Raw genomic sequence first — 53493 nt, 5'->3', positions numbered from 1 at the left:
GATTTGTTGGAGATGTCGGTCAAGGAGCGGTTGCGGTACCGGCGTGAGGTGGTGGGGTTCATCTGGCAGCAGACGGCGCGGAATCTGTTGCCGTTCCTGACGGCGGCGGAGAACATCGCGTTGCCGATGCAGTTGCGGGGTCGTCGTTCGGGTGGGGGTGGGGCGCGGGCGCGGGCGGTGCGGGTGGCGGAGTTGATGGAGGCGTTGGAGATCGGGGATCTGGCGCGTCGCAGGCCGGGTGAGTTGTCGGGTGGTCAGCAGCAGCGGGTGGCGATCGCGGTGGCGATGGCGAACGATCCGCCGGTGTTGTTGGCGGATGAGCCGACGGGGGAGTTGGATTCGGAGACGGCGGGGGTGATCTTCGAGTCGTTCCGTACGGTGAACCGGGAGTTGGGGGCGACGGTGGTGATCGTGACGCATGATCCGATGGTGGCGGGTGAGGTGCGTCGGACGGTGGCGATCCGGGACGGTCGGACGGCGAGTGAGGTGTTGCGGCGCATGGTGACGGACGAGCATGGTGAGGAGTCGGTGAACGAGCGTGAGTACGTGATGCTGGACCGTAGTGGTCGGGTGCAGTTGCCGGTGAAGTTCCTGGAGTCGTTGGGGATGGAGCACCGGGTCGCGGTGGACCTCGCGGCCGACCACATCGAGGTCCGACCCGACGACGTGACGGAGGGCTGACGACCGTCGGACGCCGGGCCGACCCGCGGCCAGGGGCTCGACGCGGCCCGCCCGTACGTCAACGGCGCCTCACCGCGTGGTGAGGCGCCGGCCGAGGTCGTCCAGGTACGAGGTGCCGTAGGCGTCCGCGAGGTCGTCCAGGTCGATCATCGGCGGGATGTCGATCACGGGCTGGCGCTCGACGAGGAAGGCCACCGTCTCGTGGACGATCCTGGTCTCGTCGGCGCCGGTGACCTGCGGCAGGTCGAGGACGCCGTCGGTGACCCGGATCCGGGTCTCGGCCTCGGCGGCGCCCTCGCGGACCCGGACCAGGTGCTCGTGGTCGCCCAGCGGCTCGATCCGGATCTCGATTCCCATGGCAGTCTCCGCCTCTCCGCTCCGCGTCATCCGGGCCGGCCGGCCACGGCTGTCTGGATGCTAACGCCCGGTCGGCGCGGCGAGGGTGTCGGCTGCTCGCCCGCCGGCCCGGCGCGTCGGCGGCCCGGGCGCGATCGCACGGCCGGCCCGGCGCTCACCCCTCGCCCGTGCCGCGGGCCGGCGCCCGGCGGACCCGACCGCGGCGGCGGTGGCTGGCGTCGCAGAACGGGTAGACGCGGCTGCGCCGGCACGTGCACAGGGCCACCACCGGGCGCTCGGAGAGCCGCCGCCCGCCGTCCGGGAGGACCACCTCCACCGGACCCTCGACCAGCAGCGGGCCGCCCGGGACGACGGTCACCCGGGTGGCGGGCCGGTCACCGTTCACGGACACCCCGCACCACCACCAGTTCCTCCTCGCGCTCACCCGGCCCGATCATCCCGAGCCGTTCGAACAAGCCGGCCCGGGCCGTCATCACCGGCCCGAAGGGCTGGCGCCGCCGGGCCACCACCGAGGTGCGCAGCGCGGCGGACCGCAGCAGTGCGAGGGTCGCCTCGACGTCCGCGAGCGCGGACTGCACGACCAGCAGCACACCGCCCCCGGTCAGGACCCGCGGGACGGTCCGGCAGATCCGGTCCAGGACCAGCCGGCCGTCCGGTCCGGCGTCCCAGGCCAGGGCCGCGCCCCGGCCGGGAGCCACCCGACCGGGGCCGGTGGGGACGTACGGCGGGTTGGCGGTCACCAGGTCGAACCGCTCGCCGGGGATCGGGGACAGCAGGTCGCCCCGGCACAGCCGGACCCGGCCGCAGTGCAGACGGGTGTTGCACCAGGCGGCGGCCACCGCCCGGCCGGACAGGTCGACCGCCGTGACCAGTGCCCCGCTGCGCGCGGCGGCGAGCGCCACGGCCCCGGTGCCGGTGCACAGGTCGAGCACCCGGCTGGAGCCGTCCAGTGCCTCCCGGCGCACACAGTCGGCCAGCAGTTCCGTGTCGCCCTGGGGCGAGTACACCCCGGGCGGTCGAATCAGCAGCATGCCGCGCGGCTGCCCGGCCCCGCGCCGTTCACACCTGTCGCACCGGCCCCGTGCCGGATCCGGTCGGCCACGGACGCCGGCACCCGCCCCGGCTGCGGACCCCGCGCTCCTCCGCACGGGGGACGCTCCGGCGGTGCGGCCGCCCGGGACGTGCCAGCGTGGAGGGGCACGGGCGGGGACGCCCGGCGCCCCGACCGGGCCGACCGGGAAGGCAGGGAGCAGCCGATGGACGACACCGCGAGCACGCTCGGCCGGGTGGCCGGAGCGCCGCCGGACGACGGGACCGTGCGGGTGCGCCGGGAGGGCTGGGCCCGGCTGGGCGCCGCCGACCTGGGCATCGACGTCGACGCGATGGCCGAGGACCTCGCCGAGCTCGCCGCGGCGTACCAGGACCTGCCCGCGGATCCGTACGCGCGGGCGACCCACCGGTTCCGCCGCTACTCGCACGCCGTCCACCTGCCGTGGACCGGCGAGCTGTCCTATGTCCCCGGCGCGCCCGACGAGGAGTTCGGCACCGTCACCGAGTACTGGCAGGACGAGCACAATCCGGAGTACCCCCGGGTGCGCCGCCGGCTGCCGGACATCCCGCCCGCGCTGCGCGGCAACCGGCTGCTCGACGCCCTGATCCGCGCCGATCTCGGCCACGCGCTGTGGCTGGAGGACCTCCACCGCGTCCCGGTGTACGTCGGCGTCCACCTGATCGCGCTCGGTGTGCACGGGCGGGACCAGGTCGCGGTCTCCTCACCCGACTGCCTGCACCAGGACGGCGGTTCACCGGCCACCTTCACCTTCGCCCACCTCGTCGGCCGCCGGAACGTCGAGGGCGGTGAGAACGTCATCGCGACCCCCGGGAGCGCCGGGCGGCGCCCCGACGCGCTGCCGCCCGAGGACATCCACGCCCGCTTCGTGCTGACCGAGCCGCTGGACGGCTACGGCGTGCACGACCGCCGGGTCAGCCACTACGTCGGCCCGGTCCGCCTGGGCGCCGCCGGCGGGGACGGCCGGCGCGACATCCTGATCGTCGGCATCGCCCCCTACACCCCCGGGTTGTAGTCCGGCGGGTCGCGTCGGGGAGCGGCCCACCCCCTCGGCCCGCCCCTTGGGCCGCCGCGCCCGGTGCGTCGGCTCCGCTCGTGCGGTCAGCCCTGCGGTCCGTCGGCGGCCCTGGCGTCGATCTCCGCGACGAGCCGCTCGACCAGGGCCTTGACGGCGTCGCGGATCGGCCGGACCGCCTCGACGCCCTGGCCGGCCGGGTCGTCCAGCTGCCAGTCGAGGTACTCCTTGCCTGGGAAGTACGGGCAGGCGTCGCCGCAGCCCATGGTGATGACGTAGTCGGAGGACCGGACGGCCTCGTCGGTGAGCACCTTCGGCTTCCGGCCGGAGATGTCGATGCCGACCTCGGCCATCGCGGCGACGGCGGCCGGGTTGACCTCGTGGCCGGGGGCGGAGCCGGCGGAGCGGACCTCGACGCGGTCCCCGGCGAGGTGGGCGAGGAAGCCGGCCGCCATCTGGGAGCGGCCGGCGTTGTGGACGCAGACGAACAGCACGGAGGCGAGCGGCGGGGCGGAGGTCATGGGGGAGCGGTCCTTCGTATCGGGGTCGGGCGTCCGCGGCGACGGCGTGACGGATCAGTCCTCGCTGGTGTCAGCCCCGGCTGATGTGAAAGTATCAGTCCATGGTGATGTCAGTCGACACTGAACTGTTGCGAGTGCTGTCCGACCCGCTCAGGCTCCGGATCGTGACCCTGCTGGCCCGCGAGACCCTGTGCACCACGCACCTGGTGGAGGAGACCGGCGCCCGCCAGACCAACCTCTCCAACCACCTCAAGGTGCTGCGGGAGGCCGGCGTGGTGGACACCGAGCCGTGCGGCCGGTTCACGTACTACCGGCTCCGCCCGGAGGTGCTGGAGTCCCTGTCGGGGCAGTTCGCCGACCTCGCCTCCACCGCCCGCGCCAACGCCGACACGAAGAGGTCCTGCTGATGGCCCGCACCCGGCCCACCCCGTCGGCCCCGCCGGCTCCGGCCCCCGGACCCGGGGCGGCGACGGTCGCCGGCCGGCTCTCCTTCCTCGACCGCTACCTGGCCCTGTGGATCCTCGCCGCGATGGCCGTGGGCCTGGGCCTGGGCCGCCTCGTCCCCGGTCTGAACGACGCCCTCGCCGAGGTCGAGATCGGCGGGATCTCGCTGCCGATCGCGCTCGGCCTGCTGGTCATGATGTACCCGGTGCTCGCGAAGGTCCGCTACGACCGGCTGGACACCGTCACCGGCGACCGGAAGCTGATGGTCTCCTCGCTGGTGATCAACTGGCTCGTCGGCCCGGCGGTGATGTTCGCCCTCGCCTGGATCTTCCTGTCCGACCTGCCGGAGTACCGCACCGGCCTGATCGTCGTCGGCCTGGCCCGCTGCATCGCCATGGTGATCATCTGGAACGACCTGGCCTGCGGCGACCGCGAGGCGGCCGCCGTCCTCGTGGCGCTCAACAGCGTCTTCCAGGTCGTGATGTTCGGGGTGCTGGGCTGGTTCTACCTCGACCTGCTCCCAGGCTGGCTGGGCCTCGGCGGAGGCCGGCACCTCGACGTCTCCATGTGGAAGATCGCCCTCAACGTCGTCGTCTTCCTCGGCGTCCCGCTGCTGGCCGGCTTCCTCACCCGCCGCCTGGGCGAGAAGAAGCTCGGCCGCGAACGCTACGAGCGGAAGTTCCTGCCCAGGATCGGCCCCTGGGCCCTGTACGGACTGCTGTTCACCATCGTGGTCCTCTTCGCCCTCCAGGGGAGGACCATCACCTCTCAGCCGCTGGACGTCGCCCGCATCGCGCTGCCGCTGCTGGCCTACTTCGCGGTCATGTGGTTCGGCACCTTCGCCCTCGGCAAGGCTCTCGGCCTCGGCTACGACCGCACCGCGACCCTCGCCTTCACCGCGGCCGGCAACAACTTCGAACTCGCCATCGCGGTCGCGATCGCCACCTTCGGCGTCACCTCCGGCCAGGCCCTGTCCGGTGTCGTCGGCCCGCTGATCGAGGTGCCGGTGCTGATCGCCCTGGTCCACGTCTCGCTCGCCTGGCGCAAGAGGTTCGCCCCGGCGAACTGACCGCCCCTGTGACCGCCGGGGCCCGGCAGGCACACGACCGTCGCGTGACCGCCGGGCCCCGGCGGTCCGGTCGTCGAGCGGGGACGGCGGTCGCTACGTCCCGGCCTGTTGGTAGAGCGTCACCAGGAGGCCGTGCACCGGCTCGCCCTCCGGGTCCTCCTCGGTGTCGTCGGCCAGTGCGGCCAGTGCCTCGGCGAGCCGCGCCGCCTTGGCCGGGCCGAGCCGCAGGTGCCGCAGGGTCAGGAGGGGGTTGCCGGGGGAGCGGTCCAACTCCTGGGCGACGGCGCCGAGTAGTGCGGCCGTGCCCTCGGCCTGCGGTTCGGCGACGAAGAAGCGTTCGGCGGTCCGCCGGTAGTACTTCTCGGTGCCGCCGCGCACCCGTCGCGTTCCCGCGTCCTGGACCAGCCCCGCCTCGCAGAGCACCCTGAGGTGGTGCGAGACGCTGCCCTTGTTGACCCCGAGCTGCGCGGCGAGCCGGCTGATCGTCGACGGACGGCTGCTCAGGGCGAAGAGCAGGCGTTGGCGCAGGGGGTGGGCGAGCGCGGCGTGTTGCCGCGGTTCGCTGATCGGCTGGACGGTCTCGCCCGGTCGGTGATTCATCTGATCAAGCGTTAAGTGTGATTGACGCTTTGGCAAGTGGCTGGTCTACTGCCTCTCCATGACCTCCACCACATCGCCGTCCGCGCTGGACACCGTCGCCGTCGTCGAGTCGATCGCCGACCTGGTCCGCGAGAACTACGTCTTCCCCGACGTCGCCGGTCAACTGGCGGACCTGCTGCGGCTTCGGAGCGCCGAGGGATCCTACCGGACCGAATCCGCCCAGGAGTTGGCCGAAGCGGTCACCGCGGACCTGAGATCCGTCAACGGAGACCTGCACCTGGGCCTCAAGCACCACGCCGTGCCGGTGCCGCCGGAGCCGGGCGCGGCGGTACTCGCCGCGGTGCGGCGGGAGTTCGACACCTTCCTGAACGGCGTTCCCCGGGTGGAACTCCTCGACCACGGCGTCGCGGTCCTGGAGATCGCACCCAAGCTGTTCCCGCTGGACTGGGCGGCGCGGCCGCTGACCGCGGCACTCTCGCTGGTGGCCCCCGCCCGCGCCCTCATCCTGGACCTGCGCCGCAACACCGGTGGAGACCCGAACACGGTCGCCTTCGTGTGCGCCTACCTGCTCGACGGGCGCACCCACCTGAACACCATGGTCTCGCGGAAGAACGAGGTGGGCGCGCAGTCCTGGACGCCCCCGTTCGTCCCCGGTGCCCGCTTCGGCGGCAGCAAGCCGATCTACGTGCTCACGAGCGCGGACACCTTCTCCGGGGGCGAGGAACTCGCCTACGACCTCCAGCAGCTCGGGCGCGCCGAGGTCGTCGGGGAGGCCACCCGGGGCGGTGCGCACCCGCGCGAGGGCTGGACGGTGCACCCGCACCTGGAGCTCAGCGTGCCCATCGCCCGTGCGGTCAACCCGGTCTCGGGCACCAACTGGGAGGGCACCGGGGTGCGGCCCGACGTGCCGTGCGACGCCGACTCGGCGCTCGACCGCGCGCTCGCCCTGGCAGCGGCGCGCCTGGCCTGAGAGCGCGACGGCGCGGTGCGGCAGGGGCCGACGGGGCAGCCGGCGAGGGAGCCGGGCCCGGGGGCGGCCGCCCGGCAGGTGCCAACGCGGACGGGGAGGGCTTCCGCGTTCGCACCCCCGGGCGCCGCGGCCGCGTGATCTACTGGTGTCACTTTCCAACCGACCTCTCCGATTTCAACCTCTCCGACCGACGGGCGAAGGGTGCGTCTCATGCGAGGGCAGGAGCCGGTGCCGGTCGCGCCGTCGGGTTCGGCACCGGACGTCGGCGACCTGGGCGCGTACGTGGTCGAGGACAGCGGCCTGATCGTCGCGGTCAACGATCGGGCCCTCGCGCTGCTGGGGACGGCGCGCGCGGACGTACTCGGCCGTGACCACCACGAGCTGCTGCACCGCGGCCCGGACGGCAGTGTTCTCCCGCGGGCGCAGTGCCCGCTCATGGACGCCGTGCTGTCCCGTGCCGCGTGCAGCGGCGCGAGCACGTGGTTCGCGCGCGGTGACGGCGTGCTGCTGCCGGTGCGGTGGACCGCCACCCCCTACCGGACGGCCGGCGGCCCGGCGACCCTGGTGCTGTTCCATCCCCGCCCGGCCGACACGGCCGCCGACGCACCCGGGCAGCTGTCCGAACTCGAACGGCTCGCCCTGCTCGCCGAGACCACCACCTCGTTGACGTCGACGATGAACGAGGAGGAGATGGTCGACCGGCTGGCGGGCCTGGTGCTGCCGCGCCTGGCCGACTGGATGGTGATCGACCTCATCGACGACACCGGCGACATCCGGCGCACCCGCGTGGTCGAGCAGCGGGACGGCCGCCCGGTCTGGCATCCGGAGCTGGAAGGGCCGATACCCGCGGTGTCACCGCAGTCCCCGATGCCGCTCTCCCGCGCCCTGCGCGGCACCGCCGCCTCCCTGGCCGGCCCGCAGGTCTACCAGGGCCGACCGGACTCCGGCATCGCCGTCGTCCAGCACGAACTGTTCGCCGCCACCGGCATGCGCTCGGCGGCCATCGCCCCCGTCCGCGGCGCCAAGGAGGTCCTCGGCGCGCTCACGCTGGGACGCGGCGAGGGCCGGGTGCGCTTCGCCACCCGCGACCTGTCGCTGCTGGAGGACATCACCCGCCGGGCCGGCGTGGCGATCTCCAACTCGCGCCTGTACCAGCGCCAGCGGCGGGTCGCCGAGACGATGCAGCGCCACCTGCTGCCCCACCTCCCCGACCTGCCCGGGGTCGAACTGCACGCCGCCTACCTGTCCGCGCCGGACGCCTCCCAGGTCGGCGGCGACTGGTACGACGTCTTCACCCTTCCCGGCGACACCACCGTCCTGGTCGTCGGCGACGTCGTGGGCCACGACCTGGAGGCCGCCGCGGGCATGGCCCAGCTGCGCAACATGCTCCGCGCCCTCGCCTGGTCCCACCAGGGCCCGCCCAGCGGCGTGGTCGACCAGCTCGACCACGCCCTGGGCCGTGTCACCGACCGGCTGATGGCCACCCTTGTCCTGGGGCGCCTGGGCCCGCACCCGGAGTCCGGCCGGACCTGGACGTGGACCAACGCCGGACACCCCCCACCCCTGGTCGTCACCCACGACGGCCGCGCCGAGTACCTCCACGCACCGCACAGCCTGCTCCTGGGCACCGGTGCCGAGGCCGCCCGCGGGAACGCCACCGCGCACCTTCCGCCGGGCTCCACCCTGCTGCTCTACACCGACGGCCTCATCGAATCCCGCGCCCACGGCGTCGACCCCGGCCTCGACCGGCTCCGCCGCCATGCGGCAGCCCTCGCCCACCACCGGCTCGAAGCGTTCTGCGAGCGGCTCCTCGAACGGGTCCGGCCGCCGGACAACGACGACGACGTCGCCCTCCTGGCCCTGCGCGTTCCCCGGCTCGGCCGCTGACCCCCGGTGCCGGGCCGCCGCCGCGGAGCACGGCGGCGGGTCGGCCGCGCGCCCGTCCGGACGGCGGTCAGCGGCCGAGCGCGTCCTCGAGCTGCTTCTTGTTCATCGTGGAGCGGCCGTGGATGTTGCGGTGCTTGGCCTCGTTGTAGAGCTGTTCCTTGGTCGGCCCCTGGGAGCCGGAGTGCGAGCGCAGGCCGCCGCGCCGGGACGACGACATGTCGTGGGTCGAGGAGCGGCTGGCCGTCTTCGACTCGCCGTGCCGCGCACGTTCCTTGTTCACGGTGCGGGCGGCGATCTCCTTGGCCCGCTTCTCGCTCTCACCGCGGTCCAGGGCGCTGTCCTTGATGTGCTCGTACTGGCGTTCGCGCTTCTTGTTCGAACCGGCGGGCATGACGTCCTCCTCGGCTGATCGGGATGGCCTGGCGTCTACCCCGATCGGGGACTGTGACGCCCCCGCCCGCGAATTCGCGCACGGGCGGGCTCGAACCCGTGGTCCGGTCGGAGCGGGACGTTCGGGGCTCGATGCGGACAAGGGTGACGAGCCCGGCCCCCGTGACATCAAAACGTAACGCCCCCCTGAGAAGTCGTCAGGCGTAAAGTCTTCCCCAACTCCGGTTCAATCTGGCATGTTTCCTTCAATTCCCGTGTGGTTCCCCCTCACGCACGGGTCGAATCGGAGGACACATGTCACCCCTGATATCCCGGCGGCTCGGCCGCCCGGCCGCGGCCCTCGCCGTACTCTCGGCCATGGCGCTCGCCACCCCCACCGGGTTCGCGACCGCCGCCACCGCGACCACCACCCCCACCGCCCCCGGAGCCGTCTCCGCGCCCGCGGCCCAGGCCCCCGAGGCCCAGGCCGCCGCCGCGCCCGCCGTCGCCGGCGCAGCGGCCGGCTGGGCCGCCGGCACCCGGGCCTACCTGGTGATCAGCGCCCCCGCCGACGTCGCCGCCGCCAAGGCCGCCGTCGCCGCCAACGGCGGTACCGTTTTCTCGAGTTACGACCAGATCGGCGTGATCGTCGCCCACTCCACCAGCGCGGGCTTCGCCGCCGCGCTGCGCACCGTCACCGGCATCCAGCAGGTCGGCGCGACCCGCACCACCGACGTGCCGGCCGACGCCTACAGTCCGGCGCTGCCCGCCGGCCCCGCCCAGGCGGCCACCACGCTCACCGAGTCCAACCGCTGGGACATGACCCAGATCAAGGCCGACCAGGCCTGGAGCATCAGCACCGGCTCGCCGTCCGTCAAGGTCGGCGTACTGGACACCGGCGTGGACGACCAGCACCAGGACCTCGCGCCGAACTTCGACGCCGCCGACTCGGTCTCCTGCGCGTACGGCAAGCCCGACACCCGCACCGGCGCCTGGCGGCCCGTGGACGACCACGGCACCCACGTCGCCGGCACCATCGCGGCCGCGAAGAACGGCAAGGGCGTCATCGGCGTCGCACCGGGCGTGAAGGTGGCCTCGGTCCGCATCGCCGAGCCGACCAGCACCCTGTTCTACGCCGAGAACACCATCTGCGGCTTCGTCTGGTCCGGTGACCACGGCTTCAAGGTCACCAACAACAGCTACTACACCGACCCGTGGCAGTTCAACTGCCCGAACGACCTCGACCAGGCGGCCCTCATCGAGGGCGTCAAGCGCGCCCAGGAGTACGCCGAGGGCAAGGGCTCGCTGCAGGTCGCGGCGGCCGGCAACGCCAACTACGACCTGGCCAACAAGACCACCGACACCGCGAGCCCCAACGACTCCACCCCGACCACCCGGACCATCACGAACGCCTGCCTCGACATCCCCACCGAACTCCCCGGTGTGGTGACGGTCGCTGCCACGGGCAGCGGCAGCGGCAAGGCCTCCTACTCGAACTTCGGCCGGGGCGTCATCGACGTCGCGGCGCCCGGCGGCGACGGCGCCACCGGCGTCTACTCGACCCTGCCCGGTGGCAAGTACGGCACCATGAACGGCACGTCGATGGCCTCCCCGCACGTCGCCGGCGTGGCCGCGCTGATCGTCAGCGCCAACCCCTCGCTCACCCCGGCCGACATCCGGGCCCGCCTCGCGAGCCAGGCCAACGACCTGGCCTGCCCCGCGTCCGACAGCCGCTGCACCGGCACCACCGCCAACAACGCCTTCTTCGGCGAGGGCCAGGTCGACGCGCTGAAGGCCGTCGGCGGCGCCACCCCGCCCGCCGGCAAGTACTTCGAGAACACCGCCGACGTGGCGATCCCCGACAACACCACGGTGGAGAGCCCGATCACCGTCACCGGCGTCACCGGCAACGCGCCCGCGACGCTCAAGGTCGGCGTGGACATCAAGCACACCTACCGCGGTGACCTGGTCCTCTCGCTCGTCGCCCCGAACGGCACGGTCTACCTCCTGGAGGACTTCCCGAACGGCGACAGCACCGACAACGTCGCCAAGACCTACACCGTCGACGCCTCCGCGAGCGCGGCGAACGGCACCTGGAAGCTCCGGGTGAAGGACGGCGCCGCCGGTGACACCGGCACGATCGACGCCTGGAACCTCACCTTCTGATCCCACCGGCTCCGCCCGGCCGCCCGACGCCCAGCCGCGTCGGGCGGCCGGTCCCGTCGCCCGCCCTTGACCGGCTCCGTCCAGGCCGGGACGCGCGCGGACGGCGTCGGACCGCAGGGTGTGGCGAGCCGGTCGTGACGGCCCGGGGGCGACTCGGTGCCACCCGGGTCCAGGGCGCCGACCGGCGAGGACTGCGGTGCCGGTCCCCCGGGGTGGGCATTCACCTCGATCGGACAGAAGCACCCGTGAACGGCGCCAGAGGGCGCACGCCCGTCGCGGCCGATGGCCGGGCGCGCCGTCGCGCGCGAAACTCCGCGCCCCGGCACGGCGTGCCGGGGCGCGGGCGGCCGAGGGGCCGGGGCGCCGAGGTCAGAGTGTGAACATCGCGCTGTACGGCGGGGTGATGCGTTCCTGTTGTGACCCGAAGTCGACGAGGACGGCGATGTCGCCGTCACCCTCGACGGCGAGGACCCGGCCGAGGCCGTACCTGTCATGGGTGACCCGGTCACCGGCGGCGAACTGCTTGCGCGGCACCGCGGCCGGGGCCTTGAACGGACTGCCGGGCAGGGGGCGGCGGACTGCTGGAGGTTTCGTCATCGCCACCAGTATGCGCCGGAAAGCCCGGGAGCGAGCCTCTTCGACGCACTCGGGTTCGAACCGGGTCGCAATGTCGCGGGTGCGGTCCCGGTGGAGGCCGGGGCGGCGCCAGGTGGGCGGGGCGCAGGGCCTGAGCGGCGCTGCCGCCGCGACGGACGGCCGGCCGTGTCCGCGGGAATCGCCCCGCCCGGGGCGCCGGCCCGGACGGCGGACGGCCATGCCAACTGGCATGCTCCCGGGGTGCGTTGACGGCTGCGGCGGCCCGGGCCCCGGGGCCTCGGGGGGCGCCTCCCGGAAATCGGGGAGGAAATATCCGTCCGCGGCGCGCTCGGGCCTGCTAGGGTTGTTTTAGTTGCAGTAGTGGTTCCCATGAACTTTGTGTGCGCCTGCTGATGTTTCGCAGGCGTATTTTTGTTTCCCGGCATTTCCCGGGTGGGCGCTTCCCGCGGCGACTCGAGGCGTGCGCTGTGTGCGCTTCGGACAGCCTCTTGAAGGAGATTTCTTAATGGCTAATGGCACCGTGAAGTGGTTCAACTCGGAAAAGGGCTTCGGCTTCATCGAGCAGGAGGGTGGCGGCCCGGACGTCTTCGCCCACTACTCGAACATCAACGCCAACGGCTTCCGTGAGCTGCTCGAGGGCCAGAAGGTCGAGTTCGACGTCACGCAGGGTCAGAAGGGCCCGCAGGCCGAGAACATTCGCCCGCTGTAATTCTTCTGCCACGGCACCCGCCAAGCAGCGAGGGGCCCGCACCGCGCACACGCCCGGTGCGGGCCCCTCGGCGTTGCGGCACGGTGCGTCCTGCCGCCGTGCAGGCCCCTGACCGCCACCGCCACCGGCGCCCGTCCCCGTGCGGGACGCGCGGCGTCGCGTCCCCGGACCGGCGTCCTGTCGTGACAGCTCACGGTTCGAGGTTCTCGCTCCCGCGCTGTGCGGTGAGCGCCGACCGTACCCGAGGTGCCGCACGGTTCCGCCGTGCCCGCCCCACCCGCCACTTTCGGCCCGTTTCCTCGCGGTCTCCGCCGGCACACCGCCGCGGAACCCTCCTCGCGACGTGCCGCCCCGAGGAAGGTTTCCCCGCATGAGCCGCTCCGGTCGCTCCTCGTACCAGAACACCGACTCCCGCTCCGCCGCGGGCCCCCGCTCCGGCGCCGGCTCCTCCTACGGGGCCCGGCCCTCCGGAGGACGACGTACCTCCGGCCGCCCCGCTCAGGGGCGCTCCGTCCAGGGCGAGTTCGCGATGCCGGTGAGCACCACCCCGGCGCTGCCGGCCGTCGAGTCCTTCGACGAGCTGGACATGCCGAAGGCACTGCTGTCGGTGCTGACCCGCCAGGGCGTCACCGTGCCGTTCCCGATCCAGGCCGCGACGCTGCCGAACTCGCTGGCCGGGCGCGACGTCCTCGGCCGCGGCCGCACCGGCTCCGGCAAGACCATCGCGTTCGGCCTCGCCGTACTGGCCCGCACCGCCGGGCGCAGGGCCGAGCCGCGCCGTCCGCTGGCCCTGGTGCTGGTCCCCACCCGCGAGCTCGCGCAGCAGGTCACCGAGGCCCTCACCCCCTACGCCCACGCGCTGCGCCTGAGGATGGCGACCGCGGTGGGCGGAATGCCGATCGGCCGCCAGGCGTGGGTGCTGAACCGCGGGGCGGAGGTCGTGGTGGCCACGCCCGGCCGGCTCAAGGACCTGATCCAGCGCGGCTCCTGCCGGCTGGACGAGGTCGGCATCACGGTGCTCGACGAGGCCGACCAGATGGCCGACATGGGCTTCCTGCCGCAGGTCACCGAGCTCCTCGAGCAGGTCTCCGACGGCTGTCAGACGATGCTGTTCTCCGCCACCCTGGACCGCAACGTCGACCGGCTGGTGCGGCGCTTCCTCCAGGACCCCGTCACCCACTCGGTGGATCCGTCCGCGGGAGCGGTGAGCACCATGGAGCACCACGTCCTGCAGGTGCAGAGCTTCGACAAGAACGCCACGATCGCCCGCATCGCGTCCCGCGACGGCAGGGTGATCATGTTCATCGACACCAAGGACGGCGCGGACCGCCTGGTGGCGGACCTGCTCGCGAACGGGGTGAAGGCCGCGGCCCTGCACGGCGGCAAGTCCCAGCCCCAGCGCACCCGCACCCTGGAGCAGTTCCACAGCGGCCAGGTGACCGCGTTGATCGCGACCAACGTCGCCGCCCGGGGCATCCACGTCGACGGGCTCGACCTGGTCGTCAACCTGGACCCGCCGACCGACCACAAGGACTACCTCCACCGGGGCGGCCGCACCGCCCGGGCCGGCGAGTCCGGCACCGTCGTCACGCTGGTGCTGCCCCAGCAGCGCCGGGCGATGGCCCGCCTGATGGCGACGGCCGCCATCACCCCGGTCACCACCAGGGTCAGCTCCGGCGGCGAGGACCTGGTGCGCATCACCGGAGCCCGCGTGCCCACCGGCGTCCCCACCGTGATTCCCGACCCCGTCGTCGAACGGCCGCGCCGCGGCCCGTCCGCGAGCCGTGCCCGCCGCGGTCGCCCCGCCCACACCGCCGGTGCCACCCGGGCCGCCTCCGGTCGCGACACCCAGGCGCGCCACGAGTCGAGCGGTCACCGTGGACACCAGCCGGCCCGACGACGCCCCTGAACCCGACGAGGTTCGGCCGCGCGGGCGCCATCCGGCTCCCCGCGCGGCCCGACCGACGGGAACACGAGACGGACACACGAGGAGGGCCCCCGCCGAGCCGACCGGCCGGGGGGCCCTCCTCGTGTGTCGACCCGCGGGAGCCGGTGGCGGCCGGGGGAGGGGGCCTTCTCCGGCCGTCACCCCCGGGCCCGTCGGGGCGGCTCCTGGGTCACCCCGTCGCGCCGCCCGCGCGGACCAGGAGGGGCAGCAGCCAGTCGAGGTCGGGGAGCGTAGGGTCGCTGGTGAGGTAGGGGAGGCCGGTGAAGGCGGTGGACGGCCACGTCCCGGCGCCCTGCTGGAGGTACGGGTCGCCGTCGTGCGGCCCGTGGCCGTGGCCGGGCCCGTGGTGGTGGGGCTCGTCCGGCTCGCACGGCGGCTCGCAGCGGGCGAGCGCGGAGGACGGCGGGGTGGTCACCGGCGCGGTCCCGGGCGGGGAGCCCGGGGGCACGTAGGAGGCGGTGACCGTGTTGACGGTGTCCTCGCCGATCAGGCTGGAGCAGTGGAACGTCTTCGTCTGCCCCGCGGCCAGGTCGAACGTTCCGGCCGCCGCCACGCAGGCCGGCTCCTGGGAGTCGTTCAGGGTGATGCCGGTCAGGTCCACGGTGCCGGTGTTGGTGACGGTGATCCGCCAGAAGGCCCGGCACTTGTCCGGGGCGCACGGATCCTCGGGGGAGTTCCCCTTGTGGAGGGTCGCCTCCTTGCCCCAGGGGCCGGCTCCTCCCTCGCCGCAGTCGGCCGCGCGGTCGGACCGGCAGACCTGCTTGTCGACGTTCAGTGACGGGGTGCCGGTGCCGCTCACGTCGACGGTGGCCTCGGCAGGGGGTGTGGTGACGGGTGTGCCGCCGGGGCCGGGGAAGGTGGCGGTGACGGTGTTGGTGGTGGTCCGGGTGACGTTCGGCAGGTCGCAGAAGACCTGGTGGGAGGCGCCCGGCGCGAGGTCGAAGGTGCCGGCCGCGGTGGCGCAGGAGGGGGTGACGGTGTCGGTGAGGGTGATGCCGGTGACCGGTACGGTGCCGGTGTTGGTGACGGTGATCCGCCAGTAGGCGGTGCTGCCGGAGGGGATCGTGGTGGTCGCGGCCCAGGGGCCCGGTCCGCCGTCGGTGCAGTCGCCCGCGCTGGTGGAGGTGCAGACCTCCTTGGCGATCGTCAGCGCCGGCGCGCACTGGGCGCCGGGGGCCACCTGGAGCGTGACGGTGTCGGAGGTGACGGGCGCCTGGCCGTCGGTGACGGCGGACGCCTGGTTGGTGACGGCCGTGACGGCGCAGTCGGTCGCCACGGTGGTCTCGAAGCAGATCTGCGGGGCGTCGCCGACGAAGGTGACCTGCATCCGCGGGTGGTTGTCGGGGGTGAAGGACGATCCGCTGATCAGGGTGAGGTTGGCGACGACCTGGATCGGCTGGTCGCCGACCGGGACGGAGGAGATGTCCGCGGTTCCGGTGGCGGGGTCGAAGGGGAAGGTGCCGAGGACGGTCCCGTCGGCTGCCAGCACCGTCACCGAGGACTGGGTGAAGTCGACGGTCGTCGGGTCGATGCCGAGCAGGCTGACGGTTCCGTAGGACCGGACGTGCCCGGTGGCTCCGTCGCAGTAGTACGCGGAGGGGTCGACGGTGCCCCGGGCCTTGGTCTTCAGGCAGGGCGAGGCCCCGGTGACCGGGTCGATCGAGAACAGGTAGCCGGTGTCGCCGAGGCTGTACTTGCACTGGCCGTCGTAGGCGAAGCCGTACGGGCTGGTGTTGCCGCCGTTGACGTCGGGCGGGCCGTTGACGATGCCGTTGGTGCCGTACTGGGCGCAGGGGCCCTGGACCGCCCAGTCGTAGCAGTACTCGGTGCTGTTGAGGGTGGGCGTCAGGCCCTGGTAGATCCAGAGCGGGAACTCGGTCTCGAGGTGGCCGTTGGGAGCGGTGATGGTCAACGGCACCTGGTAGTTGGCCTCGCCGGGGGCGGCGTTGGTGCTGAGGAGGGCCTGGAGGCCGGGGGGCGCGGCGACGGGGTTGCCCGTCAGGTCGAAGCAGACGACGGAGCCGACCGGCGGGGTGACCTCCTGGTAGACGCCGCCGACCGCCGTGCAGACGCCGGTGACGGTGCCGGCCGGGTCGTACATCTCGAAGACGTTGTCGGCCCGGGCGGGGGCGGTGCCGGTCGGGGTGACAACGGTCTTCGGGGTGGTCCAGCCGGTGCAGGCGGCCTTCGTCGACGGGTCGAAGCAGGACATCACGGTGGGCAGGGGGGCCGGGGTGTTGTCGGTGACGTAGATCTTGCCGTCGACGACCCGCATGATGCCGGCGTAGTCGCCGCTGAAGGCGGTCTGGCCCTCGTTGGGGGGCAGGCCGATGTCGAAGGTGCCGCAGGAGGCGTTGGCGGCGGGGTCGTAGCAGAGGATCTCGCCGGTGGTGGAGACGGCGTAGATCAGCTGGTCGGGTGCCTGGACGACGCCGCCGACGGCGAGGCCGGTGCCGCTCTGGAGGGCGGTGAAACCGCAGCTCGCCTGGGCCTGGAGGTCGATGCAGCCGACGCCGATCAGGGCGGGGGTGACCCGGCTGATCGCGGCGTAGTACAGCTTGGAGCCGATCTGCACGTAGGTCGGTGTCCGGGTGCTGCCGAGGTCGCCGGTGGTCGCTCCGGCGACCGAGGAGTTCAGCGCCTGGGGCCAGGTCGCGGGGGCACCGGCCGGGGTCGGGCAGGGGCCGTTGGTGAGCTGGTCGGTGCAGACCACGCTGGCGGTGTTGGAGAAGCCGTGGTGGTAGATGTTCCAGATCTCGGGGGTGGGGGAGCCGTTGACGGTGGCGGTGTACAGGACGGGGGTGAAGCCGTCGCCGCCGGTGGCCGTGTTGACCGGGGTGAACGGCGGCGGGATCGGGACCACCTGACCGGTCGCCGGCGCGCTGAGCGCCGGGTTGGCCGCCCGGACGGCGTTGGTGGCGGTGCCCTGGTCGGTACCGGTGAAGGTGGTTCCGCCGTCGGTGGACCACTGCTCGGTGAAGCCGGGGGGCGCGTGGAGCGAGCCGGGTACGTAGGTCTGGGTCTGCGGGGTGCTGCCCGGGCCGCCCTGGATCACATCGGTGACCGTGGTGCCGACCGGTGCGGTGTCGGGGTTGGTCACGGAGACCACCCAGCGGACGGTGTCGCCGTGGGCGGCCTGGGTGGTGCTGCCGGTGGCGAGGTCCGTGCCGGTCTTCGCCAGGGTCACCGGCTGCTGTCGGCCGCCGTGCCGGCCGGTGCCGCCGTCGGCCGGGCCGGCTGCCGGGGCGCCGGCCACCGCCGGGTGCGCGGCGCGGTCCTTGGCGCGGTCCTCGACGCGGTCCTTGGCGCGGGCCGCCGCGGGCGCGGCGAAGGAGCCGACGGCGAGGCCGAGCGCGAGCAGGAGGGGCAGCACCGCCCGGACGGGCCTTCCGCGTTTCGCGACCGGTCGGTGCCGTCTTCGTTCGGGCCCGGTGGTGGGGGGACAGCGCCTCATGAGGGTTTCCTTCGATCGAGCGGCCGGGTGTCGCGAGCGGTGCCGGACGGGGACGGCGCCGGGCGGGGCGGTCGCCGTGGATTGCGCACCTGGCGCAGACGGGCGGGTACCCTCGGCGACCGTATGACGCGGCGTCCGGTCGGAAAATCCGACAGCGGTCTCCAGGCCGCCGAACGGGGACGCATTCACTCCGGAGCGCGCCGGGCATCGGCCTGGCGGGGGATCAGCGACTCCGCGCGCCGGCCTCCGGCGGCGTCCGGCCGGGCGGACGGACGACCCGACGACCCGACGACCCGAGGACCGGGCGTCCGCCGGCGGACGGGTCCGCCGACGGACTTTCAAGCCGGGGCCTCGCGGGGTAGGGATCCCCGAGGGCCGGGCCGAACCCAAGGAGGACTCGCATGTTCACCACCCGTCCGACACTGCAGGGCACTTTCGGCATGGCGGCTTCGTCCCACTGGCTGGCCACCGCGGCGGCGATGGCGGTGCTGGAGGACGGCGGGAACGCCTTCGACGCCGCCGTGGCCGCCGGGTTCACGCTCCAGGTGGTCGAACCGCACATGAACGGCCCGGCGGGTGAGGTGCCGATCATCCTCGCCCCGGCGGGGGGACGTCCGCAGATGCTCTGCGGCCAGGGCGGAGCACCCGCCGGAGCCACCATCGGGCACTTCACCGCGCTCGGCCTGGACGAGGTGCCCGGCACCGGGCCGCTGGCCGCCGCCGTCCCCGGCGCGTTCGACGCCTGGCTGCTGCTGCTCCGCGACCACGGCACCAAACGCCTGGCCGAGGTGCTCCGTTACGCCATCGGCCATGCGGCGCACGGACATCCGGCGCTGCCGGCGGTCGGCGCGACGGTCGCGGCGGTGCGCGAGCAGTTCGAGCGCCACTGGCCGAGCTCGGCCGCGCTCTACCTGCCGGACGGGCGCCCGCCCGCCGCGGGCGCGCTGCTGCGCAACGTCCGCCTCGCCGACACCTGGAGGCGGCTGCTGGCGGAGGCGGAGGCCGCCGGGGCGGGGCGGGAGCAGCAGATCGAGGCGGCGCGGCGGGTCTGGCGCCAGGGGTTCGTCGCGGACGCGATCGCGGAGTTCGCGTCGCGGCCGGCGATGGACACCTCGGGCGTGCCGCACGCCGGAGTCCTCACGGGGGACGACCTCGCGGCCTTCGAGGCGACGTACGAGGAGCCGGTCCGCCACGAGTGGGACGGCTGGACGGTCTGCAAACCGGACATGTGGAGCCAGGGGCCGGTCTTCCTCCAGCAACTCGCCCTGCTGCCCGACGGGTTCGGGCGGTCGTCCCACGCGTACGGCGGGCCGGAGTACCTCCACACGCTGATCGAGGGCGGCAAGCTGGCGATGGCCGACCGGGAGGCCTGGTACGGAGACGACACCGAGCACGTCGAAGCCACCGTGGCCGATCTGCTCGATCCCGGCTACAGCGCCGAACGCCGTTCGCTGGTCGGGGAGTTCGCATCGGCCGAGCTCCGCCCGGGCCGCCCCGGTGGCCGCTCGCCGAGGCTCGGACGAAGCGCCTCGGCCGTCGTGCCGGGGCCCGGAGACTGGGCGATGGCGCTCGGCGGTGGCGACCAGGGCGCCGAGGACCCGGGCGCCCGCACCGACCACGTCGGACCGGTCGCCGCCGCCGACGGGGCCACCCGGGGCGACACCTGCCACGTCGACGTGGTCGACCGCTGGGGCAACATGGTGTCCGCCACGCCCAGCGGCGGCTGGCTGCAGTCCAGCCCGGTCGTCCCGGAGCTGGGCTTCCCGCTCGGGACACGCCTCCAGATGGCCCACCTCCGACCGGGACTGCCCAACTCCCTCGCTCCCGGCCGCCGCCCGCGCACCACGCTGTCCCCGTCGCTGGCGCTGCGGGACGGCGAGCCGGTACTGGCCTTCGGCACCCCGGGCGGCGACGCCCAGGACCAGTGGACCCTGCACTTCTTCCTGGCCGTCGCCCTGCGCCCGGCCGTGCGCGGCGGCCTCGACCTGCAGGGCGCCATCGACGCCCCGAACTGGCACCAGGAGGGGTTCCCGTCCTCCTTCCACCCGCACACCATGGACCCGGCCCGGGTCGTCGTCGAATCCCGGGTCGGCGAGGCCGTCATCGCCGAACTGCGCCGGCGCCGGCACCGGGTGCGGGTCGCCGGGCCGTGGAGCGAGGGCCGGGTCTGCGCGGTGGCCCGCGATCCGCGCACCGGCCTCCTGTCGGCCGCCGCGGACCCGCGGGGCATGCAGGGCTACGCGGCCGGGCGGTGACCTGAACGGTACGGCTCGTTCGGCTACTCGGGGACGAGCACCGCGACCCCGGTGACCCGGTCCGCGGCGAGGTCCGCGAGCGCGGTGTCCGCCCGCCACAGCGGGTAGCGGGTCACGTGGACGGCCGGGCGGGCGCGGGCGGCCTCCGCCAGGAAGGCCTGCCCGTCGGCGCGGGTGTTGGCGGTGACGCTGCGCAGGGTGCGCTCCTGGAAGAGGTGCCGCTGGTAGTTCAGCTCCGGGACGTCGGTGAGGTGGATGCCCGCGACGGCGAGCGTGCCGCCGCGGTCGAGGGCGGCGAGGGCGACGGGCACGAGCTCGCCGACGGGGGCGAAGAGGATGGCGGCGTCCAGCGGCTCCGGTGGGGTGTCGTAGGAGTCCCCGGCGAATCCGGCGCCGAGGTCCAGCGCGAGCCGCCTCGCGGGCGCGGCCCGGGTGAACACGGCCACCCGGGCGCCCCGGGCGAGGGCGATCTGGGCGGTCAGGTGCGCGGACGCGCCGAAGCCGTAGATGCCGAGCAGCCCGCCGGCCGGCAGTTCGGCCCGTTCCAGGGCCCGGTAGCCGATGATCCCGGCGCACAGCAGCGGGGCCAGTTCCTCGGCGGGCGGGCCCTCGGGCAGCCGGTAGGCGTAGCGGGCGTCCGCGGTGACGTGCCGGGCGTACCCGCCGTGGCGGTCCCAGCCGGTGTAGCGGGAGTCGGGGCAGAGGTTCTCGCGGCCGCTGCGGCAGTACGCGCACCGGCCGCAGGTCCGGGCCAGCCAGGCCACCCCGGCCCGGTCTCCTGCGGCGAACTCCTCGACCCCGGCGCCGACGGCGCGTACGCGCCCGACCACCTCGTGCCCGGGCGTGCACCGGGCCGTCCTGGGGGAGAGGTCCCCCTCCGCGAGGTGGAGGTCCGTGCGGCACACCCCGCAGGCCTCCACCTCCACCAGGATCTCCTGCGGCCCGGGGGCCTCCAGCGGCCGCCGTTCCCGCGCCAGTGGGCCCGGTCCCGGCCCGCCGACCGGCCCGGGGCGGTCCACCACCCAGGCGTCGGTCTCCGTCGGCAGCGGTTCCGTCGTGCTCATCGCGTCTCCTGCCACTCGGCCACCCGGGTCCCAGTCTGTCGCTCCGCGGCGGCCGCCGCCTGGCGCGCGGCCGCGGAGCCGTCGGGGCGCAGGAAGCCGAGCCGCCCCGGCCGGTGGGTGAACTCCGGCTCGGGGCCGGGGCGTTGGCGGTGCGGCGCCGGTCAGCTCCAGTACCCCGTGTGCACGGCGGAGGCCTCCTCGAAGAGGTGCGGGCCGGAGACGTCCACGGTGTTGCCGCCGGCGGCGAAGACCTGGCGGCAGGGCAGGTCGAGCACGGGCTCGTCCGGGTCGGCTCCCGCGATGACGTTGAGTTCGGTGGCGGCGAGCGCGTAGACGACCCGCCGGATGCCGCTCCAGTAGATCGCGCCGGCGCACATCGCGCAGGGCTCGGTGCTGGAGTACAGGACCGTCCCGGCGAGCTGGTGCGGGGCCAGGGTGCGGCAGGCCTGGCGCACCAGGTTGGTCTCCGCGTGGGCGGTGACGTCGTGGTCCGTCAGCACGGTGTTCTCGGCCGTGAGCAGGACGCCTCCGGACGGGTCGGTGAGCAGTGCGCCGAAGGGGTGGTTGCCGTGGGCGCGGGCGGAGGCCGCGAGTTCGATGGCCGTGAGCAGGTGGGTGCGGGTGTGGTCGGTCATCGGCGGACTCCTCGGGGGTCGGAGCGGGTGAGGGGTCAAACGTATGCGGCGGGTACCGGTGGGCGCCCCGACGCACCGGATTGACACGCCGAACGAACCGCAACTAGCGTGGTTGCGGTTCGGTCGGCCGGGTGGCCGCCGCGAAGGAGGAGGCACGGTGGGCATCAGCAGCAGAAGCGCGGTCGCGATCCACGCGCTCACCATGCTGGGCCGCTGGGACCGCTCGCTGACCTCGGTGGAGATCGCGGAGAGCCTGGCCGGCAATCCGGTCCTGGTGCGGCGGATCCTCGGCAGCCTGCGGGACGCCGGTCTGGTCCGGTCCACCGAGGGGCGCAACGGCGGCTGGTCGCTCGCCCGGCCCGCCCGTGAGATCACGCTCCACGACGCGTACGCCGCCGTGGAGACGGGGCCGGTCCTGTCGCGGCACCCGCATCCGCCGAGCGCCGAGTGCGAGGTGGGGCGGAACATGCAGGGGCTGCTCGACGCGGAGTTCCGGGCCGCGGAGCGGGCCATGGAGGAGCGGCTCGGGCGGACGACGATCGCCCATCTCGTCCGGCAGGTGCTGGACAACGAGCGGGAGGTCGCGCGACGGGTCGCGGGCTGACCGATGGCGGAGGCGCTGTCCTCCGCCTTTTTTCTCCCCAAAATGTAATCACGATGGTGGCGGTAAGCCGCCCGAAGGGCCTTCCATGACTTCCACACCGAGCGCGGCCGGGCGAACCGGCCCGGGACCGGGCTTACTGGCCGTGCTGACGCCGGCGATCCTCGCCACGGTCACGGCCAGCGACATGGTCAACCTGATGCTTCCGACGATCGGGGCCGAGTTCGGGGCCTCCGAGGCGGAACTCGCCTGGGTCGTCACCGGATTCCTGCTGATGTTCTCGGTCGGGATCCCCCTGTACGGCCGCATCTCCGACCGCGTGAGCCTGCGCCGCCTCTTCGCTTTCGCGCTGCTCACCTACGCCCTCGGCAGCCTGGTCTGCGCGATCTCCCCGAACCTGGCCGTGCTCGTGGCCGGGCGGATCGTCACGGGCGCCGGCGCGGCCGCGATCCCCGTGCTCTCGATCGTCGCCGTCACGACGCTGCTGCCGCCGGAGCGGCGCGGTGTCGGGATCGGCGTCGTCTCCGCCGGCGCGGGCGTCGGCACCGCCGCCGGACCGGCGCTGGGCGGCGGCATCGGAGAGACGCTCGGCTGGCCCGCGCTGTTCTGGATCATGCTCGCGGTCTCGCTGCTGCTCCTCCTGCCGGCCCTGCGGGTACTCCCGGACGACACCCCGCGGAGCTCGGGCCGGCTCGACCTCCCCGGCGGCGTCCTCCTCGGCCTCGGGGCCGGTCTCGTCCTGTTCGGCATGACCCGGGCCCAGGTCTCCGGCTTCACCGACCCGCTGTCCTGGGGCGGCCTCGCGGTCGCGGTCGCGGCGCTCGTGCTCTTCGGGGTGCGCACCGCCCGGGTCGACCAGCCGTTCGTGCCGCCGGGCCTGTTCACCCACCGCGGGTACCGGACCGGCGTCCTCGTCGCGTTCCTGGCGATGGTCGTCAACCTCGGCGGCTTGGTGTTCGTCCCGCTGCTGCTCGTGGAGGTCGACGAACTCACCCCGGGCGAGGGCGCCTTGGTGATGATCCCGGCCGGCCTCGTGACCGCGCTGCTCTCCCCGTGGATCGGACGCCTCGCCGGCCGCGTCGACGCCCGGGTCCTGGTGCTCTCCGGGCTCGGCCTCATCGGGCTGTTCTCGCTGTTCCTCTCGTCCTTCACCGGCGGCTCCTCGGTGGTCCTCGCCGGTGTCGGGATCCTCGGACTGAGCATCGGCTTCATGCTCGTGATGACCACCGTCATCGGCGCCGCGGCGGGCGAACTGCCGCCCGAGCAGGTGGGTGCCGGGATCGGGATCCTCCAGGGGGCCCAGTTCCTCGGGGCCGGAACCGGCCCCGCCGTGTTCGGCGTGCTGGTGTCCGCCCGGCGGCAGGCCGGCGGGGACGCCGTCAACCCCCTCCACTCCGGCCACGACGGCGCGGCCTACTCCGACGTCTTCCTCGCCATGGCCGTGGTCGTCGTCCTCACGCTCGCCGTCGCGTCGCGGATGCCCCGGACGCCACGGCCGCGCCCCGCGGAGGGTTCCGCCGAGGGCGCCGGCGCCGCGGTCGGGTGACCCTCCGCCGACGGCCCGGCGCGGGAGCGTCCGGAGCAGCGGGCGCGGGCGTTCCGGCCCGCGCCCGGCGCAGCTCCCGGGTTCCTGACTACGCGCGTCCTGCGGAAGCGCCCGGCGCGGGCCCGGGCGACCGGTCGGGGCCGACCCGGGCCCGGCGGGCCAGGAGGTCGGCGAAGGCCACGGTGAGCGGGTCGGGGCGGGTGCGGGTGTAGGCGGTGAGGGTGCGCAGGACCGGGGGTTCCGGGCGCAGCAGGGCACCCTCGAAACGGGCGGGGACGATGTCGGCGGGCACCAGGGCGGGCCCGAGTCCGGCCGCGGCCAACAGCGGTGCGGCCGAGGTCTGTTCGGCGCGGACCGCCGCCCGGGGGCGGAATCCCGCCCGGGCGCAGACCTGGTCCAGGAGGTCGGCGAGGCCGTTGTCGGGGGCGTAGTGCACCCAGTCGCGGTCGGCGAGTTCGGTGAGGGCGACGGTGCCGCCGGGGCGCCCGGCCAACGGGTCCTCGGCGGGCAGCACGATGGTGAACTCCTCGACGCCGAGTTCCCTGATCGGGCCCTCCCAGCCGGCCGGCTCGGGGCCGATGGCGAGGTCGGCGCGGCCCGCTGCCATGGCGTCCCGGAGCCGGTCGGCGTGCGGGTACTCGCGCAGCCGGATCCGTACGCCGGGGTGGTGGCGGTGCCAGTCCCGCAGCACCGGCGGCAGGATGCCGAGGCTGACCGAGTAGACGACGGCGACCTCCAGTTCGCCCTCCTCCAGGCCTGCCGTGCGGCGGGCCGCGGCGTGCAGGCGCTCGGCCTCGGCGAGTGCGGCGCGGGCGTGCGGCAGGACGGACCGGCCCATCGGGGTGAGCCGCACCGAGCGGGGGAGGCGTTCCAGCAGCGGGCCGCCGAGGGCGCCCTCCAGGGCGCGGATCTGGTGGGAGAGGGCGGGCTGGGTGACGTGCAGCTGTTCGGCGGCCCGGGTGAACGATCCGGTGTCGACCACGGTGGTCAGGTACTCGAGCTGCCTGAGCGTCGGCGTTGCCATGAACAGATGTTATCGGAGTTCTAGAAAACATGCCTTGGACTCATCACCGCTGGTCGGGGGAGAGTCGTCCTGCGGCCGCCGGCGGGAAGCAGCGGGTGGCCGAACCCTGACGATCAGAAGGAGTGACTCCATGTCCGACACCACCTCCCTGCGGGGGCAGCGGCTCGTCGTCGTCGGTGCGGGTTCGCGCACCGGACAGGCCCTCGCGAAGGCCGCCTCGGCGGCCGGCGCCTCCCTGGTGCTGGCCGGCCCGGACCCGCGCAAGCTGGAGTGGACGGCCGGCGAGCTGTCCGGGCCGTCCGAGACGATCGCCCTCGACATCACGGACGAGGAGTCGATCTCCGCCTTCGCCGCCCGGGCCGGGCGCTTCGACCACCTGGTCTCGACCGCCGCGTTGCCGGCCAACGGCCCGCTGCGGGAGCTCGAAGCGGCCGACGTCCAGCGGGCGTTCGCGGCGAAGGTGATCGGTCCCCTGCTGCTGGCCAAGCACCTGGCCGGGCAGGTCTCCGAGAGCGGCTCCTTCACCTTCTTCTCCGGCGTGGCCGCGTGGCGCCCGGCGCCCGCGCGCACGGTGATGGCCACCACCAACGGCGCGCTGGCCTTCCTGGTGCAGGCGCTGGCGGTGGAGATCGCGCCGGTCCGGGTCAACGCCGTCTCGCCGGGCATCGTCGACACCGGCTCCTGGGACGGCCTGGGCGCCGGCAAGGAGGCGTTCCTGCGCGGGGTCGCCGAGCGCAACCCGGCCCGTCGTGTCGGCGCCCCGGAGGACCTGGTCAAGGCGGTCCTCTACGCCATCGACAACCCGTACGTCACCGGCACGGTGCTGCACGTGGACGGCGGCGGACGGCTCGCCTGAACCGCGGCCGCGGCGGCCGCCGTCGCAGCCGCGTCGCTCTCTCCCCGGCACGCCCGACTCCCGGGCGTGCCCACCCCGACCCGAGGAGTTCCTCCATGCGTTCGCGCACCGTGATCCGCACCGCCGCCGTCCTGGCGGCCCTGGTCGCCCTGACGGGCGGCACCGCCTCGGCCGCCCCCGTCCACGGCGGCGGCCGGCACGACTCCGCCCGGGACTGGCCGCAGCGGCTGATCGACCGCACGCCCGGCCTCGTCCAGCCGAAGGCGCTCACCGCGGACCGTTCGGTCGGCGCCCGGCGTGCCGCTCAGGAGGTCTACCTCGCCCAGCAGCTGTACACCTTCTGGAACACCGGCGAGCAGCGCTACCTGGACGCGGCGATCAGCCCGCGGTTCCGGGACGAGACCCTGCCGCCGGGCCGTCCGCAGGGCCCCGCCGGGCCGCTGTTCGCCTCGAAGAACTTCCGCGCCGCCGTCCCGGACCTGACCTGCGAGCTGTCCGACCTGCTGGTCACCGGCGACAAGATCACCGCCCGGCTGGTCTTCCGCGGCCACTTCACCGGCACCTTCGACGGCGTGCGGGGCCGGGGCCAGGACGTCGAGTTCAACGCCATCGACATCCAGCACGTCGGCACCGACCGGATCACCGAGGACTGGCACATCGAGGACAACGCGACCCTGCTGGCCCAACTGGGCGTCCGCGCCTGACGGTTTCGCGCCGGGGCGGTGGGAGCCGGAGGGGCGGGGTTCCGCGCGGTGGGAGCCGGCGGGGCGGGGTTCCGGGCGGCGGATCAGGACGTGGCGCCGGCCATCGTGTCGCCGGTGAGGTCGGCGTCCGCGGTGCCGTCGGCGTCGCTGAGTCCGAGGCGCAGGTGCTCGGTGTGGTACACGGCCTGGTCGAGGAGTTCGGCGACGTGGTTGTCGTACAGCGCGTAGACCACCGAGCGGCCCTGCCGGGTGCCGGTGACCAGGCCGAGGTTGCGCAGGAGCCGCAGTTGGTGGGAGCAGGCGGACTGCTCCATGCCGACGGCGTGGGCGAGTTCGGTGGCCGCGCAGGGCCCTTCGCGCAGGCGGGCGAGGATCAGCAGGCGGGACGGGGTGGCCAGGGCCTGCAGGGTGGTCGCCACCCGGGCGGCGTTGTCCGCGTCCAGGCGCGTGCGGGGGACGGCGTTGTTCGCGGGAGCGGCTCCATGACCCATGGGGCAATACTACAGATAACACTTGAATGGCTGTTCATGTGTTCCTGTATCGTGGTTCGGGTCGTCACTCCTGCCCACGCCCTGCCCGAAGGGTCCCTCTGCCATGTCCTCCACCCTGATCCAGCGCCCCGCCCCCGAGGCGGCCGCGGGATCCCCCCGTGTCGCCCCCCGTCGGCGGACGCGGATCCTCGCGCTGCCCGAGGCCCGGTGGGCCCTCGCCGCGCTGCTGCTGTTCCTGGTCGCGCTGCCGCTGCAGCTGGCCGGCGCCCCGGCCTGGGCGTGGGGGCCGCTGTACGCGCTCGCCTACGCCACCGGCGGCTGGGAGCCGGCCTGGGCGGGCCTTCAGGCGCTGAAGGAGAAGACCCTCGACGTCGACCTGCTGATGATCGTCGCCGCGCTGGGCGCCGCCGCGGTCGGCCAGGTGATGGACGGCGCCCTGCTGATCGTCATCTTCGCCACCTCCGGCGCCCTGGAGGCGATCGCCACCGCCCGCACCGCCGACTCGGTGCGCGGCCTGCTCGACCTCGCCCCCGCGACGGCCACCCGGCTGCTGGACGACGGCACCGAGGAGAGCGTGCCCACCGGGCGACTCGCGGTCGGCGACACCGTCCTGGTGCGTCCCGGCGAGCGGATCGGCGCCGACGGGCGGGTCCTGGACGGGGCGAGCGAGGTCGACCAGGCCACCATCACCGGCGAACCGCTGCCGGTCGCCAAGGGAACGGGCGACGAGGTGTTCGCCGGCACCCTGAACGGCACCGGCGCGCTGCGGATCAAGGTCGAGCGGGACGCCGCCGACTCGGTGATCGCCCGGATCGTGAAGATGGTCGAGGAGGCCTCCGAGACCAAGGCCCCCACCCAGCTGTTCATCGAGAAGGTCGAGCAGCGCTACTCGATCGGCATGGTCCTCGCCACCCTCGCCGTGTTCGCGGTCCCGCTGGCCTTCGGCGCCGCGTTCACCGGCTCGCTGCTGCGGGCGATGACCTTCATGATCGTCGCCTCGCCGTGCGCGGTGGTGCTCGCCACCATGCCGCCGCTGCTGTCCGCGATCGCCAACGCCGGGCGCCACGGCGTGCTGGTGAAGTCCGCCGTGGTGATGGAACGGCTCGGCCAGGTCGACGCCGTCGCCCTGGACAAGACCGGCACCCTGACCGAGGGCACGCCCCGGGTCACCGACATCCGCCCGCTGGACGGCTCCGGCCTCACCGAGGACGAGCTGCTGGCGCTCGCGGCGGCTGCCGAGCACCCCAGCGAACACCCCCTCGCCCGCGCGATCGTGGACGCCGCCCGCACCCGGGGCCTGGCCCTGGCGTCGGCCGAGGACTTCGCCTCCGCCCCCGGCGTCGGGGTGACCGCCACCGTCGAGGGCCGTGCCGTCGCGGTCGGCGCCCCGGCCCGGCTGCTGACCGCCGCCACGGACACCGACGCCACAGACACTGCCGCCACGGACACCGCCGCCGCCCTCGTCGCCGAGCTGGAAGAAGGCGGCCGCACCGCCGTCCTGGTGGAAGCCGACGGCGCCCCGGTCGGCGTCCTCGGCATCGCCGACCGGCTGCGCCCGGACGCCGCCGCCACCGTCACCGCGCTCACCTCCCTGACCGGCACGGTGCCGATGCTGGTCACCGGCGACAACCCCCGCGCCGCCGCCGCGCTGGCCGCCGGGGTCGGCATCACCGACGTCCGCGCCGGGCTGCTGCCCCAGGACAAGGTCGCCGCCGTCAGGGAGCAGGAGGCGGCGGGCCGCAAGGTGCTGGTCATCGGCGACGGCGTCAACGACGCCCCCGCCCTGGCCGCCGCCCACACCGGCATCGCGATGGGCCGGGCCGGCTCCGACCTCGCGCTGGAGACGGCCGACGCGGTCATCGTCCGCGACGAACTCGCCACCGTCCCCGCCGTGGTGGCGCTCTCCCGCCGCGCCCGCGGCTTCGTGGTGCAGAACCTGGTCATCGCCGCGGTGTTCATCAGCGGGCTGGTGGTCTGGGACCTGGTCGCCACCCTGCCCCTGCCGCTCGGCGTCCTCGGCCACGAGGGCTCCACCGTCATCGTCGGCCTCAACGGCCTGCGGCTGCTGCGCGAGTCCGCCTGGACCCGGGCCCGCGCCGAGGGCCGCCGCTGAGCCCGCGCGCCCGCGGACCGGCCGACGCCCCCGGAGAAGGGAGCCTCGGCCGGTCCGCGGCGCCTCCGAGCCCCGTGCCGGTGGCGGGTGGGGTGGTGTCAGCCGGTGTAGGTGAACTCGCCAGCGGGCCCGGAGGGGGAGAGGTAGCCGTTCACCAGCACCCGGACGTCCACGACCTTGCTGTGGGGCGCGCCCGACGGCGGCGCGGTCGCGGTGACCTGGGTCGGCGAGTCGAGCGTGACGGAGCCCGACTCCTTCTTCCCGAAGTACACGGTGGGGTCGGCGGCGAAGCCGGTGCCGGTGATGGTGACCGTCGTCCCGGCCTTCCCGTTGTCGGGGCTGATGCCGGTCACGAGGACGGGCTGCGGCCCGCCGTAGGCGAACTGCCCGGCCGGGACGGCGGGGGAGGTGTCCAGGGTGTTGGTGATCCGGACGTCGACCACGCCGACCCCGGCGGGTGCGGTCGCCCTGATCCGCTTGTCGCTCTCGAGGTGGAAGGCCGTGCACGGGACGGGCCCGAAGTCGACCGCGCAGTTCGCGTCGAAGCCGCTTCCGGTGATGGTGACCGTGGTGCCCTCCTTTCCGGTGGCCGGATCGAGGGCCGTCACCACCGGGCCGGCGGGCAGGAGGTGCGCCCGCAACAGCTTCAGGTAGGTCGAGTTGGCGTGCTGGTGGGCGACCTGGCCCAGGAAGTCCCCGGTCGAGTGCTTGACCAGGTCGTGGTCGTAGTGCTCGTAGTGGGCGTTCAGGCCCTCGGTGCGCCTGTTCGGCTGGACGTAGACGTTGGGTCCGGTGAGGGCCTCGATCTCCGGGACGAGGATCTCCTTGACGGCGGCGGTGGCGACGGGCCCGTGATCGGCGGGGTACCACTGCTTGACGGCGGAGAGGTCGGCCCACGCCCGCGGCACCATGTCGTAGTCGTTGGCGTAGTGCGCGTTCACGGTCCACTGCACCGAGTCGAAGTGGTCGGCGAAGTCCTTCAGACCGGCGGTGGGCGCGGCGAAGGTGACGACTCCGACCTGTGGCGTCACCCCTTCCCAGGGCCGGGTGCGCAGGTGCAGCGCGAGCACGGTCGCGATGCAGCCGCCCAGGCTGTGACCGATGACGTAGAGGGCCGGCTGCGACGACGCGCCCGTGAACAGGCCGGCGAGCGCCTGTTCCAGGCCGGTGCCTGTCGGCGGAGGCGCGTCGATCATGCTGACGATCTCGGTGAACGCGGTCATCGCCCCCTTCGAGACGGAGAGCGGCTTCGACGACCCGCCGGTGGTGAACGGGACCACGGTGCCGACGTCGAGGTCCTCGAGGACGTCGGTCACGTTGGCGTTCGTGCCGCGGACGACCACGGCGATCACGTTCGGATCGAAGCTGTTCTTCGCGATGTACGCCATGTTCGCGTTGTAGGGGCTCAGCCCGAGCCAGGCCAGCTCCCATTTTCCCCGGGTCGACAGGGAGGGATCGGCCAACTGCCGGGCGATGCCGGCGGCGATGCGGAGCCGCTGCTCCGGCAGGGTCTCCCCCGAGGGCCGAGAGGTCGCCCCCGTCGCCGCGATCGCGGCCAGGGTCATGGTCAGCGCGGCCATCGAATCGACCGGTTCTGCCGTCATGATCACTCCTCAAGCACTCGTTCGACCGCAGAACGGCCGGTCGGATCGTGCTCAAAGTAGTGGCGGTCCCGGACCGCTGAAGGAGCCTAGGCCCGGTGGGACGCCGGGTTCAGCCCTTCGGCCCAGGCCCCTGTGCCCGCGTCGGCAGCACCCGCGCCGGATCCGCCGGAGGCCATGGGCGGACGGCGAGCCGTCCACCCATGGCCGATGGCGTCACCGCGGGGTGTCGCCGAGGGCCGGTCGCCGACGACCGGTGGTGGAGGTGCCGACTACTGAGCGGCGCCCTTGATCGTGGGCTGGGTCTTCTGGTTGTAGATCTCCTTGCCGTCCGCGTTGTAGGCGTGGACGTAGGGAGCCGGGGGGAAGACGTCCGGGTCGTCGCTGGTGGAGATGGCGGCGGTGTAGGCGAACGCGCCGTCCGCCATGACGGCCGGGTACTCCGTCGCCTCGTCACCGTAGCTGATGGTGACCTTGGCGACGTCGGACGTGTAGTGCCCGGCGCCCACCGAGAGGAACTTCCCGGCGCCGGCCGGCGAGCTGAAGCTGTCGAAGAACGAGACCCGGTGGCCGGTGCCCCACAGGCGGTCGTTGATGAACGTCGCGGGGCTGGACATGCTGGTGCCCGTGGCGCCCTTCGACTCGCACTGCACGTACTTCTTGGCGGAGTTGACGGCGAGGACCACGCCGTCGGTGTCCGAGGAGGCGATGGGAGCGCGGACCGCGATCACCGGGTGGAACTGCGGGGCCTCGGCGCCCAGGCAGGAGGCGAGGATCTGCGCGGTGGTCGCGGGGTCGATCGGGGTCGTCGCGGTGCTGGTGACGGTGAAAGCGCCCGGGGTGAGGGTCTTCGGGGCGGCGGCCGCGCCGGTGCCGGGCGCCACCGGGGCGGCGGCCGTAGCGGCAGCCGGGGCGGCGGGCGCCTCGGCGGGCTTGACCTGGACCGAGGGGGTGGCCGTGGGGGTGCCGGTCGCGGCGGTGGCCATTCCCCCGGCGGTCGCGATGGCCGCGGCGGTGGCGGTGATGACCATGATCGGGCGGATGCGCATCAATCCGTGTCCTTTCCTGCGGGCGTCCGGTTGACGCCGGCACCCCGTGTACGCCTCCCGGCGCCCGGCGGGTCGCGCCCCGCACACGTGATCCATGTCATAGGCCGCCGGTGCGACCCCGGGACGGCGCTCGTGCGTACAGGCCGGGAGGCTACGCCCAGGACGCGCGGCTCCACCGTCGCGGCCGAGGAGTGCTCCCTCACGCATCACCTGTGCCGCGAGCCGACGGACAGTCCCGGAAGAGAGGCCCTTGATGACGCCCCAGGAGTTCGACGCGTTCTACGCGGCGTCCTTCTCCCGCCTGACCGGGCAGCTCTACGCGCTGACCGGCGACTGGTCCGAAGCACAGGACGTGGTCCAGGAGGCCTTCATCCGCGCATGGGACCGAAGGCGCACCTTCGACCCGGACGAGGCCCCGGAGGCGTGGATCCGGACCACGGCCCGGCGGCTGGCACACTCCCGGTGGCGGCGTCTCGCCCGGGGCCTGCACCTGGCCGGGCGCCACCACCGCCAGGAACCCCCCACCGTCGAGCCGCCCACCGAGGAGCACCTGATGCTCGTCACCGCGCTCCGCGACCTGCCCGAGGCGCAGCGAGGCGCCCTGGTGCTGCACCACATGTGCGACCTCTCCGTCGAGCAGGTCGCGGCCGAGACCGGCGCCAGCGTCAGCGCCGTCAAGAGCCGCCTCGCCCGCGGCCGGACCGCGCTCGCGGCCAGACTCGCCGACCAGACCCCGACCAGCGAGGAAGGAAAGCTCCGTGTCTGACCCCACGCACGACACCCTTGCCGACCGGCTACGGCTGCTCGGCACACAGATGCCCGCACCGACCCTGCCCGCCGCGGAGATCCGCCGACGCGCCGACCGGCGCCGCCACCGCCGGCGCGCCCTGGTCACGACCGCGGCCTGCACCGCGGCGGCCCTGTGCCTGGCCCTCCCGTCCGCGCTGCACTCACCAGGGCCAAGACACCAGCCGGCGCCACAGAACGCGCCCGGGCCACACCAGGGAGCGGCCACCACGGACACCTCCTCCGCGTCGGCTTCCCCCCGCCCCCCGGCCGCCTTCACCGTCACCGGCACCACGACGACCCCGATCGACGCCGCGACCGCCACCCAAATCCTCGCCTCCTGCCTGGGCGCCGAGGCGTCGAAGTACCACCCGGTGATCGCGGTCCGCGCCCCCGTCGCCTCCTCGGACACCGACGGCGTCGTCCTCGCCGTCAACTCCGCCGACCAGTACGTGCAGTGCGAGTCGAAGGGCCACAAGGGCACCAGCATCTCCAGCCCCGCGACGTTCATCAACGACCGCCTGTGGGGCACCGGCCACCGGGTCGAGTTCTTCGACAGCTTCAGCGCGCCGGCCGGCGCCGGGCAGTTCCTCCTGCTGGGCGCCGGGCACCACACGCCGGACGTCGCCAAGATCACCATCAGCTACGGCGACGACCCGACGGAGTACCAGGCCGTCATGGCGGACGGCGCGTTCGTCCACACCGCCGCCGTCTCCATCGGCCACAACGGGAGCTCCTTCCCGCCGACCGCCTACGTCCACGCCTACGACGCGGACGGCAAGGAGATCTACAACCAGAAGACCCAGCCCACGGGGGGTAACCGCTGACGGAACGCGCCGTGCGGAGGCGGGGCCGTGCGCCACAGCCTCGCCGCGCTGTCCGCCTTCGTCCCCGGCCCGGAACGGCCCGAGCCGGCCCAGGCTCGCGGGGTTCGCGGACACGCCTCCGGGGGCGTGTCCGCGGGGCCGCGGCCGCGTGCGGTGTCGTTCCGGTCGGCTACTGCTTGTCGCAGGTCAGGTCGGCCTCCGGCAGCCGCCCGCCGGCCAGGTAGGTGTTGACCGCGCCGTCCACGCACGCGTTGCCGTACGTCCCGTACAGCCCGTGCTGGTCGGAGCCCCGGAGGGTCAGCAGACGCGAGGAGGGCAGCAGCCCGCGCAGCGTCACGGCGTCCCGGTAGGTGGTGCGCGGGTCCCCGGTGGCGGACAGGATCAGCGCCGGCGCGTCGCGGCGCACCTCGGTGGGCGCCTCGCGCGGGCCGTCCAGGAAAGCGCACGGCGAGACGTTGTTCAGCAGCGGGCCGGACAGCGGGTACCGCACGCGGTCGCGCTGGATCCGGCGCCAGTAGTCCTCGGGATCGCGCGGCGCCGTACCGTCCGCGCACACGATGGCCTGCATGACGCTGCCCGCCGGTGAACTCTCCGGCCCGAACAGGAACCGCAGCAGGCCGGCGACCTGCGGCGACGGGGTCACCGGCCGGCCCGCCGCGGCCTCGGCGAGCAACGCCACCAGCTCGGCCAGGCCAGCCCGGTCCGCGTCGGAGTCGGCCGCGAGGTTCATGAACACCGGCACCGGCACCCGGGAGTCGTCGAGTTCGAAGGCATCCGCGCCGGTGCCGACGACGAGCGGGCGCGCAGCGGCCGCCCCGATCGTCCGCAGCACCCCGGCGACCACCTCCTCGCGGGTGCGGCCCAACCCGTAGGTGCCGTCGCGCTGCGCCGCCCAGTCCGCCCAGTCCTCGAACGCCCGCTCGTTCGCCGACGCCATGTGGGGGAGCAGCGCCGGCCCGGCGTGCGCCGGGGCCAGCGCGCCGTCCAGGACCATCCGGTCGACCCGGCCCGGGAACATCTGCGTGTACACCGTGCCGAGGTACGTGCCGTACGAGAGGCCGAGGAAGGAGAACCGCCGCTCGCCGAGCGCGCCCCGTACCACGTCCATGTCCCGGGCGGCGTCGCGGGTGCCCGCGTACGGCAGCAGGTCCCCGACCGCCGAACGACACCGGGCCGCGAGATCCCGCTGGGTGACGACCTGGCGCTCGAACGAGGCCCGGCTCGTCCCGGAGGAGGCGATGCTGCCGTAGCCGACCGGCCAGCCGCAGTCGATGGGCGAACTGCGCCCGACGAAACGCTGGTCCAGCCCGACGATGTCGAAGCGGGCGGCGGTGTCCTTCAACGCGGCGTGCACCCGCGGCGGCGAACCCAGCGTCGGACTGCCGGGGCCGCCGTCGTTCAGCAGCAGCGTGCCGATCCGGTGCCGGGTGTCGGTGGCCCTGATCCGGGACAGCGCCAGCGTGAGGGTGCGCCCGCCGGGGTTCCCGTAGTCGAGCGGCACGGTGACCTCCGCGCACCGGGCACCGGCCTGCTCCAGCGCGGCACCGTCCTGGTCCTCCGGACCCTGGACGCAACTGTGCCAGTCGAGGCGCTGCTGGTAGAAACGATCGAGCCCCGGGGCGGCGGCCTGTGCCCGTGCCGGTGTGGTGGCGGCGGCCGCGGTCAGGCCGGCCGTGAGAGCGAGGGCGGCCGCGACGGCGCGGCGGCGGAGAGCGGTCATGACGTCTCCTCGGCGATGAGGGGCCCGGGTGGGGGCCCTGGACAAGGCAGGGTCGTGCCGGCGGAACGGGGAAATCGGCGGCCCGGACCGCCCGGCGAGCTTGCGCGCCAGGCTATGTGACGGCACATCAGATTGGTGCCCGCCCCGCCCCGTTCTCTGCGAGACGGAACGGGCCGCGCGGGCCACGGGTTCCCGCCCTCGCCCGGCCGAGCCGGGGCCCCGCCGCACCGGAACCGTCGTGACGTACCGGCGGCGGGCCGGCCTCGGCTCTCCGGATCCGCGAACGCGCCGGGTGACCATCCGTCAGGCGGGCCGTAGGGTGCCGGTATGCCACTTGTCGACGTGACCTACGCGTCCAGCGTGCCCGAGTCCTGTCTGCGCGAACTGGGCGCGGTGCTGCCCCATCTGGTGTCCCTGGCCGTCGAGTGCCCCGAGGAGCCGTACGACGGCGATCTGCGGCCGGGGGACGTCGAGGTCCGCTTCCGGCCGCTGGGCCCGCTGGACCGCAGCGGCCTGCCGGTGGTGATCGAGATCAGGTCGAAGTGGTTCGCCGCCAGGGCGGCCAACCGGCAGGAGCGCGTGGACGCGCTGCACGCGGGCATCCGTGCCGCGACCGGGCTCGTCGACTTCGGCGTCTACCTGTCCCTGCCGGTTGCCGCCTGGTCCCAGGGGGACTGAGCGGGCCCGGTCGCCGACCGCCGTCGCTCACCCGGCCGCGGCGCACGCCCGTGCTTCCGCCAGGTACCGCGCCACCGGGCCGAGGGTCAGCATTCCGCTCGCGGCGCCGGCGTGTTCCGCAGGGGCGTCGCGCAGGGCGGCCTCGGCGCGCGCGGCGGCCGTGGGCTCGCCCAGCCGCGCGGCGGCGCGGGCGGTCAGGCACCAGAGGGCCTCCTGCAGGTGGTCGCGCGGGGGTTCGGGCACCGCGGCGAGCGCGGCGCGGGCCTGTTCGACCCGGTTCTGGGCGAGCAGCACCAGGGGGTGCGCCCACGGCCGGTACGGGCCCCAGTCCAGGCGCGGGTCGGTGGGCGCGGGCCGGTCGTTCAGCAGGCGCAGCCCCAGGAGTGCGAGCGCGAGCAGGCCGCGGTGCAGCCCCGGCATGCCGGCCGTCCGCAGGGCGTCGTCGGCGGCGCGGTACTGCTGCGCGGCCGCGGCGGCGCCCGGTCCGCCGGGTTCGGTGCTGCGGGTGGCCGTGGTCCGGGCCCGCAGCCACGCGGTGAGGACGGGGACGAGGGGCGCCTCGGTGGTGGCGGCGAGCCGTTCGGCGGCTTCGGCGTGCGCGGCCGCGGTGTCGAGGTCGCCGAGGGCGGAGGCGCTCTGCAGGCGGACGAGTCGTCCGAGGACGGCGAAGGTCGGCAGCTCGTGGCGGGTGGCGAGGTCGAGGATCTCGGTGCCGATGCGGTCCCGTGCGGGGGCGAGCCCGCAGCGGGTGAAGGTCTGCAGGAACACCCCGTTGAGGGCGAACGCCAGTACGGCGGGATCGGCCAGGTCCCGTGCCAGTGCCTCGGCCTGCCGGGCCGCCCTCAGCGCGCGCTCCCGCTCGGCCCCGGAGAGGTCGGCGCCGCGGCTCTCGACGGCGATCGTGGCCAGGAGGCGGGCGCGCAGGTCGGCGGGGCCGTCGGGGCCCAGTGCGGTGAGGGTGTGCTCGGCGGCCGCGACGACGGCGCGGGACTGTCCGGGGTCGTCGGCCCGGCTCCAGAGGGCGGGTACGTCGTAGGCGCCGATGATCCGGGCGGTCAACCGGAGGTCTCCCGTGCGCTGTGCGGCCCGGATCGCGGCGAGGCGGTCGCGTCGCGAGCGGACGAGGGCCTCGCCACCCGCCAGTGCGAGGGTGCGGGCCAGGTCCACGGTGGTGCGCGGGCCGAGCGGTACGCCGGGGCCGTGCCACACGGTGCCGGCGCATTCCGGGGGAGCCGACTCGCGGAGGAAGTCCTCTTCCAGGCGCCGGAGTTCGGGGCCGGGGTCCAGTCCGAGCCGGTCCACGAGCATCGCGCGGGCGCGGCGCAGGGCGGCCAGCGCGTCGGCCCGGCGGCCCGCTTGGTGCAGTGCGCGGGCGAGAAGTCCCCAGGCCGGCTCGCGCCAGGGGTGTTCGGCGACGTGGGCGCCCAGTTCGGCGACGAGGCCGGCTCCTTCGCCGGAGTCGAGGGCGGCGCGGGCGCGCAGCTCGACCGCCTCCAGCCGCCATTCCTCCAAGCGGGTCCGTTCGCGCCGCGCCCACGCGGCGTCGGTCACGTCGGCGTAGGCGGGCCCGCGCCAGGCGGCGAGCGCCGCGTCGAGGCCGGGCACGGCGTGGGGGTCGCGCCGGGCACGGACCAGGGCGTCCTGGAACCGGTGGACGTCCACGTCCTCGCGCGGCAGGCGCAGCGCGTAGCCGGGGCCTTCGGTGACGAGCACGCGCGGTGGGGTGCGGGGCGGCCGGTCGGGTTCGAGGGCGCGGCGCAGCGCGGCGACGAACGTGCGCAGGGCGCCGACGGCGCGGGCCGGGGGGTCGGTCCACAGGTCGTCGACCAGGGTGTCGGTGGTGACCATCCGTCCCTCGGCGGCGACGAGCCGGGCGAGCACCTCCCGGTGGCGGGGCCCGCCCAGGTCGACGGGGCTCCCGTCGTCGCGGAGGGCCCGCACGGTACCCAGCACGTCTATTCGCATGCCCCCATCCTCCGTGCCGGAGCGGGCCGCGCCCAACCGTACTGATCCGTTGCTGATCGACGTCGTCCAGGCTGGCCCGGTCACCCCCGGCCGGTCCGCGCCGGCCCGGTCACCTTCCGACCGGTCCGCGCCGGCCCGGTCACTTCCCGACCCGAGAGGACGGTCTTCCCATGACGCCCACTGTTCCCGGCTTCGACCTCGTACGCCTGCCCGGTGCGAACGGCGTGGAGCTGGCCGCCGCCGTCGGCGGCAGCGGCAGCCCGGTCGTGCTGCTGCACGGCTTCCCCCAGACCCACCTGATGTGGCGGCACGTCGCCGAGCGGCTCGCCGGCGAGCACACGGTGATCTGTCCGGACCTTCGGGGCTACGGTGCCAGCGACAAGCCGGCGGGCACCGACCCGGAGTCGTACGCCAAGCGCACCATGGCCGCCGACGTCGTGGCCCTGTCGGCGGCGCTCGGGCACGAGCGCTTCGCCCTGGTCGGCCACGACCGGGGCGCGCTGGTCGCGTTCCGGGCGGGGCTGGACCACCCGGAGACCGTCACGCACCTGGGGATGCTCGACGTCGTGCCGACGCTCGACATGTGGGACGTCCTGCGGGGCGTGCCGGCGGCGGTCGGCTACCACCTCTTCCTGATGGCGCAGCCGCCGGGCCTGCCCGAGACGATGATCGCCAACAGCGCGGACGCCTTCTTCGGTTCGTTCCTCGACGCCTGGGCCGGGGACCCGGCCGCCCTGCCGGCGGAGGTGCGGGCCGAGTACCTGCGGGCGAGCGCGGCGGCGGTGCCGTCGATCGTCGCGGACTACCGGGCGTCGGCCGGCATCGACGTCGTGCACGACCAGGCTGACCTGGACGCCGGGTCGCAGCTGGCCATGCCGGTGACGGTGGTCCAGCAGGACTGGGGAGCGCGGCTGGGCTACGACGCCGCCGCGGTGTGGCGGGCGTGGGCGCCGGACCTCGACCACCGGCTGACCCGGGCGGGGCACTTCATGGCGGAGGAGGCTCCCGAGGAGATCACGGAGGCGGTCCGGAGCCTGCTGGCGCGCTGAGCGAGCACCTGGAAGTGGGGAAGTGTCCCCGGTTTGGTAGGGTCGGATCCATCAACCGGGGAGCACTCCCCGTTTTCCAGGAGGTATCCATGCCGGCTCCGACGCTCCAGGAACTCTCTCCCTCGGGAATCGACGTCACCGTCGACCCCTACCCCGCCTACGCGGCACTGCGCGAGAAGGGGCCGGTCCACCGGATCCTCCTGCCGGGATCCGGCGAAGCCTGGCTCGTCGTCGCCCGCGACGAGGTCCGCGCCGCCCTCACCGATCCCCGGCTGAGCAACGACATCCGCCACTCCGCCACATGGACCGACGACGGCGGCCACGCCCTCGGGGTCAACATGCTCCAGAGCGACCCGCCCCAGCACACCCGGCTGCGCACACTCGTCGCCGCCGAATTCACGGCCGGCCGGATCCGGGCGCTGCGCCCCCGCGTCCAGGAGATCGCCGACACCCTGGTCGACGCCCTGCCCGCCGCGGGTACCGCGGACCTCGTCGCCTCCTACGCGCTGCCCCTGCCGATGACCGTCATCTGCGAACTGCTCGGCGTACCGGAGGCGGACCGCGCCGGATTCCGGGCCTGGTCCACCGAACTGGTCACGCCCAGCTCGCCGGAGGCCGTCGGCGAGGCGTCCGTCGCCATGACCGCGCGCCTCACGACCCTCATCGAGGAACGCCGGGCCGACCCGCGTGAGGACCTGCTCAGCGCGCTCGTCGCCCCGGCCGCCGACGGGCTCTCCGCCGAGGAGCTGCTCGGGATGGCCTTCCTGCTCCTCGTCGCGGGGCACGAGACCACCGTCAACCTCATCTCGGGGACGGTGCTGTCCCTGCTCACCCACCCCGAGCAGCTCGCCGCGCTGCGCTCCGACCCGGGCCTCGTCGACAGCGCGATCGAGGAGACCCTGCGCCACGACGGCCCGGTGGGGGCCGCGGCCTTCCGCTTCGCCAAGGAGCCGGTCCGGATCGGCGACACCACCGTCCCGGCCGGCGACAGCGTCCTCGTCTCCCTGGCCGCGGCCTCCCGCGACCCGCTCCACTTCCCCGACCCGGACCGGTTCGACATCCGCCGCAAGCCGGCCGGCCACCTCGCCTTCGGCCACGGCATCCACCACTGCCTCGGCGCCCCCCTCGCCCGGGTCGAAGCCGCCGTCGCCCTGCGGACCCTGATCGAGCGCCGCCCCCGCCTCGCCCTCGACACCGACCCGGCCGACCTCGTCCGGCGGCCGAGCACCCTGCTGAGGGGGCTGGCGAGCCTGCCGGTGCGGTTCCACGACGCGCTGTGACCGTCCCGGCGATCGATCACCAACCCGGGTGACAGTATGGGGACATGAGTGACCGTCCGGATCTTCCCGAGCGCCTCGGGCGCGACCTCGATCTCGAAGTCGGCTTCGCCTGCCCGTTTCAGGGCTGCCGGTTCCCCGCTCAGGACCGCTGTCACATCATCGACCACGCCAAGGGCGGCCCGGACGTGTTCGGGAACCTCCTGAGCGCCTGCTCCGCCCACCACCGGATGCACACCCTCGGGCAGATCACCTCCCAGGACCTTCGCGTGGTCAAGGCCCGGCTGGCGTGGGAGTCGGGGCGCTACACCGGTACGGAGACGCTGTTCCTCTCCCTCTTCGCGCAGCATTTCGGCACCTGCTTCGCGCACCCTGCCGCCCATCGGCAGTGTCTGCGCAACCTCGTGGCCGACGGCTACGTCGAGAGGCTGGAGACCGGTCCGGACGCGGCGCGGGAGGCCGCCGAGGGCCGGGACCTCTGGCACCTGACCGCGGTGGGGCGTCCCTTCGCGCGGGCGTGGGCGGAGTCGAAGGCGCCGCAGAACACCTTTCGCGGCCGTGGCCTGAGGGCTCGTCCGGGAGCGTAGGACACCTCCGGCCGCCCGGGTGCCCGCGTTGTCGACGGTCGCTCCGCATGCGGCGGGACGCACCCCGCGACGCCGCTCGGCGCGGTGCGGCACGGTCCCGTCCCCGGCTCCCGGACGGTCCGAGCCCAACGCCGACCGCCTGACGGGGGCAGGCGGTCAGGCGGTCCGGCGGTCAGGCGGTCACCGTCCGTTCGAGGAGGTCGAGGGCGCTGAGCAGGGTGCGCGGGCCCGCGGTGCCCTCCAGGCGGTCGGTGCGGCGCCAGCCGGGGCCGGCGGCGAGGACGAGGGCGTGGCCGCGGGAGCCGCGGGCGCCCCAGGCGGTGCGGACGACCTCCCGGACCAGCTCGGGCTCGCTGGTCTCGGGGCTCTGGGACCAGAGCATCACGGCACTCGGGCCGGTCCGGCGGACGGCGTCCAGCAGCGCGCGGGGCGGGACGGCCGCGCCGAGCATCCGGAACGGCAGGGTGCGCTCGGTGAGCCCCGCGGCGACGGCGTCCAGCGGCAGGGTGTGCTGCTCGGCTGGCATGGCCGCGAGCAGCACGGGCGGGACGGCCCGCAGGGCGGTGGGGCGGACGGCGGTGGTCCGCAGGGCGGTGGAGACGTGCCAGGAGAGGAGGTGTTCGACCTCGACGTACTGCTCGCCGTCCGAGGCCCACTTGCGGCCGACCGCGCGGAGCGCCGGCAGCATCACCTCGGTCCAGGCTTCGATGGTGCCGAGCGCGGTGACGGCGTCGTGGAGGATGCGGGCGACCTCGGGGGCGTCCAGCCGGACGGCGGCCCGGGCCAGGCCCCGGCACTCGGGGCGGACGGAGCCGACGTGCAGCGCGCGGCCGCCGCCCGGCCCTCCGCCCCGCGGCTCGCCCGCCGCCTCTCCCACCGCGTCGTTCGCCGCCGGTGCCGGAGGGACGGGCGGGCGGCCCCCGGCGGCGAGCACCGTTCTGGCGGCCTCGGCGGGCGGGACGCCGCGCGCGGTCAGGCGGCACATGGCCTCCAGGACGGCGATGTCGGCCGGGCCCCACCGGCGGTGGCGGCCGGGCCGGCGGTCGGAGGGGCCGACGCCGTAGCGCCGCTCCCAGGAGCGGATCGTGGTGGGGGAGACTCCGAGGTGCCGGGCGACGGCGCCCGTCGGCATGCCCGCGCCCTCGACGAAGCCGTCCGCCCGGACGGCCCGCGTGTCGCCCCCCACCGCCCGGTCGTCCCGCGGGGGCGTCCGCGCGGCGCCCGGGGCCGTCCGGGCCTCGACCGGGCCCGAACCCATGGCACGGTCCCCCTTCACGGATGCCTCCACTGCCACCGGTGCCTCCCTACGGCGTCCGTGCCGCCGCCCGTCCCGCCGGCCCCGCCGGCTCGTGGTCGTCGAGCGCGGAGCGCAGCCGGCGGAGGCCGTCGCGCATGCGGGTCTTCACGGTACCGAGCGGGAGCCCCAGGGACTGCGCGATCTCCCGCTGCGAGTAGCCGCCGTAGTAGGCGAGGACCAGCGATTCGCGCTGGGGCCGGCTGAGCCGGGCGAGGGCGCGCCGGACCCGCTGGACGTCGAGGAGCCGCTCCGCCTGGTCGGCCACCGACTCGCCGACGGGCCGCTCGCGCAGGGCGGCCCGGACCTCGCGGTCGCCGGCCGCCTGGGTCGACCGGACGCGGTCGACCGCGCGGCGGTGGCCGAGGGTGAGCGTCCAGGCGAGCACACTGCCCCGCTCGGGCCGGTACGCGGCGGCGGTGCGCCAGACCTCCAGCATGACCTCCTGGGTCACCTCCTCCGCGTGCGACGGACTGCGCAGCGTGCGCAGCGCGACGCCGTACACGGGCGGGGCGAGCGTCGCGTACAGCGCGGCGAACGCGTCCGTGTCGCCGTGCGCCGCGACCAGGGCCATCAGCTCGGCCGGGTCCGCCGGGTCCGCCGGGTCGGCTGCGGGCCGTGGGGCGGGTCGTGGGGCGGGGCGTGCGCGGGTGCTCGTGGTCACGGGGTCCACGGTGCGGCGTTCCGGCCGGCCGGGCGACTCGCACCCATTGTGCATCGTTTTCCGGCCGCGTCCGAAACCGGGGCGATCCGGTGCACGGGTCGGCTCCGAAGGACGGGGTAGTCGCGAGACCGCACGACAGTCCCGTCCCGCGGGCCGTCCATCGCGACCACCACGACCGGCACCGGGACGGGTGCCAGGCCGACCACCCGGCGCGGCCGCTCGCGCCGGGGGCCGTCGCTCGGACTCCGTACCGCCCGAGCCCATCACCGACCGGGAGGCCGCCATGCCCGCACCGCTCACCTGCCTGGTCACCGGCGCCACCGGCTACATCGGCGGCCGTCTGGTGCCCGAACTGCTCGCCGCCGGGCACCGGGTGCGCTGCCTGGCCCGCGACCCGGGCCGGCTGCGCGACCAGCCCTGGCGGCCCCGGGTGGAGACCGCGAAGGGCGACGTCACCCGGCCCGAGACGCTCGTCGAGGCGCTGCGCGGAGCCGACGTCGCCTACTACCTGGTCCACTCGCTCGGGACCGGCCCCGGCTTCGAGGAGACCGACCGGCGGGCCGCCCGGGACTTCGGCGCCGCCGCCCGCGAGGCCGGGGTGCGCCGGATCGTCTACCTCGGCGGGCTCGTCCCCCGCGGCGTCCCCGCGTCCCGGCTCTCGCCGCACCTGCGCTCGCGCGCCGAGGTCGGGCGGCAGCTGCGCGACAGCGGCGTGCCCACCGCCGAGCTCCGGGCAGCGGTGATCATCGGCTCCGGCTCGGCCTCCTTCGAGATGCTCCGGTACCTGACCGAACGGCTGCCCGTGATGGTCACCCCGCGCTGGGTGAACACCCGCATCCAGCCGATCGCGGTCCGGGACGTGCTGCGTCACCTGGTCGCCGTCGCCGGCCTGCCGGCCGACGTGAACCGGAGCTTCGACCTCGGAGGCCCCGACGTGCTGACCTACCGGCAGATGATGCAGCGCTACGCCCGGGTGGCCGGGCTGCCGCCGCGGCTGATCCTTCCCACCCCGGCCCTCACCCCCTGGCTCTCCGGGCACTGGATCGGGCTCGTCACCCCGGTGCCGAACTCCATCGCCCGGCCGCTGGTCGAGTCGCTGCGGCACGAGGTGGTCTGCACCGAGCACGACATCGTCAGGTGGTCGCCCGACCCGCCGGACGGCGCGACCGGCTTCGACCGGGCGGTCGCCCTCGCGCTGCGCCGGATCCGCGACGCCGAGGTCTCCACCCACTGGTCCTCGGCCAGTCTCCCCGGCGCCCCCAGCGACCCGCTTCCCACCGACCCCGACTGGGCCGGCGGAAGCCTCTACCAGGACGTCAAGGAGCTCGACACGGACACCGCCCCGCAGGACGTCTGGCGGGTCGTCGAGGGGATCGGCGGCGACAACGGCTGGTACTCCTTCCCGCTCGCGTGGGAACTGCGCGGCCGGCTCGACCGCCTGGCCGGCGGCATCGGGCTGCGTCGGGGCCGGCGCGACCCGGCCCGGCTGCGGGTCGGTGACCCGCTCGACTTCTGGCGGGTCGAGGAGATCGACCCCGGACGGCTGCTGCGGCTGCGCGCCGAGATGCGCCTGCCCGGCCTCGCCTGGCTCGAACTCTCCGTGGCACCGAACGGCGCCGGCGGAACGCACTACCGCCAGCGCGCCCTCTTCCACCCGCACGGGCTGGCCGGCCACGCCTACTGGTGGTCGCTCGTGCCGTTCCACTCCGTGGTGTTCGGCGACATGGCCCGCAACATCACCGGCCGGGCCCGTGCCGCCGCCGGACGGGGAAGCCGGGGCTGAACCCGCTCCCGCCCAGGGCCGGGGGCACGGCGACGGCGGTCCACGGCGGTCCACGGCGGTCGACGGCGTGGTCGCGCCGCCCGGCCCGCCCGGAGAACCGGGCCGGTGGCCAATCCGCGGCGGGCCGCACTCCGAATGGGTGGTGCACGCCGTGGTCGACCGCACCGCGGTCCCGGTCAGAGAGGCCCCCGTGATGATGCCCGTCTCCCAACGCGTCAGCTCCCTCGCGCACCCTCCGCTACGGCCCGGACGCGGTCGGCCGGTCGCCGTGGTCGGGGCCGGGGTCGCGGGTCTGACCGCGGCGTACGAACTCGGCCGGGCCGGTGCCGAGGTGGTGCTGTTCGAGGCGGACGACCGTCTGGGCGGCCACGCCCACACCCAGGCCGCGCCCGGCCCCGACGGGCGGGAACTCGCCCTGGACACCGGATTCCTGGTGCACAACGAGCGGACCTACCCGCACCTGGTCCGACTGTTCCGGGAGTTGGGCGTACGCACCCAGGACAGCGAGATGAGCATGTCCGTGCACTGCGACGGGTGCGGCCTGGAGTACGCGGGCGCGCGCGGACCGGCCGGGCTGGTGGCGCGGCCGTCCGCGCTGCTGCGCGGCAGCTACCTGGCCATGCTGGCCGATGTGCCGCGGTTCCACCGCCGGGCCAGGGCGCTGCTCGCCGACCCGGGAGCGGGCGACCCGAGCCTGCGCGAGTTCCTGACCGCCGAGAGCTTCAGCCGCTACTTCGTCGGCCACTACATGACCCCGGTGGTGTCCGCGGTGTGGTCGTGCGCGCCGGACCTGGCCGGCGACTACCCGGCCCGCTACCTGTTCACCTTCCTCGACAACCACGGGATGCTGTCGGTCACCGGCTCACCGACCTGGAAGACCGTGGTGGGCGGTTCCCGGACCTACGTGCAACGGATCGCCGAGCGTCTCGGTACCATCCACCGCCTCGCCCCGGTCCGACGGGTGCGGCGCCACCCGGACGGCGTGGCCCTGACGACCGCCGACGGGCGGACCACGGACGCCGAGGCGGTGGTGATCGCCACCCACGCCGACCAGGCGCTGCGGTTGCTGGCCGACCCGAGCCCCGCGGAGCGCGAGGTGCTCGGCGCCTTCCGCTACTCCCGCAACCCCACCGTCCTGCACCGTGACGCCTCCGTGCTGCCGCGCGCTCCCTGGGCACGCGCCTCGTGGAACTACCGGATGCCGACCTGCTACGGACCGGCCGACCGGGTCCGGGTCACGTACCACCTCAACCGGCTGCTGCGGCTTCGCACCCCCGACGACTACCTGGTCACGCTGAACGAGGACCGGGCGACCGCGCCGCCCGCGCACGCGGTGGTGTCCCGCACGGTCTACGAACACCCCGTGTACACCGCCGAGACGGTCGCGGCGCAGCGCCGGCTGCCCGAACTCTCCACCGGCCGCACCGCGTTCGCCGGGGCCTACCACGGCTGGGGCTTCCACGAGGACGGCTGCCGGTCCGGCGTTCGGGCGGCCCGAACCCTGCTCGGGGTGGGGGCGCGATGACCGCGCCCGCTGTCGTGCCCGCCCGCCGTACCCTCCCCGGTCCCTGGGGCGCAGTGCTCTACCCGTACGTGACTACCCATGTGCGCACCGCGCCGCTGCGCGACGCCTTCCGCCACCGCGGCTACCTCTGGCTGGTCGACCTCGACCGGATGCCCGCGGTGCCCCGGTGGCTGCGCCCGCTCGCCCGGTTCCGCCGCGGGGAGGAGCTCCGCCGTGAGCTCGCGGACTTCCTCGCCGCGCACGGCACCGACCTGACCGGCGGCAGCGTCCTGATGCTCACCCAGGCGCGGGTGCTCGGGTACGTGTTCAACCCGCTGACCGTGTACTGGTGCCGGGACGTCGACGGCCGGCCGCTGTGCACCGTCGCCGAGGTGCGCAACACCTATGGCGGCAGCCACCGCTACCTGCTGAGGCCCGGGGCGGACGGCACCGCCGAGGCACGCAAGGAGTTCTACGTGTCCCCGTTCTTCCCGGTGGCCGGCCGCTACCGGATGCGGCTGCCCGAGCCCGACGACCGCCTGGACCTGACGGTCGCTCTGGAACTCGGCGGAGGACGGCCGTTCACCGCCACCGTCCGGGGCCGGGCCCGGCCCGCCGGCGCCCTCGGCCTTCTGCGTGCGGCGCTCCGCCACCCGCTGTCCACGCTCGCGGTCAGCGCCCACATCCGGTACCGGGGCGTCCGGCTGTGGCTTCGCGGCCTGCCCGTCCATCCGCGGCCCGGCGGTGTCGTCGGGCCGCACGCTCCGTCCAGGTGTCCGTCCCTGTCCGAAACCCCGTACGAGGAGTCCGTCGTATGACCCCCCGGCTCGACCTCACCGCCCCGCCGGCACCCACCGTCGACCCGAACCGCTGGCCGGACGTCGCCGGTGTGCCGGACGGCCGGCTGCGGGCCGCTGTCGCGGAGCGGCTGTTGCACCGGGCGGCCGTCCGGCTCGGCATCCGGGTCGAGCGCCCGGACCGCCCGGCCGTCCGGCACGCCCGGCCCGGAGCACCCGTCCTGACCCTGCACCGTCCCGCGGACTTCTTCCGGCGGGTCGGGGCGAGCGGCCTCATCGGCTTCGGCGAGGCGTACCAGGCGTGCGACTGGGACAGCCCGGACCCGGTCGCGCTGCTGACCGCCCTGGCCGCCTCCCCGGAGCAGCTGATCCCGGCCGGCACGTCCTGGCTGCGCCGCCTGGCCGTCCGCCGGACTCCGCTCGGCGAACTGCCGACCACCGGTAACGCCCGTCGCAACATCCACCGGCACTACGACCTGTCGAACGAGCTCTTCGCGCTGTTCCTCGACCCGACCCTCTCCTACTCCTCGGCCGTCTTCCCCACCCGCGCCGACGGCTCGCCGGCCGCGTCCCAGGACGGGCTGGCGGCGGCGCAGCACCGCAAGATCGACCGGCTGCTCGACCTCGCCGGAGTCCGCGCGGGCACCCGCGTGCTGGAGATCGGCACCGGCTGGGGCGAGTTGGCGCTGCGCGCCGCCGCCCGGGGCGCGACGGTGGTCAGTCTGACCCTCTCCGAGGAGCAGCTGACCCTGGCCCGCCGCCGGATCGCCGCCGCCGGCTTCGCCGACCGGGTCGACGTTCGGCTGTGCGACTACCGCTCGGCGCAAGGCGGTTACGACGCGGTGGTCAGCGTGGAGATGATCGAGGCGGTCGGGCGTCCGTTCTGGCCGGCCTACTTCGCCACCCTGGACCGGGTGCTCGCCCCCGGTGGGCGGGTCGCGCTGCAGGCCATCACCATGCCGCACGCGCGGATGCTCGCCAGTAGCGGCACGCACACCTGGATCCTCAAGTACATCTTCCCGGGCGGACAGATCCCCTCCCTGCGCGCCATCGAGGAGAACGCCGGACGGCACGGCGGCCTGCGGGTGGTCGACACCGAGGCGTACGGTCCGCACTACGCCCAGACGTTGCGGCTGTGGCGCGAACGGTTCGTCGGGCGCGCCGAGGAGGTGACGGCGCTCGGCTTCGACGAGGTCTTCCGCCGGACGTGGGAGCTGTACCTCGCCTACTCCGAGGCCGGCTTCCGATCCGGATACCTCGACGTCCACCAACTGCTGCTGACCCGAGGGCAGGTGGACCGGTGACCCGCGCCGCCGTGCTCGGCCCGCTGTTCTCCGGTCCGCGCGGCGGGCCCCGCCCGTTCCGGGCGACGGCCCGGGACGGCTCCGGGACCTCCGTCGTTCCCGACGCGACCATGCGCCCGCCCGGGCGGTCCACCGGCCTGGCCGAGGACCTCGGACCCGACGCCGTCCACACCGGACCCGACGCCGTCCACACCGGACCCGACACCGTCCGCCCCGGAGGCCGCACCGCCGCCCGCACCCCGGCCGTCCGCCCCGCCGGCCGGCACCTGGAGCCCGCGTGAACACCGGCGCCTTCCTGGTCGGCCTGGCCGTCACGGCCGCCGTCGCACTCGTCGTGCTGCTGCTGGCGTTCGCGCGGGGCGCCCGGCTCGGGCGCCACCGCGTCGTGGACATCGCCTGGGGCCTCGCTTTCACGGCCGTCGCGGTGACCGGCTACGCCCTCTCCGCCGGCCACGGCGACCCGGCCCGCCGCCTGCTGGCCACCGCCCTGGTGGCCGTCTGGGGCGTGCGGCTGTCCGCGCACATCTGGTGGCGCTCCCGCGGCGCCGGCGAGGACCCCCGCTACGCCCGGATGCTCTCCCGAGCGCCCGAGGGCCCGGCTCGTACCCGCTACGCCCTGCGGAAGGTCTACCTCCTGCAGGCCGGTCTGGTCTGGTTCGTGTCGCTGCCGGTCCAGTTCACCCTGTACCTGCCCGACCGCCTCGGCCCGCTCGACACCGCCGGGGTCGCGGTGTGGGCGGTCGGGCTGTTCTTCGAGGGCGTCGGCGACTGGCAACTCGCCCGTTTCAAGAAGGACCCCGCCAACCGGGGTCAGGTGATGGACCGCGGCCTGTGGCGCTACACCCGGCACCCGAACTACTTCGGCGACGCCTGCGTCTGGTGGGGGCTGTACCTGCTGAGCGCCCACCAGCCGGCCGCGCTCACGTTCCTGCCCAGCGTGCTGCTGATGACCTGGCTGCTGGCCTTCGGCAGCGGCAAGCCCCTGCTGGAGCGCCAGATGGCGGCCCAGCGGCGTCCAGGCTGGGCCGAGTACACCGCCCGCACCAGCTCCTTCCTGCCGCTCCCGCCCCGCCGGCGCGGCTGACGGTCGGGCCCGTCCGACGGCCGTGACCCCCACGACGCCGCCGCAAGGGGCGCGGCGGCCGCGGTGGCGGCGCGCCGCGGGTCCTCGTCACGCTCGCGCAACCGGGTGAGGGGGACCCGAGTGGACGTCGGCGATGACCCCGCCGGTGGGGTCCGGGGCTCACACGTCCCGGGGCTCACACGTCCCGGGTTTACAGCACCATCGCCTCGAACTGGAACTCGGGGGCGGTCAGCGTCTGCTCGGACCAGATGACCTTGCCCCGGGCCGTGTACCGGGTTCCCCAGCGCTCGGCCGTCTGGGCCACCAGGAACAGCCCCCGCCCGCCCTCGTCCGTCGTGGCCGCGTAGCGCAGGTGCGGGGCGGTGCTGCTCCCGTCGGAGACCTCGCAGACCAGGCTGGTGTCGCGCAGCATGCGGACGCGGACCGGTTCGGCGCCGTAGCGGATGGCGTTGGTGATCAGTTCGCTGAGGATCAGTTCGGTGGTGAAGCTCAGTTCCTCCAGGCCCCAGACGGTCAGCTGGTCGGCGCACGCCCGGCGGATGCCGGAGACGGCGGCGAAGTCGTACGGCACGTCCCAGGTGGCCACCTGGTCGGGTTCGAGCAGCCGTGTGCGGGCGACGAGGAGGGCGATGTCGTCGCGGGGGTGCGGCGGCACCAGCGCGTCGAACACGGCCCGGCAGGTGTCCTCCGGGGATCCGTCGCCCTCGGCCCGGGCGCTCGCCATGGCGCGGCGCAGCGCGGTGAGCCCGTTGTCCAGGTCGCGGTCCCGGCCGGTGACGAGGCCGTCGGTGTAGAGGGCCACCGTGGTGCCGGGTGCCAGCTGGAGCTCGGTGGTCTCGAAGGGCAGACCGCCCACACCGAGGAGCGGGCCGGCGGGCAGGTCGACGATCTCCACCCGGCCGTCGGGCAGGATCAGCGCGGGCGGCGGGTGGTCGGCCCGGGCCATGGCGCAGGTTCCGGAGGCGGGGTCGTAGATCGCGTACAGGCAGGTGGCGCCGGTGACCGCGCGCTCGGCGTCCTCGCTCCCGTCGCCGCCGTCACCGTCCGCCGGGGCCGCCTCGTTCTGGTCGAGCCGGGTGACCAGTTCGTCCAGGCGGGCGAGCAGTTCGTCCGGCGGCAGGTCGAGGGCGGAGAAGTTGAGGACGGCGGTGCGGAGCCTGCCCATCGTGGCCGCGGCGTGCAGGCCGTGGCCGACGACGTCGCCGACGACCAGCGCCACCCGGAAGCCGGGCAGGGGGAGGACGTCGAACCAGTCCCCGCCGACCCCCTGCCGGGCCGGCCGGTAGCGGTAGGCGACGTCGACCGCGCTCTGTTCGGGCACGTTGCGGGGCAGCAGGCTGCGCTGCAACGCCTCGGCCAGCCGGTGTTCGCGGGTGTAGCGGCGGGCGTTGTCGAGGCACACGGCGGTGCGGGCGACGAGTTCCTCGGCGACGGCGACGTCCTCGTCCTCGAAGGCGTCGGACTCCCGCGCGCGCCAGAAGGTGACCGTGCCCAGGGTCAGGCCGCGTGCCGTGAGCGGCGCGGAGATCAGCGAGTGGACCCCGGAGGCGAGCATCCGGTCGGCGGTCGCCGGGTCGGCGTCCCGCCAGGCCCGGGACCGACGCAGGTCGGTCACCAGGGTGGCCTGACCCGTCGCCAGGGCGGTGGCCTCCGGTGTGCCGGGCGGCGGGTCGTTCCGCGCGCCCACCGGGCGGAAGGACGGGTCCTCGCGGACGCCGCCCACGGCCACCCGGCGGACCTGCGGACCGTCGGCGGTGCCCGGACCCGGCACCGGTTCGTCCCCCTGCAGGACCGCCTCGGCGAGCTCCACCGTGGCGAAGTCCGCGAACCGCGGCACCGCCACCTCGGTCAGTTCCTGCGCGGTCTGCACCACGTCCAGGGTGGTGCCCACCCGGAGCCCCGCGTCGTACAGCAGCCGCAGGCGGGCCTGCGCCGCCTCGGCCTGCCCGGCCAGCGCCCGCAGCTCGGTGGTGTCCCGGATCGTGGCGACGCTGCCGGCGCCGCCGCCGAACGGCGCGGTCGAGCGGACGTTGACGGCGAGCAGGCGCCCCGCGGCCCGGTGGACCTCGTCGGTGGCGGACCGCCCCGACGCCAGCAGCTCGGCCAACCCCGGATCGAGCCCCAGCTCGGCCACCGGCCGCTCCTCGACCCCGGGCCGCAGCTCCAGCAGCCGCCGGGCCTCGTCGTTCGCCAGCACCACCCGCCCGTCCTCACCGATGATCAGCACGCCCTCGCGAACGGCGTGCAGCACCGCGTCGTGGTGCTCGTACATCCGCGTCATCTCGGCCGGGCCCAGGCCCCGCGTCTGGTGGCGCAGCCGGCGTCGCACCAGCACCGCCCCGGCCGTGCCCGCCACGAGCGCGGCGGCCGCGCCCCCGAGCAGCAGCGGCAGCTGTCCGCCCACCGCGCCGAGCGCGCTCTCGACGTAGTAGCCCACCTGGACCAGGCCCGCCACCGAACCGTCCGGCCTGGTGACCGGCGCGCTCGACTCCATGTCGTGCGACAGCGGGTTGTTCATCGTCAGGGTGACCGGGCCCTTCAGCTCCTCCTGCAAGGGGCCGTAGACGGGCTGACCGATCAGCTCGGGGTGGTCGGTGGAGGCGTAGCGGGTGCCGTCGGGGCCGGCGAACACGACGTAGTCGAAACCGGTGCTGTTCCTCACCGCCACGGCCAGCGGTTGCAGCACTGCGGTCGGATCGGCGCTGTCCATGGCGTCCAGGACCGTCGGGACGTGCGCCAGGGCGATGGCCGCGGCACGCGTCCGGTGCTCCGCGTCACGCGTGGCGTAGCTGCGGGCCTGCAGGATCAGTGCCGCCAGCGCGGCGGCGACGAGCAGCACCACCACGACCAGCATCCAGAGGAACACCTGTCCGGCGACACTGGGCGCCCGGAGCCGTGACCGCAGACCGCCTCCGGCGGAGCGGGGTCCGCCGGGTCCGCTCGGGGCCGTGGTCCCGAGGTCACGGCCGTGCATCCCATCCATCCAGGCCGTCCCCACGCATCCGGATCATGCCGCGCCCACTCTGCCACCCCGCCCCCGGACGCGCCCCCCGATCCGCGACCGGCACCCGGTCGGCGTCACCCGGTCGGCCGGTCGGAACGCGCGAGGGTGCCGCGTGTCCGTCATCGGCCCGCCGTGCGACCGGACGGTCGGGCTTGCCCCGCGGGTGGGTACCGCCCGGGTCAGGCCGAGGGCGGATTCGGTGGAACGGAGCACGTCCTCGCGCTCGTCGAGGGCGAGGACGTCGGAAGGACCGTTCGTGGGGAGGGCGGCGACGCGTTCGGGTTCGCCACCGGGCGGAGGCCGCTCAGGAAACCGTCCCGGCGGGCGTCATGGGGTGACACCCACCGGGACGCCGCGTCCTACTTCTCCTCCGGCTCCCAGGCGCGGAGCAGGTCGAGGAGCCCCGCGTCCCCGTCAACGCGCAGGGACTCGGCCTTGATCCGGTCGTACAGGTAGAGGACCAGCTCACTGGCCGTGCCGTGGACGGAGGCGCCGGCGGCGTCCGGCTCCTCGCCGGTCGTGGCGGTGGGCGCGGGGACGCGGGTGACGCGGGCGCCGTCGCCGTCGACGGTGAGGCGCCAGGAGAGGCCCTCGGCGGCGTGGAAGTCGAAGGCCGTGGGCTTGTGCGGCCAGGCGCTCGGCGTCGCGCAGACGGTGAACAGGAACTCCTCCACACCGTCGAGCGTCAGCTCGCCCGACAGCGGCTGCGGGGCGCCCCCGGCGAGCTGGGCGTCGTAGGTGTGCACCGCGGTCTCCTGGACCCGGTGCCGGGCGACGCCGCCGACGGTCGTCGGTGACTGCGACGCGGGCCACCACGTCCAGCAGCCGCTCTCCGGTCCCGCCGCGCGCAGGGCGTCCAGCAGAAGCCGCGTCGACGCTTCCAGCCAGGCCACCAGGGCCTCCCGCTCCTGCGGCACCTCCAGCGCGGCGCGCGCGGCGACGGCCTCGGCCGGCGGCCCGTCGGCGGGCCCCGCGCCGACGATGGCGGCCCAGAAGCGGTCTCCCCCACCCAGGTGCTTCACCAGATCGGCCAGCGTCCACCCGGGGCAGCTCGGAACCTGCGCGTCGAGACCGGGCGCGGCGGCGACCACGGCACGGAAGGCGGCCGACTGCTCGTCGATCAGTCGCAGCAGGTCGGGGAACTCAAGATTCTTTTGCACGCCGGATGTCTATCACCGCCCTCCGGTGATCGAACAGCGATTATTCACCGTCGCCGCCGCTCGGCGACGTGACGTCCACCCGGTGCGCGCGGTCGTGCTGCCGCTCACTGCTCCTCGGGTGGCTGTCCGAGGCGGGCTCGGGTCCTGTGGTCGAGTGGCCGAATGGCCGAGGCCGTGGGGGAGTTCGGGGAGGCGGCCGGGTGGGGGTGTCGCGG

General features: G+C 74.6%; 47 protein-coding genes. 27 read left to right on the top strand and 20 right to left on the bottom strand.

What is annotated here, in order from left to right:
* On the top strand, positions 1-681 hold a 681-nt coding region (locus ACWD4P_RS09840), incomplete at its 5' end, for an ABC transporter ATP-binding protein (protein WP_449779241.1).
* A gap of 69 nt (positions 682-750) precedes the next feature.
* On the opposite strand, the gene ACWD4P_RS09835 is transcribed toward ACWD4P_RS09840, so the two are convergent.
* From ACWD4P_RS09835 to ACWD4P_RS09825, 3 genes are all read right to left on the bottom strand, one after another.
* On the bottom strand, positions 751-1038 hold the full coding sequence (locus ACWD4P_RS09835) for a hypothetical protein (RefSeq protein WP_449779240.1): 288 nt from the start codon (positions 1036-1038) through the stop codon (positions 751-753).
* 154 nt (positions 1039-1192) lie between these two features.
* Positions 1193-1429: a CDGSH iron-sulfur domain-containing protein gene (locus tag ACWD4P_RS09830; protein WP_449779239.1), complete on the bottom strand. Its 237-nt coding sequence runs from the start codon at positions 1427-1429 to the stop codon at positions 1193-1195.
* The gene (locus ACWD4P_RS09825; RefSeq protein ID WP_449779238.1) at positions 1413-2069 is read right to left on the bottom strand and encodes a HemK2/MTQ2 family protein methyltransferase; all 657 of its coding nucleotides are present in this window, start codon (positions 2067-2069) and stop codon (positions 1413-1415) included. Before ACWD4P_RS09825 ends, ACWD4P_RS09830 begins: the two co-directional genes overlap by 17 nt.
* Positions 2070-2294: 225 nt before the next feature.
* Between ACWD4P_RS09825 and ACWD4P_RS09820 the strand changes: the two genes are divergently transcribed.
* The gene (locus ACWD4P_RS09820; protein WP_449779237.1) at positions 2295-3122 is read left to right on the top strand and encodes a 2OG-Fe dioxygenase family protein; all 828 of its coding nucleotides are present in this window, start codon (positions 2295-2297) and stop codon (positions 3120-3122) included.
* An 86-nt stretch (positions 3123-3208) separates the two neighbouring features.
* On the opposite strand, the gene ACWD4P_RS09815 is transcribed toward ACWD4P_RS09820, so the two are convergent.
* Positions 3209-3643, bottom strand: a complete 435-nt coding sequence (locus ACWD4P_RS09815; RefSeq protein ID WP_449779236.1) for an arsenate reductase ArsC — start codon at positions 3641-3643, stop codon at positions 3209-3211.
* Positions 3644-3744: 101 nt separating this feature from the next.
* Between ACWD4P_RS09815 and ACWD4P_RS09810 the strand changes: the two genes are divergently transcribed.
* Together ACWD4P_RS09810 and arsB are read left to right on the top strand one after the other, a co-directional pair.
* Positions 3745-4050 carry an ArsR/SmtB family transcription factor gene (locus ACWD4P_RS09810; protein ID WP_449779235.1) on the top strand — a complete coding sequence of 102 codons (306 nt, stop codon included), beginning with the start codon at positions 3745-3747 and terminating at the stop codon, positions 4048-4050.
* Positions 4050-5156, top strand: a complete 1107-nt coding sequence (gene arsB / locus ACWD4P_RS09805; protein ID WP_449779234.1) for an ACR3 family arsenite efflux transporter — start codon at positions 4050-4052, stop codon at positions 5154-5156. Before ACWD4P_RS09810 ends, arsB begins: the two co-directional genes overlap by 1 nt.
* 93 nt (positions 5157-5249) lie before the next feature.
* On the opposite strand, the gene ACWD4P_RS09800 is transcribed toward arsB, so the two are convergent.
* Entirely contained in the window at positions 5250-5756 is a 507-nt protein-coding gene (locus ACWD4P_RS09800; protein WP_449779233.1) for an ArsR/SmtB family transcription factor, read from the bottom strand.
* Positions 5757-5814: 58 nt separating this feature from the next.
* Between ACWD4P_RS09800 and ACWD4P_RS09795 the strand changes: the two genes are divergently transcribed.
* Positions 5815-6726, top strand: a complete 912-nt coding sequence (locus ACWD4P_RS09795) for a S41 family peptidase (protein ID WP_449779232.1) — start codon at positions 5815-5817, stop codon at positions 6724-6726.
* 210 nt (positions 6727-6936) lie between these two features.
* Complete coding sequence (locus tag ACWD4P_RS09790) at positions 6937-8613, top strand: SpoIIE family protein phosphatase (protein ID WP_449779231.1); 1677 nt, start codon at positions 6937-6939, stop codon at positions 8611-8613.
* A gap of 67 nt (positions 8614-8680) precedes the next feature.
* On the opposite strand, the gene ACWD4P_RS09785 is transcribed toward ACWD4P_RS09790, so the two are convergent.
* Complete coding sequence (locus tag ACWD4P_RS09785) at positions 8681-9004, bottom strand: plasmid stabilization protein (protein ID WP_449779230.1); 324 nt, start codon at positions 9002-9004, stop codon at positions 8681-8683.
* A 293-nt stretch (positions 9005-9297) separates the two neighbouring features.
* Between ACWD4P_RS09785 and ACWD4P_RS09780 the strand changes: the two genes are divergently transcribed.
* Complete coding sequence (locus ACWD4P_RS09780; RefSeq protein WP_449779229.1) at positions 9298-11148, top strand: S8 family peptidase; 1851 nt, start codon at positions 9298-9300, stop codon at positions 11146-11148.
* A 369-nt stretch (positions 11149-11517) separates the two neighbouring features.
* Here ACWD4P_RS09780 and ACWD4P_RS09775 read toward each other — a convergent pair whose 3' ends face one another.
* Positions 11518-11745 carry a hypothetical protein gene (locus ACWD4P_RS09775; RefSeq protein ID WP_449779228.1) on the bottom strand — a complete coding sequence of 76 codons (228 nt, stop codon included), beginning with the start codon at positions 11743-11745 and terminating at the stop codon, positions 11518-11520.
* A gap of 505 nt (positions 11746-12250) precedes the next feature.
* Here ACWD4P_RS09775 and ACWD4P_RS09770 point away from each other — a divergent pair.
* Both ACWD4P_RS09770 and ACWD4P_RS09765 read left to right on the top strand, forming a co-directional pair.
* Positions 12251-12454 (top strand): cold-shock protein, encoded by a 204-nt coding sequence (locus tag ACWD4P_RS09770; RefSeq protein WP_045694210.1) that lies wholly within the window; start codon positions 12251-12253, stop codon positions 12452-12454.
* 370 nt (positions 12455-12824) lie between these two features.
* A complete protein-coding gene (locus ACWD4P_RS09765; protein ID WP_449779227.1) occupies positions 12825-14363 on the top strand; it encodes a DEAD/DEAH box helicase in 1539 nt (512 codons plus the stop codon).
* A 208-nt stretch (positions 14364-14571) separates the two neighbouring features.
* On the opposite strand, the gene ACWD4P_RS09760 is transcribed toward ACWD4P_RS09765, so the two are convergent.
* Positions 14572-17775, bottom strand: coding sequence for a DUF7617 domain-containing protein (locus ACWD4P_RS09760; RefSeq protein ID WP_449779226.1), 3204 nt, complete (start codon positions 17773-17775; stop codon positions 14572-14574).
* Positions 17776-18257: 482 nt separating this feature from the next.
* Here ACWD4P_RS09760 and ACWD4P_RS09755 point away from each other — a divergent pair, with 482 nt between their 5' ends.
* Positions 18258-20111, top strand: coding sequence for a gamma-glutamyltransferase family protein (locus ACWD4P_RS09755; protein WP_449779225.1), 1854 nt, complete (start codon positions 18258-18260; stop codon positions 20109-20111).
* A 23-nt stretch (positions 20112-20134) separates the two neighbouring features.
* Here the strand turns inward: ACWD4P_RS09755 and ACWD4P_RS09750 are convergent, their stop codons facing one another.
* Both ACWD4P_RS09750 and ACWD4P_RS09745 read right to left on the bottom strand, forming a co-directional pair.
* The gene (locus ACWD4P_RS09750; protein WP_449779224.1) at positions 20135-21175 is read right to left on the bottom strand and encodes a zinc-binding alcohol dehydrogenase family protein; all 1041 of its coding nucleotides are present in this window, start codon (positions 21173-21175) and stop codon (positions 20135-20137) included.
* Between the two features lie 161 nt (positions 21176-21336).
* A complete protein-coding gene (locus tag ACWD4P_RS09745; protein ID WP_449779223.1) occupies positions 21337-21810 on the bottom strand; it encodes a nucleoside deaminase in 474 nt (157 codons plus the stop codon).
* Between the two features lie 157 nt (positions 21811-21967).
* On the opposite strand from ACWD4P_RS09745, the gene ACWD4P_RS09740 reads away from it, so the two are divergent.
* Together ACWD4P_RS09740 and ACWD4P_RS09735 are read left to right on the top strand one after the other, a co-directional pair.
* Positions 21968-22414 (top strand): Rrf2 family transcriptional regulator, encoded by a 447-nt coding sequence (locus ACWD4P_RS09740; RefSeq protein ID WP_359821648.1) that lies wholly within the window; start codon positions 21968-21970, stop codon positions 22412-22414.
* A gap of 85 nt (positions 22415-22499) precedes the next feature.
* The gene (locus ACWD4P_RS09735; RefSeq protein WP_449779222.1) at positions 22500-23957 is read left to right on the top strand and encodes an MFS transporter; all 1458 of its coding nucleotides are present in this window, start codon (positions 22500-22502) and stop codon (positions 23955-23957) included.
* Positions 23958-24045: 88 nt separating this feature from the next.
* On the opposite strand, the gene ACWD4P_RS09730 is transcribed toward ACWD4P_RS09735, so the two are convergent.
* A complete protein-coding gene (locus tag ACWD4P_RS09730; RefSeq protein ID WP_449779221.1) occupies positions 24046-24981 on the bottom strand; it encodes a LysR family transcriptional regulator in 936 nt (311 codons plus the stop codon).
* Between the two features lie 130 nt (positions 24982-25111).
* Between ACWD4P_RS09730 and ACWD4P_RS09725 the strand changes: the two genes are divergently transcribed.
* On the top strand, positions 25112-25837 hold the full coding sequence (locus ACWD4P_RS09725; protein WP_449779220.1) for an SDR family oxidoreductase: 726 nt from the start codon (positions 25112-25114) through the stop codon (positions 25835-25837).
* Positions 25838-25932: 95 nt separating this feature from the next.
* A complete protein-coding gene (locus tag ACWD4P_RS09720) occupies positions 25933-26541 on the top strand; it encodes an ester cyclase (protein WP_449779219.1) in 609 nt (202 codons plus the stop codon).
* 83 nt (positions 26542-26624) lie between these two features.
* Here the strand turns inward: ACWD4P_RS09720 and ACWD4P_RS09715 are convergent, their stop codons facing one another.
* Complete coding sequence (locus tag ACWD4P_RS09715; RefSeq protein ID WP_359821637.1) at positions 26625-27032, bottom strand: ArsR/SmtB family transcription factor; 408 nt, start codon at positions 27030-27032, stop codon at positions 26625-26627.
* A gap of 103 nt (positions 27033-27135) precedes the next feature.
* Here ACWD4P_RS09715 and ACWD4P_RS09710 point away from each other — a divergent pair, with 103 nt between their 5' ends.
* Positions 27136-29145 (top strand): heavy metal translocating P-type ATPase, encoded by a 2010-nt coding sequence (locus ACWD4P_RS09710; protein ID WP_449779218.1) that lies wholly within the window; start codon positions 27136-27138, stop codon positions 29143-29145.
* Between the two features lie 98 nt (positions 29146-29243).
* On the opposite strand, the gene ACWD4P_RS09705 is transcribed toward ACWD4P_RS09710, so the two are convergent.
* Together ACWD4P_RS09705 and ACWD4P_RS09700 are read right to left on the bottom strand one after the other, a co-directional pair.
* A complete protein-coding gene (locus ACWD4P_RS09705; RefSeq protein WP_449779217.1) occupies positions 29244-30749 on the bottom strand; it encodes an IPT/TIG domain-containing protein in 1506 nt (501 codons plus the stop codon).
* Between the two features lie 269 nt (positions 30750-31018).
* On the bottom strand, positions 31019-31795 hold the full coding sequence (locus ACWD4P_RS09700; protein WP_449779216.1) for a hypothetical protein: 777 nt from the start codon (positions 31793-31795) through the stop codon (positions 31019-31021).
* A 253-nt stretch (positions 31796-32048) separates the two neighbouring features.
* Between ACWD4P_RS09700 and ACWD4P_RS09695 the strand changes: the two genes are divergently transcribed.
* The gene (locus ACWD4P_RS09695) at positions 32049-32561 is read left to right on the top strand and encodes a SigE family RNA polymerase sigma factor (protein ID WP_359821627.1); all 513 of its coding nucleotides are present in this window, start codon (positions 32049-32051) and stop codon (positions 32559-32561) included.
* On the top strand, positions 32554-33408 hold the full coding sequence (locus tag ACWD4P_RS09690; protein WP_449779215.1) for a hypothetical protein: 855 nt from the start codon (positions 32554-32556) through the stop codon (positions 33406-33408). Before ACWD4P_RS09695 ends, ACWD4P_RS09690 begins: the two co-directional genes overlap by 8 nt.
* A gap of 169 nt (positions 33409-33577) precedes the next feature.
* Here the strand turns inward: ACWD4P_RS09690 and ACWD4P_RS09685 are convergent, their stop codons facing one another.
* A complete protein-coding gene (locus ACWD4P_RS09685; RefSeq protein WP_449779214.1) occupies positions 33578-35128 on the bottom strand; it encodes an alpha/beta fold hydrolase in 1551 nt (516 codons plus the stop codon).
* Between the two features lie 327 nt (positions 35129-35455).
* On the opposite strand from ACWD4P_RS09685, the gene ACWD4P_RS09680 reads away from it, so the two are divergent.
* Positions 35456-35806, top strand: a complete 351-nt coding sequence (locus tag ACWD4P_RS09680) for a hypothetical protein (RefSeq protein ID WP_449779213.1) — start codon at positions 35456-35458, stop codon at positions 35804-35806.
* Positions 35807-35833: 27 nt separating this feature from the next.
* Here the strand turns inward: ACWD4P_RS09680 and ACWD4P_RS09675 are convergent, their stop codons facing one another.
* Complete coding sequence (locus ACWD4P_RS09675) at positions 35834-37771, bottom strand: AfsR/SARP family transcriptional regulator (protein WP_449779212.1); 1938 nt, start codon at positions 37769-37771, stop codon at positions 35834-35836.
* Between the two features lie 170 nt (positions 37772-37941).
* Here ACWD4P_RS09675 and ACWD4P_RS09670 point away from each other — a divergent pair, with 170 nt between their 5' ends.
* The 3 genes from ACWD4P_RS09670 (at position 37942) to ACWD4P_RS09660 (ending at position 40684) form a co-directional block, all read left to right on the top strand.
* The gene (locus tag ACWD4P_RS09670) at positions 37942-38820 is read left to right on the top strand and encodes an alpha/beta fold hydrolase (protein WP_449779211.1); all 879 of its coding nucleotides are present in this window, start codon (positions 37942-37944) and stop codon (positions 38818-38820) included.
* A gap of 89 nt (positions 38821-38909) precedes the next feature.
* Complete coding sequence (locus ACWD4P_RS09665; protein WP_449779210.1) at positions 38910-40100, top strand: cytochrome P450 family protein; 1191 nt, start codon at positions 38910-38912, stop codon at positions 40098-40100.
* 44 nt (positions 40101-40144) lie between these two features.
* Positions 40145-40684, top strand: a complete 540-nt coding sequence (locus ACWD4P_RS09660) for an HNH endonuclease signature motif containing protein (protein WP_449779209.1) — start codon at positions 40145-40147, stop codon at positions 40682-40684.
* A gap of 172 nt (positions 40685-40856) precedes the next feature.
* On the opposite strand, the gene ACWD4P_RS09655 is transcribed toward ACWD4P_RS09660, so the two are convergent.
* Both ACWD4P_RS09655 and ACWD4P_RS09650 read right to left on the bottom strand, forming a co-directional pair.
* Positions 40857-41816, bottom strand: a complete 960-nt coding sequence (locus ACWD4P_RS09655; protein ID WP_449779248.1) for a MerR family transcriptional regulator — start codon at positions 41814-41816, stop codon at positions 40857-40859.
* 172 nt (positions 41817-41988) lie between these two features.
* Positions 41989-42552: a sigma-70 family RNA polymerase sigma factor gene (locus ACWD4P_RS09650; protein ID WP_449779247.1), complete on the bottom strand. Its 564-nt coding sequence runs from the start codon at positions 42550-42552 to the stop codon at positions 41989-41991.
* A 373-nt stretch (positions 42553-42925) separates the two neighbouring features.
* Here ACWD4P_RS09650 and ACWD4P_RS09645 point away from each other — a divergent pair, with 373 nt between their 5' ends.
* The 6 genes from ACWD4P_RS09645 (at position 42926) to ACWD4P_RS09620 (ending at position 49114) form a co-directional block, all read left to right on the top strand.
* Positions 42926-44425 (top strand): SDR family oxidoreductase, encoded by a 1500-nt coding sequence (locus tag ACWD4P_RS09645; RefSeq protein ID WP_449779208.1) that lies wholly within the window; start codon positions 42926-42928, stop codon positions 44423-44425.
* Positions 44426-44621: 196 nt separating this feature from the next.
* Complete coding sequence (locus ACWD4P_RS09640) at positions 44622-45950, top strand: NAD(P)/FAD-dependent oxidoreductase (RefSeq protein WP_449779246.1); 1329 nt, start codon at positions 44622-44624, stop codon at positions 45948-45950.
* A complete protein-coding gene (locus ACWD4P_RS09635) occupies positions 45947-46747 on the top strand; it encodes a DUF1365 domain-containing protein (protein WP_449779207.1) in 801 nt (266 codons plus the stop codon). Before ACWD4P_RS09640 ends, ACWD4P_RS09635 begins: the two co-directional genes overlap by 4 nt.
* The gene (locus ACWD4P_RS09630; protein ID WP_449779206.1) at positions 46744-48030 is read left to right on the top strand and encodes a class I SAM-dependent methyltransferase; all 1287 of its coding nucleotides are present in this window, start codon (positions 46744-46746) and stop codon (positions 48028-48030) included. Before ACWD4P_RS09635 ends, ACWD4P_RS09630 begins: the two co-directional genes overlap by 4 nt.
* A complete protein-coding gene (locus tag ACWD4P_RS09625; RefSeq protein ID WP_449779205.1) occupies positions 48027-48311 on the top strand; it encodes a hypothetical protein in 285 nt (94 codons plus the stop codon). Before ACWD4P_RS09630 ends, ACWD4P_RS09625 begins: the two co-directional genes overlap by 4 nt.
* Entirely contained in the window at positions 48308-49114 is an 807-nt protein-coding gene (locus ACWD4P_RS09620; protein WP_449779204.1) for a DUF1295 domain-containing protein, read from the top strand. Before ACWD4P_RS09625 ends, ACWD4P_RS09620 begins: the two co-directional genes overlap by 4 nt.
* A gap of 190 nt (positions 49115-49304) precedes the next feature.
* Here the strand turns inward: ACWD4P_RS09620 and ACWD4P_RS09615 are convergent, their stop codons facing one another.
* Both ACWD4P_RS09615 and ACWD4P_RS09610 read right to left on the bottom strand, forming a co-directional pair.
* Positions 49305-52088, bottom strand: a complete 2784-nt coding sequence (locus tag ACWD4P_RS09615; protein ID WP_449779245.1) for a SpoIIE family protein phosphatase — start codon at positions 52086-52088, stop codon at positions 49305-49307.
* A gap of 389 nt (positions 52089-52477) precedes the next feature.
* Positions 52478-53278: a maleylpyruvate isomerase family mycothiol-dependent enzyme gene (locus tag ACWD4P_RS09610; protein ID WP_359829544.1), complete on the bottom strand. Its 801-nt coding sequence runs from the start codon at positions 53276-53278 to the stop codon at positions 52478-52480.
* Positions 53279-53493 lie beyond the last annotated feature (215 nt).

It is taken from the genome of Kitasatospora sp. NPDC002543 (assembly GCF_053594915.1).
The sequence above is the reverse complement of the archived record's forward strand: the minus strand, read 5'-3'. Positions and strand labels throughout refer to the sequence as shown.

Coding starts and splice junctions, on each gene's coding strand:
- ACWD4P_RS09825 (WP_449779238.1), bottom strand. CDS start 2,069: ATGCTGCTGATTCGACCGCCCGGGGTGTACTCGCCCCAGGGCGACACG.
- ACWD4P_RS09725 (WP_449779220.1), top strand. CDS start 25,112: ATGTCCGACACCACCTCCCTGCGGGGGCAGCGGCTCGTCGTCGTCGGT.
- ACWD4P_RS09665 (WP_449779210.1), top strand. CDS start 38,910: ATGCCGGCTCCGACGCTCCAGGAACTCTCTCCCTCGGGAATCGACGTC.
- ACWD4P_RS09835 (WP_449779240.1), bottom strand. CDS start 1,038: ATGGGAATCGAGATCCGGATCGAGCCGCTGGGCGACCACGAGCACCTG.
- ACWD4P_RS09745 (WP_449779223.1), bottom strand. CDS start 21,810: ATGACCGACCACACCCGCACCCACCTGCTCACGGCCATCGAACTCGCG.
- ACWD4P_RS09700 (WP_449779216.1), bottom strand. CDS start 31,795: ATGCGCATCCGCCCGATCATGGTCATCACCGCCACCGCCGCGGCCATC.
- ACWD4P_RS09615 (WP_449779245.1), bottom strand. CDS start 52,088: ATGCACGGCCGTGACCTCGGGACCACGGCCCCGAGCGGACCCGGCGGA.
- ACWD4P_RS09735 (WP_449779222.1), top strand. CDS start 22,500: ATGACTTCCACACCGAGCGCGGCCGGGCGAACCGGCCCGGGACCGGGC.
- ACWD4P_RS09705 (WP_449779217.1), bottom strand. CDS start 30,749: ATGACGGCAGAACCGGTCGATTCGATGGCCGCGCTGACCATGACCCTG.
- ACWD4P_RS09780 (WP_449779229.1), top strand. CDS start 9,298: ATGTCACCCCTGATATCCCGGCGGCTCGGCCGCCCGGCCGCGGCCCTC.
- ACWD4P_RS09655 (WP_449779248.1), bottom strand. CDS start 41,816: ATGCCGACGGGCGCCGTCGCCCGGCACCTCGGAGTCTCCCCCACCACG.
- ACWD4P_RS09765 (WP_449779227.1), top strand. CDS start 12,825: ATGAGCCGCTCCGGTCGCTCCTCGTACCAGAACACCGACTCCCGCTCC.
- ACWD4P_RS09645 (WP_449779208.1), top strand. CDS start 42,926: ATGCCCGCACCGCTCACCTGCCTGGTCACCGGCGCCACCGGCTACATC.
- ACWD4P_RS09685 (WP_449779214.1), bottom strand. CDS start 35,128: ATGACCGCTCTCCGCCGCCGCGCCGTCGCGGCCGCCCTCGCTCTCACG.
- ACWD4P_RS09755 (WP_449779225.1), top strand. CDS start 18,258: ATGTTCACCACCCGTCCGACACTGCAGGGCACTTTCGGCATGGCGGCT.
- ACWD4P_RS09715 (WP_359821637.1), bottom strand. CDS start 27,032: ATGGGTCATGGAGCCGCTCCCGCGAACAACGCCGTCCCCCGCACGCGC.
- ACWD4P_RS09800 (WP_449779233.1), bottom strand. CDS start 5,756: ATGAATCACCGACCGGGCGAGACCGTCCAGCCGATCAGCGAACCGCGG.
- ACWD4P_RS09770 (WP_045694210.1), top strand. CDS start 12,251: ATGGCTAATGGCACCGTGAAGTGGTTCAACTCGGAAAAGGGCTTCGGC.
- ACWD4P_RS09795 (WP_449779232.1), top strand. CDS start 5,815: ATGACCTCCACCACATCGCCGTCCGCGCTGGACACCGTCGCCGTCGTC.
- ACWD4P_RS09710 (WP_449779218.1), top strand. CDS start 27,136: ATGTCCTCCACCCTGATCCAGCGCCCCGCCCCCGAGGCGGCCGCGGGA.
- ACWD4P_RS09775 (WP_449779228.1), bottom strand. CDS start 11,745: ATGACGAAACCTCCAGCAGTCCGCCGCCCCCTGCCCGGCAGTCCGTTC.
- ACWD4P_RS09660 (WP_449779209.1), top strand. CDS start 40,145: ATGAGTGACCGTCCGGATCTTCCCGAGCGCCTCGGGCGCGACCTCGAT.
- ACWD4P_RS09810 (WP_449779235.1), top strand. CDS start 3,745: ATGGTGATGTCAGTCGACACTGAACTGTTGCGAGTGCTGTCCGACCCG.
- ACWD4P_RS09785 (WP_449779230.1), bottom strand. CDS start 9,004: ATGCCCGCCGGTTCGAACAAGAAGCGCGAACGCCAGTACGAGCACATC.
- arsB (WP_449779234.1), top strand. CDS start 4,050: ATGGCCCGCACCCGGCCCACCCCGTCGGCCCCGCCGGCTCCGGCCCCC.
- ACWD4P_RS09680 (WP_449779213.1), top strand. CDS start 35,456: ATGCCACTTGTCGACGTGACCTACGCGTCCAGCGTGCCCGAGTCCTGT.
- ACWD4P_RS09730 (WP_449779221.1), bottom strand. CDS start 24,981: ATGGCAACGCCGACGCTCAGGCAGCTCGAGTACCTGACCACCGTGGTC.
- ACWD4P_RS09640 (WP_449779246.1), top strand. CDS start 44,622: ATGCCCGTCTCCCAACGCGTCAGCTCCCTCGCGCACCCTCCGCTACGG.
- ACWD4P_RS09675 (WP_449779212.1), bottom strand. CDS start 37,771: ATGCGAATAGACGTGCTGGGTACCGTGCGGGCCCTCCGCGACGACGGG.
- ACWD4P_RS09670 (WP_449779211.1), top strand. CDS start 37,942: ATGACGCCCACTGTTCCCGGCTTCGACCTCGTACGCCTGCCCGGTGCG.
- ACWD4P_RS09820 (WP_449779237.1), top strand. CDS start 2,295: ATGGACGACACCGCGAGCACGCTCGGCCGGGTGGCCGGAGCGCCGCCG.
- ACWD4P_RS09695 (WP_359821627.1), top strand. CDS start 32,049: ATGACGCCCCAGGAGTTCGACGCGTTCTACGCGGCGTCCTTCTCCCGC.
- ACWD4P_RS09630 (WP_449779206.1), top strand. CDS start 46,744: ATGACCCCCCGGCTCGACCTCACCGCCCCGCCGGCACCCACCGTCGAC.
- ACWD4P_RS09650 (WP_449779247.1), bottom strand. CDS start 42,552: ATGGCCCTGGTCGCGGCGCACGGCGACACGGACGCGTTCGCCGCGCTG.
- ACWD4P_RS09635 (WP_449779207.1), top strand. CDS start 45,947: ATGACCGCGCCCGCTGTCGTGCCCGCCCGCCGTACCCTCCCCGGTCCC.
- ACWD4P_RS09750 (WP_449779224.1), bottom strand. CDS start 21,175: ATGAGCACGACGGAACCGCTGCCGACGGAGACCGACGCCTGGGTGGTG.
- ACWD4P_RS09790 (WP_449779231.1), top strand. CDS start 6,937: ATGCGAGGGCAGGAGCCGGTGCCGGTCGCGCCGTCGGGTTCGGCACCG.
- ACWD4P_RS09815 (WP_449779236.1), bottom strand. CDS start 3,643: ATGACCTCCGCCCCGCCGCTCGCCTCCGTGCTGTTCGTCTGCGTCCAC.
- ACWD4P_RS09720 (WP_449779219.1), top strand. CDS start 25,933: ATGCGTTCGCGCACCGTGATCCGCACCGCCGCCGTCCTGGCGGCCCTG.